General features: G+C 63.7%; 35 protein-coding genes and 1 tRNA gene (1 of these 36 cut by a window edge). 29 read left to right on the top strand and 7 right to left on the bottom strand.

Annotation, left to right across the window (positions count from 1 at the left end; genetic code table 11):
• The first annotated feature begins 737 nt into the window (after nucleotides 1–737).
• The 20 genes from KIH79_RS02140 (at nucleotide 738) to KIH79_RS02045 (ending at nucleotide 32100) form a co-directional block, all read left to right on the top strand.
• A complete protein-coding gene (locus KIH79_RS02140) occupies nucleotides 738–2438 on the top strand; it encodes an ABC transporter substrate-binding protein (RefSeq protein ID WP_219057874.1) in 1701 nt (566 codons plus the stop codon).
• A 553-nt stretch (nucleotides 2439–2991) separates the two neighbouring features.
• A complete protein-coding gene (locus KIH79_RS02135; RefSeq protein WP_219057873.1) occupies nucleotides 2992–4491 on the top strand; it encodes a glycosyl hydrolase family 28 protein in 1500 nt (499 codons plus the stop codon).
• 523 nt (nucleotides 4492–5014) lie between these two features.
• Nucleotides 5015–6166, top strand: coding sequence for a Gfo/Idh/MocA family protein (locus tag KIH79_RS02130; protein ID WP_219057872.1), 1152 nt, complete (start codon nucleotides 5015–5017; stop codon nucleotides 6164–6166).
• Between the two features lie 160 nt (nucleotides 6167–6326).
• Nucleotides 6327–7145 carry a 3-ketoacyl-ACP reductase gene (locus tag KIH79_RS02125; protein WP_219057871.1) on the top strand — a complete coding sequence of 273 codons (819 nt, stop codon included), beginning with the start codon at nucleotides 6327–6329 and terminating at the stop codon, nucleotides 7143–7145.
• Nucleotides 7146–7325: 180 nt separating this feature from the next.
• Nucleotides 7326–9419, top strand: coding sequence for an FAD-binding protein (locus KIH79_RS02120; RefSeq protein ID WP_219057870.1), 2094 nt, complete (start codon nucleotides 7326–7328; stop codon nucleotides 9417–9419).
• A 153-nt stretch (nucleotides 9420–9572) separates the two neighbouring features.
• Nucleotides 9573–10421 carry a sugar phosphate isomerase/epimerase family protein gene (locus tag KIH79_RS02115; protein ID WP_033492457.1) on the top strand — a complete coding sequence of 283 codons (849 nt, stop codon included), beginning with the start codon at nucleotides 9573–9575 and terminating at the stop codon, nucleotides 10419–10421.
• 144 nt (nucleotides 10422–10565) lie between these two features.
• A complete protein-coding gene (locus tag KIH79_RS02110; RefSeq protein ID WP_219057869.1) occupies nucleotides 10566–11099 on the top strand; it encodes a MarR family winged helix-turn-helix transcriptional regulator in 534 nt (177 codons plus the stop codon).
• Nucleotides 11100–11269: 170 nt separating this feature from the next.
• Nucleotides 11270–13123 carry an ABC transporter ATP-binding protein gene (locus tag KIH79_RS02105; RefSeq protein ID WP_219057868.1) on the top strand — a complete coding sequence of 618 codons (1854 nt, stop codon included), beginning with the start codon at nucleotides 11270–11272 and terminating at the stop codon, nucleotides 13121–13123.
• Between the two features lies 1 nt (nucleotide 13124).
• Entirely contained in the window at nucleotides 13125–14930 is a 1806-nt protein-coding gene (locus KIH79_RS02100) for an ABC transporter ATP-binding protein (RefSeq protein ID WP_219057867.1), read from the top strand.
• Nucleotides 14931–15042: 112 nt separating this feature from the next.
• A complete protein-coding gene (locus tag KIH79_RS02095) occupies nucleotides 15043–15972 on the top strand; it encodes a sulfite exporter TauE/SafE family protein (protein ID WP_219057866.1) in 930 nt (309 codons plus the stop codon).
• A 618-nt stretch (nucleotides 15973–16590) separates the two neighbouring features.
• Nucleotides 16591–17847: a trans-sulfuration enzyme family protein gene (locus KIH79_RS02090; protein ID WP_219057865.1), complete on the top strand. Its 1257-nt coding sequence runs from the start codon at nucleotides 16591–16593 to the stop codon at nucleotides 17845–17847.
• Nucleotides 17848–18301: 454 nt separating this feature from the next.
• The gene (locus tag KIH79_RS02085) at nucleotides 18302–19633 is read left to right on the top strand and encodes an O-acetylhomoserine aminocarboxypropyltransferase/cysteine synthase family protein (protein WP_219057864.1); all 1332 of its coding nucleotides are present in this window, start codon (nucleotides 18302–18304) and stop codon (nucleotides 19631–19633) included.
• A 201-nt stretch (nucleotides 19634–19834) separates the two neighbouring features.
• Complete coding sequence (locus KIH79_RS02080) at nucleotides 19835–21325, top strand: hypothetical protein (protein WP_219057863.1); 1491 nt, start codon at nucleotides 19835–19837, stop codon at nucleotides 21323–21325.
• Between the two features lie 113 nt (nucleotides 21326–21438).
• Entirely contained in the window at nucleotides 21439–21804 is a 366-nt protein-coding gene (locus KIH79_RS02075) for a hypothetical protein (RefSeq protein ID WP_219057862.1), read from the top strand.
• Between the two features lie 388 nt (nucleotides 21805–22192).
• A complete protein-coding gene (locus KIH79_RS02070; RefSeq protein ID WP_219057861.1) occupies nucleotides 22193–26428 on the top strand; it encodes a SpaA isopeptide-forming pilin-related protein in 4236 nt (1411 codons plus the stop codon).
• A 246-nt stretch (nucleotides 26429–26674) separates the two neighbouring features.
• The gene (locus tag KIH79_RS02065) at nucleotides 26675–28822 is read left to right on the top strand and encodes a SpaA isopeptide-forming pilin-related protein (RefSeq protein ID WP_219057860.1); all 2148 of its coding nucleotides are present in this window, start codon (nucleotides 26675–26677) and stop codon (nucleotides 28820–28822) included.
• Nucleotides 28823–28995: 173 nt separating this feature from the next.
• Entirely contained in the window at nucleotides 28996–29421 is a 426-nt protein-coding gene (locus tag KIH79_RS02060) for a hypothetical protein (RefSeq protein ID WP_219057859.1), read from the top strand.
• Between the two features lie 275 nt (nucleotides 29422–29696).
• Nucleotides 29697–30626: an SPFH domain-containing protein gene (locus KIH79_RS02055; RefSeq protein WP_219057858.1), complete on the top strand. Its 930-nt coding sequence runs from the start codon at nucleotides 29697–29699 to the stop codon at nucleotides 30624–30626.
• Nucleotides 30627–30695: 69 nt separating this feature from the next.
• Nucleotides 30696–31673 carry a D-2-hydroxyacid dehydrogenase gene (locus tag KIH79_RS02050; protein ID WP_420829339.1) on the top strand — a complete coding sequence of 326 codons (978 nt, stop codon included), beginning with the start codon at nucleotides 30696–30698 and terminating at the stop codon, nucleotides 31671–31673.
• A gap of 121 nt (nucleotides 31674–31794) precedes the next feature.
• On the top strand, nucleotides 31795–32100 hold the full coding sequence (locus KIH79_RS02045) for an acylphosphatase (RefSeq protein ID WP_219057856.1): 306 nt from the start codon (nucleotides 31795–31797) through the stop codon (nucleotides 32098–32100).
• A 477-nt stretch (nucleotides 32101–32577) separates the two neighbouring features.
• Here KIH79_RS02045 and KIH79_RS02040 read toward each other — a convergent pair whose 3' ends face one another.
• Nucleotides 32578–33432, bottom strand: coding sequence for a patatin-like phospholipase family protein (locus KIH79_RS02040; RefSeq protein WP_219057855.1), 855 nt, complete (start codon nucleotides 33430–33432; stop codon nucleotides 32578–32580).
• Nucleotides 33433–33651: 219 nt separating this feature from the next.
• On the bottom strand, nucleotides 33652–34446 hold the full coding sequence (gene murI, locus KIH79_RS02035; RefSeq protein WP_219057854.1) for a glutamate racemase: 795 nt from the start codon (nucleotides 34444–34446) through the stop codon (nucleotides 33652–33654).
• 106 nt (nucleotides 34447–34552) lie between these two features.
• Here murI and dapF point away from each other — a divergent pair, with 106 nt between their 5' ends.
• Nucleotides 34553–35452 carry a diaminopimelate epimerase gene (gene dapF / locus KIH79_RS02030; RefSeq protein ID WP_219057853.1) on the top strand — a complete coding sequence of 300 codons (900 nt, stop codon included), beginning with the start codon at nucleotides 34553–34555 and terminating at the stop codon, nucleotides 35450–35452.
• A 156-nt stretch (nucleotides 35453–35608) separates the two neighbouring features.
• On the opposite strand, the gene KIH79_RS02025 is transcribed toward dapF, so the two are convergent.
• On the bottom strand, nucleotides 35609–36301 hold the full coding sequence (locus KIH79_RS02025; RefSeq protein ID WP_219057852.1) for a vitamin K epoxide reductase family protein: 693 nt from the start codon (nucleotides 36299–36301) through the stop codon (nucleotides 35609–35611).
• 192 nt (nucleotides 36302–36493) lie between these two features.
• Here KIH79_RS02025 and KIH79_RS02020 point away from each other — a divergent pair, with 192 nt between their 5' ends.
• Nucleotides 36494–37387, top strand: coding sequence for a PHP domain-containing protein (locus tag KIH79_RS02020; RefSeq protein WP_219057851.1), 894 nt, complete (start codon nucleotides 36494–36496; stop codon nucleotides 37385–37387).
• Nucleotides 37388–37495: 108 nt separating this feature from the next.
• Here the strand turns inward: KIH79_RS02020 and KIH79_RS02015 are convergent, their stop codons facing one another.
• Entirely contained in the window at nucleotides 37496–37720 is a 225-nt protein-coding gene (locus KIH79_RS02015; protein ID WP_219057850.1) for a DUF3107 domain-containing protein, read from the bottom strand.
• 190 nt (nucleotides 37721–37910) lie between these two features.
• A complete protein-coding gene (locus KIH79_RS13170) occupies nucleotides 37911–39923 on the bottom strand; it encodes a phosphotransferase (RefSeq protein ID WP_420829341.1) in 2013 nt (670 codons plus the stop codon).
• A gap of 213 nt (nucleotides 39924–40136) precedes the next feature.
• On the opposite strand from KIH79_RS13170, the gene KIH79_RS02005 reads away from it, so the two are divergent.
• A complete protein-coding gene (locus tag KIH79_RS02005; RefSeq protein WP_236023532.1) occupies nucleotides 40137–41852 on the top strand; it encodes an ATP-dependent helicase in 1716 nt (571 codons plus the stop codon).
• Between the two features lie 268 nt (nucleotides 41853–42120).
• On the opposite strand, the gene KIH79_RS01995 is transcribed toward KIH79_RS02005, so the two are convergent.
• The gene (locus KIH79_RS01995) at nucleotides 42121–43755 is read right to left on the bottom strand and encodes a zinc-dependent metalloprotease (RefSeq protein WP_219057849.1); all 1635 of its coding nucleotides are present in this window, start codon (nucleotides 43753–43755) and stop codon (nucleotides 42121–42123) included.
• A 63-nt stretch (nucleotides 43756–43818) separates the two neighbouring features.
• Here KIH79_RS01995 and KIH79_RS01990 point away from each other — a divergent pair, with 63 nt between their 5' ends.
• The gene (locus tag KIH79_RS01990) at nucleotides 43819–44817 is read left to right on the top strand and encodes a S16 family serine protease (protein WP_219057848.1); all 999 of its coding nucleotides are present in this window, start codon (nucleotides 43819–43821) and stop codon (nucleotides 44815–44817) included.
• 193 nt (nucleotides 44818–45010) lie between these two features.
• Nucleotides 45011–45427 carry a DUF3052 domain-containing protein gene (locus KIH79_RS01985; protein WP_219057847.1) on the top strand — a complete coding sequence of 139 codons (417 nt, stop codon included), beginning with the start codon at nucleotides 45011–45013 and terminating at the stop codon, nucleotides 45425–45427.
• A gap of 162 nt (nucleotides 45428–45589) precedes the next feature.
• Here the strand turns inward: KIH79_RS01985 and KIH79_RS01980 are convergent.
• Nucleotides 45590–45663 (bottom strand) — tRNA-Val (locus tag KIH79_RS01980).
• Between the two features lie 215 nt (nucleotides 45664–45878).
• Here KIH79_RS01980 and KIH79_RS01975 point away from each other — a divergent pair.
• The 4 genes from KIH79_RS01975 to KIH79_RS01960 all read left to right on the top strand — a co-directional run.
• Nucleotides 45879–47456: a DivIVA domain-containing protein gene (locus tag KIH79_RS01975; protein ID WP_219057846.1), complete on the top strand. Its 1578-nt coding sequence runs from the start codon at nucleotides 45879–45881 to the stop codon at nucleotides 47454–47456.
• On the top strand, nucleotides 47453–48637 hold the full coding sequence (gene dxr / locus KIH79_RS01970; RefSeq protein ID WP_219057845.1) for a 1-deoxy-D-xylulose-5-phosphate reductoisomerase: 1185 nt from the start codon (nucleotides 47453–47455) through the stop codon (nucleotides 48635–48637). Before KIH79_RS01975 ends, dxr begins: the two co-directional genes overlap by 4 nt.
• Nucleotides 48638–48712: 75 nt before the next feature.
• Nucleotides 48713–49948, top strand: a complete 1236-nt coding sequence (gene ispG / locus KIH79_RS01965) for a flavodoxin-dependent (E)-4-hydroxy-3-methylbut-2-enyl-diphosphate synthase (RefSeq protein ID WP_219057844.1) — start codon at nucleotides 48713–48715, stop codon at nucleotides 49946–49948.
• 162 nt (nucleotides 49949–50110) lie between these two features.
• Nucleotides 50111–50847: the 5' end (the start) of an alpha/beta hydrolase family protein gene (locus tag KIH79_RS01960; protein ID WP_420829338.1), read on the top strand. The gene runs 1084 nt beyond the window's last position; 737 of the gene's 1821 nt are visible here — the first part of the coding sequence; the start codon lies at nucleotides 50111–50113; its stop codon lies beyond the right edge, outside the window.

Genomic DNA, 50847 nt, shown 5'->3' with positions numbered 1-50847 from the left:
TTGCGAAGGGGCATGTTGCGGGGGGCGGAGGTCATGCGATGGAAAATGGAGGGATTTTTCCATCGCATGACCGGCCGACTGTTCACGCGATGGATTGAAACGGTCCAATGCCGTTCCGTGACCTCGAAATCCTTCGAAATTCCATGCAATGGGGGTCACGGAATGGCAAATGAGGGTGTTTTTCCGTTCCGCGGACTGTACGGGTAATCACGGGATGGCAAGCAAGCGGCAATTTCCATTGCGTGACCGCGGGGTCGCTCTAAAACTCCTGATATCGAGGTCATGGGATGGATTGGAGCGAATCAATTCCATCGCGTGCCCGGCGTCGATATCACGCGATGGAATCAGGACGTACTTTGCCATCGCGTGATCGCGGGTGTTCCCATCGGGGTTGGCCAGCTGGATCATGGGGGTTGGTTATCCGTATTTGAAAGGACGGCCAGCCGGATCTGGATCGTCATTCGACTTTTGCGGATTGTGCATGCACCATCGTGATTATCACTGCATCACGATAGTAACGTAACCTGTTACGTGAACTTGAGGCGGGTTGTTGCGATCGTTTGAACGATCTTTTTCGTTGAAAAATAGCCCGAAACGCCGATGATGAATGCATCTTGACACGATTCAAGGAAAGCGCTTTACTGTAACCAGTTCCGCTTTTGAATGGATTCAAAGAAACATTGGAATGGTTTGGAAGCGGTGCTGAACCGAAGAAGTTTCGAGCAAGGGAAGCAGCAATGACCAAGTCTTCACGTTGGAATGGCAGGAAAGCGGTTACCGGCATCGCGGCCGTGGCCGGCATCGCCATGATCGTCCCGCTGGCCGCATGCGGCGGCGCCAACACCGCGAGCAGCTCCAACGAGATCTCCATCTTCACGCAGAACGCCACGTACGAGGGCACGCTCGACGGCTACGTCGGCAAGTGGCTCAAGGACAAGACCGGCCTGACCGTCAAGGTCACCCCGTCCACCGTCGGCGGCACCGACCGCTTCCAGACCAAGCTGACCACCGGCCAGCTCGGCGACCTGATCGCGTTCAACAGCCGCGACTCGCTCAAGCAGGCCATTGACGCCGGCGCGGTCGAGGACCTGAGCGCGTACAAGAGCAAGTTGCCGAACGCGTTCCGCTTCACCGACGCGATCAACCGCATGACCAAGATGGACTCCGGCAAGGTGTACGCCATCCCGTCCGGCGCCGCGCAGAAGGCCGCGCTCGGCAAGGGCGACCCGGTCAACGTGCCGAGCTTCCGCTATGACTACTACAAGGAGCTCGGCTCCCCGGAGGTCAAGACCTACTGGGACTACAAGGACATCGCCGAACAGATGGCCAAGGCCCACTCCAAGACCGAGAAGGGCGACAACATGTACGCGCTGAGCCTCTTCGGTGGCTGGGACACCACCTCCGCCGGACAGCTGCGCTCCATCGCCACCGAACTGGGCTGGATCACCAACGACGGCGTGAACTCCTACGACTTCATCAACCTGCAGCCCGAGGAGAAGAAGGTCGAAGACATCCTCGCCGACGGCGGCACCTACCTGACCGCGCTCAAGTGGGCCAACTCCATCCACCAGGACGGCCTGCTCGACCCGGATTCCGCCACCCAGACGTGGGACGACTACATGAAGAAGGCCGAGAAGGGCCAGTCCGCGATGTGGGTGTACGGCTACCTCGGCAACCTCAACTACAACCCGGTCAACAAGGACATGACCGCGCAGAACAAGGGCTACGAGCGCGTCCCCAGCGACGACGCCATGAGCTACCAGGCCACCTCCACGCTCGGCTCCAACTGGTTCTGGGGCCTCGCCAAGAACTCCAAGAACAAGGACAACGCCGTGAAGTTCCTCAACTTCATGTACGGCGACGAGGGTTCCTTCGGCTTTGAGAACGGCCCGGAGGGCGTGCTGTGGAAGCGCAACGCGCAGGGCCAGCCGGAGCTGACCGACCTCGGCAAGGGCGACTGGAGCGCCGAAGTGCCTGCGAAGGACGGCGGCGGCAAGGTTCAGGACACCTTCAAGGCCCGCGTGAACACTTCCACCGGCACGCCGACCGGCAAGGACTACGACTTCCCGGTGGTCTACAACCAGTGGGACTCCTACCTCAAGGACAACGCCAGCTCCCTCGACAAGGAGTGGACCGCCGACCATGACGGCGCGCTCAACGTGCAGGAATACCTGATCAAGAAGGGTCAGGTCAAGGGCTTCAAGACCCCGGATCTGCCGTCCATCGAGTACAGCGACCAGGACAAGGTCATCAAGAGCCAGGTCGGCGACGTCATCAAGCAGTACTCGTGGAAGATGATCTACGCCAACTCCGATTCCGAGTTCAACAGCCTCGAGAAGGACATGGTCAAGAAGGCCAAGTCGCTCGGCTACGACAAGCTCGTCAAGTTCGAGACCGGCTACGCCGACAAGTTCTTCGACAAGGTCCAGATGCTCTGATCGCGAATGCGGAACCCGCGTATCGGCCGTTCCGTTCTGCCGACGCCGGTCCGATCGGGGGCGGGTTCCGTTCGGGATTTCGACCGGTATTGCGGCCAGGGTCTCATTCGGGACCGGGGCCGGGAGAAGGGGCGAGTCCTTGTCCGAATGATTCCGGCATGATTCCGAGGTGATTCCGGTATGATTCCGGGATTCAAAACGACCTGTTCCCCGTTCGACGAGCATCGGCTGACGCATCGTCCGAACGGCATCGATTCTTCCTTCTGACGGGGGTGTCAGCGGGAACAGCCAGGGAAGGGGCGAGCGACGCGCAAAGCGCCGCCCGCCCCTTTGCCTGTCCGATCGCCTGTCCGACGATCCGTTCGGCGGAAGTCGTTCGGATGTGCCGGCCGATGCGCTGCGGCGCGGACTCGCCGGACAGACGATGCTGCCGTGTCGTCGCGGCATCGGCGAAATGCACTATGCTGGGTATCAGCAGTAAGAGTAACTGGTTACGCAAGTTGCGCGGCGACGATCGCGCGCAACGGCGACATCACAACGAAAGGTGACGATCATGACTACATCCAACGCCGGCGCCATCCGCGTCTACCCGGCCCCGGCGGGCGCAACGCTGCGCACGGAATACAGCGTCCGCGTCCGTCCGCTCGCCCCTGGCGAAGTCCAGACTGACGACGACGCGACCGCCGAAGGCTGGCAGTCCGTCCCGGTCTACCGCGTCAAAATCGACTCGCACTACGTGCAGGAGTCGTCGATGTGCTACTTCGACTTCTCCGGCCGTGTCGAAGTCGAAGTCAAGGTCAACGGCTGGTTCTACACGTACCGGGCCGACGTGCGCCCGCTGTCGGTTGGCGTCGAGCCGCACGTGCAGCCCGACCGCGTCACGTTCACGCTCGACCATCCCGCCAACCTGAGCGTCGAGCTCAATCGCGAACGTCATCACAACCTGCACATTCTCGCCGGCCGTCTGCTCGACGACTACGATCAGGCCGACGTGACCGTCGAGCACGCGCTCACGATCGGGCCGGAGATCAACGACCAGATCGAGCGCGCGCGTGCCGGCAAGAACGGCGGCGACGAGCGCGTCGTCGTGCGCATCAAGCCGGGCTACTACTACCTGTTCGACGGCGAATGGCGACTGCCGTCGCACGTCGACGTGATTCTCGAAGGCGGCGCCGTGATCGAGGGATCGCTCATCATCGACCATGCCGAAGACGTGCGCGTGCGCGGCCGCGGCGTGCTGTATCTGGCCGACTTCAAGCGCTTCGCCGGCACGAACGGCGTGATGGTCACGTTCTCGAAGCACGTCACGCTCGAGAACCTGATCCTCATCAACCCGCCGCACTACTCGGTGTTCATGGGCAAGTCGCGGGACGTGACGATCCGCTGCCTCAAGTCGTTCAGCTGCGAGGGCTGGTCCGACGGCATCGACATGATGGCGTGCGAGGACGTGGAGATCGCCGACTGCTTCCTGCGCACGTCGGACGACTGCATCGCCGTGTACGGTTCGCGCTGGGAGTACCGCGGCGGCTCGCGCAACGTGCATGCGCACGGCTGCACGCTGTGGGCCGACGTGGCGCATCCGATGATGATCGGCACGCACGGCGACCACGAGCACGACGGCGACGTGATCGAGCACATCAGCTTCGAGGACATGGACGTGCTCGAACACAACGAGTACCAGCCGAACTATCTGGGCGTGATGGCGATCAACGCGGGCGACAAGAACACCGTGCGCGACGTGCTGTGGAAGAACGTGCGCATCGAACGCATCAGCCACGGCCGCGTGCTCGACATCGAAACCAAGTGGAACAAGGACTACAACCCGGCGCCCGGCCGGCTCATCGAGAACGTGCACGTCGAGGACGTGGACGTGACCACCGGCGCGGTGACGGCCGGCGACGAGGAGCCGTCGCTGGTCGGCGGCTACGACGCGGAGCATCCGGTGCGCGGCATCCATATCCGTAACATGCGCCGCGACGGGGTGCGCTGCGCCGCGCTCGCCGACGCGAACGTGCAGGTGCTTGCGAACGCCGCCGACGTGACGATCGAATAGGGGAGTTCGACGATCGAGAGGCTGATTTCGGGGCATGCACGTGTCGGTTTGACGATCGAGAGGCTGTCTTGGCGGGATCGCGAAGTCGGATTCGGCCATATTCGGCCATATGGCGTTGGCTGTGGTCTCTGCGGGACGCCGTTGCGATGATCGGTAGCCTCTCGATCGTCGAACTGACCTCGGCAAAAGGCCAGATCGGCCTCTCGATCGTCGAGCTGAGCATAATCGGAGATTGGAGTGGCGGTCGGACCGGCAACCGTCGTTGCGCGAGATCTCCTAGAGTGGACAGTAAAGGCAACCGTTTACCGATTTGGTAAACGGTTGTTTTGTTTTGGGTGGCCGTATTTTCGGCGTTTCTTGCGATTTGCGTTGGCTGGGGGAGTGGTGTATATTGAAAACCAACGGAAAGCGCTTACCAAATAAAGCCGGATAAAGCAGTGCGACAACGCGGTAGGCGCCGAACGAAGACGAACAAGTCAACAACGTGACTGCAAAGCCGCAATCAGCGAAAGGAACCAATATCATGGCAGACAAGACCATCGGAGTCATTCTCAACGGCGCGACCGGCCGCATGGGCTACCGCCAGCACCTGTGCCGCTCCATCCTGCCGATCATCGAGCAGGGCGGCGTGGAACTGAGCGACGGATCGCGCGTCCAGCTCGACCCGATCCTCGTCGGACGTCACGAGTCCAAGCTCAAGGAAGCCTCCGAAAAGCACGGTGGCCTCAAGTACACCACCGACCTCGACTCGGTGCTCGCCGACCCCGCCTACCCGCTGTACGCCGACTTCCTCGTCACCTCCGCCCGCCTCAACTCCCTCAAGAAGGCCATCGCCGCCGGCAAGGACATCTACACCGAAAAGCCGCTCGCCGAAACCTACGAGGACGCATGCGAGCTCGTGCGCCTCGCCGAGGCCAAGGGCATCAAGACCGGCGTCGTGCACGACAAGCTGTTCCTGCCTGGCCTGCTCAAGCTCAAGCGCCTCATCAAGTCCGGCTTCTTCGGCCGCATCCTCTCGGTCCACGGCGAATTCGGCTACTGGGTGTTCGAGGGCGACTGGCGCGAATCGCAGCGCCCGAGCTGGAACTACAAGAAGGAGCTCGGCGGCGGCATGATCTCCGACATGTTCCCGCACTGGAACTACGTGATCGAAGGCCTGTTCGGCAAGGTCAAGTCTGTGTACGCCGAGGCGAAGACCGAAATCCCCGAGCGCGTCGACGAGCAGGGCAACACGTACCAGGCCACCGCCGAGGACGCCGCCTACGCGATCTTCGAACTCGAAAACGGCATCACCGTGCAGATGAACTCCTCGTGGAACACCCGCGTCTACCGCAACGAGCTCCTCGAATTCCAGATCGACGGCACCAAGGGCTCCGCGGTCGTCGGCCTGTTCGGCGCCGAAATCCAGGTGCGCGACGCCACCCCGAAGGCGTTCTGGAACCCGGACGTCCCGGATCCGCACCACTACATGGACAACTGGCAGGAGATCGCCACCGACGAAACCTTCGAAAACGGCTTCAAGGCCCAGTGGGAGGAATACATCCGCTCGCTCGTCGAAGGCACCCCGTACCCGTACGACTTCGCCTCCGGCGCGCGCGGCGTGCGCCTGGCCGAACTCGGCTACGAGTCCGCCGCCAAGGGCGCCAAGGTGCTCGTGCCGGAAGGCCGCTACTGAGTCCGTCCTGCCGAGTCCGTTCGACCGGTAGACGCGTCGCACGGCGAACGCACCGCGCGACGCGGCAAAACGCTTGACTCCCTCGGCCGGAATGGCCGGCGGCTCCCCGGAACGACTGAACGGCCCGGGGAGCCAAGGGGGGCTGAAAGGAATGCGAATCATGACTGACAACAACATCAACGGCGGCGTCAAGGTCGCGCTCGTCACCGGCGGCAACCAGGGCATCGGCCTGGGCATCTCCAAGCGGCTCGTCGCCGACGGTTTCGCCGTCGACATCCTCGCCCGCCGCGAGGAGCCGGCCGACGTGATGGCCGAACTGCGCGAGATCGCCGGCGACCCGTCCCGTGTGCGCTACGTGCGCGGCGACGTCACCAGCGCCGAGGATCACCGGCGATTCCTCAACGACGCGGTCGAGGCATGGGGCCGACTCGACGTGCTCGTCAACAACGCCGGCGTCGCGCCCACCGAACGCAAGGACCTGCTCGAAGCCACGCCGGAGAGCTTCGACCGCGTGCTCGGCATCAACCTGCGCGGACCGTACTTCCTGACGCAGGCGTTCGCCAACAAGGTCATCGCGCTGCGCGGGCCGATCGAAAACCTGCCCGAACCGCCGGAAGGCCCGGTCGCCACCATCGTCAACGTGTCGTCCACCTCGGCCGAAACCGTCTCGATCAACCGCGGCGAATACTGCATCTCCAAGGCCGGCGTGCACATGGCCACCGAACTGTGGGCCGTGCGCCTCGCCCCCGAAGGCATCGTCGTGTACGAAGTGCGTCCGGGCATCATCGCCACGCACATGACCGCCGGCGTCAAGGACAAGTACGACGCGTTCTTCGCCAACGGCGGCGCGCCCATCGCCCGCTGGGGCAAGCCCGCCGACGTGGCCGGCGCGGTCTCCATCCTCGCCTCCGGCAACACGCCGTACGCCACCGGCGACATCATCAACGTCGACGGCGGCATGCACATTCCGGTGCTCTGACCGGCGAAACGTGTGAAAACACAGGAGCGATGAGTGCTTTGTCGGGTTTAACTGCGGCTTTTATTTTCTTGGCTCCCCTTGTCAGGGGAGCTGTCACGCAGTGACTGAGGGGTAGCCAGAACCCATCACATCAAGTCCGACAGGGTACTAGGATCGCAAAGGACCATCAAGGACCATCCAATGACACAGCACACCATGACCATCGCCGGACACGACGTTCCCGTCGTCGACCGTCAGGCCGTCGTCGTCGGCACCGGATCGGCCGGCTACTGCGCGGCCGAACGGCTGTACGACATGGGCGTCACCGACATCGCGATCGTCACCGACCGCATCGACGCCGGCACGTCGCGCAACGCAGGCTCCGACAAGCAGACCTACTACAAGCTCACGCTGTCCGGCGGCGACCCCGACTCCGTGCGCGACATGGCCGAAACGCTGTTCGCCGGCGGCGCGGTCGACGGCGACGTGGCGCTCGCCGAAGCGGCCTGCTCCACGCAGGCGTTCCTGCACCTGTGCGAACTCGGCGTGCCGTTCCCTCGCAACCGTTACGGCGAATACATCGGCTACAAAACCGACCATGACCCGCGCCGCCGCGCCACGTCCGTCGGCCCGTACACGTCCAAGTCGATGGTCGAGCACCTGCAGAAGGCCGTCGAGGCGAAGGGCATCGAAACGTTCGAATTCTGCCGCGTCGTCGACGTGCTCGTCCACGACGGTCGGGTGATCGGCCTGCTCGTGCTCAACCGCCGCGCCGAACCGGGCACCGACCAGCCGCGCTTCACCGTGTTCCGCACGCCGAACATCGTGTACGCGACCGGCGGTCCGGCCGGCATGTACGCGAACAGCGTGTACCCGAACGGCCAGTGGGGCGCGTCCGGCGCTCCGCTGCGCGCCGGGGCGAAGGGCAAGAACCTGACCGAATGGCAGTTCGGCCTCGCCTCGCTCACCCCGCGCTGGAACGTGTCCGGCACGTACATGCAGGTGCTGCCGCGCTTCGTGTCCACGAACCCGGACGGTTCGGACGAACGCGAGTTCCTGACCGAGGCGATTCCCGACTACGGCCGGCAGCTCTCGCTCGTGTTCCTCAAGGGCTACCAGTGGCCGTTCGACATCCGCAAGGCACGTGACGGCTCGTCGCTCATCGACCTGTTCGTCTACCGCGAAACCGTGCTGCGCGGCCGCCACGTGTATCTCGACTTCCGCTCCAACCCGATGCGTCCGGAGCTCGACGTCGACGCGCTCGCCCCGGAGGCGCGCGAGTATCTCGACAAGGCCGGCGCGCTGTTCGGCACGCCGATCGAACGCCTGCGCCACATGAACGAACCCGCGTACCAGTTCTATCTCGACAAGAATCCGGGCGTCGACCTGAAGCGGGAGATGCTGCGCGTCGACGTGTGCGCCCAGCACAACAACGGCGGGCTCACGATCGACCGCTGGTGGCGGTCCAACATCGACGGCCTGTTCCCGTGCGGCGAAGTCGACGGCGGACACGGCGTGTATCGTCCGGGCGGTTCGGCGTTGAACGAGGGTCAGGTCGCGGCGTTGCGCGCGGCGACCTGGATTGCCGCTCACCGTGCCGATTTGCCGCTGACGGACGACGACGCGTTCGCCGAATACGCTGCGCCGACGGTCGGGCATGCGTTCGACTTGCTCGATTCAGCGTGCGCTCGTGCCGCGGCCGCGGGCGGGGATGACAACGTCGGCACGTATCTCGACGACGTTCGCCGGCTGATGAGCGCGAAGGCCGGCCCCGTGCGCAACGTCGACGACGTGCGCGCCGCACGCGACACGGTCGGCGGCTGGCTCGCCGACTACGACCGCACGGTCAGCGCCACGGCCAAGTCGCGCCGCAGCATCGACCGCGTGTTCCTCGTGCGCGACATCCTGACCAGCGCGTACACGTACCTCGGCGCCATGGCCGAGTACGCCGAGCATGCGCACAACACGTCGCGCGGATCCGTGCTGTGGACCGACCCGAACGGTGCGCTGCCGGTCAAGGGATTCGGCCCGGACGCGGACACGCCGATCGACCTCGACGACCGGTTCAGGTTCACGCTCGACGGCGGGCGACTGGACGGCGAGACGCAGGAGACGACGTTCGTTGCGGGCGGCGCGTCTGATTCGGCCGGCGCCGGTTCCGTTGACGGCGGCGACATCGCCGGCGAAGGCGGCGCGGTGACGTGCGCGTGGCGACCCGTGCGGCCGATCCCGGAGGACGACGACTTCTTCGAGAACGTGTGGCGCGACTACCGCGAGACCGGCAACGTCGACTGATCAGCGTCCGGCTGGTGGCGGCTCGCCGATATTGCGCTGATGACGAGGATGCGCGGGTCGGTGTCCGTCGTTGACGTGCATGATCGCCGTAGGCGACGGCTGCCGACTGCGCACGATTGCAATAATTTTGATACCGCAAAGGAGCTATGTATTATGACCAATCCGATTCTGTCGATGAACCAGGCGACCATCAAGTACGCCGACCTGCGCCAGACCCTCGACACGCTGACCGCCGCCGGCTACCAGAGCGTCGGCCTGTGGCGCGAGCCGGTCGAGGCTGTGGGCGTCAAGGAGGCCGTGAAGATGGTCGCCGACTCCGGCCTGCGCGTGTCCACCATGTGCCGCGGCGGCTTCTTCACCATGCCGGAGGGCGACGATCGCCGCGCCTCCATCGACGACAACCGCAAGCTGATCGAGGAAACCGCCGCGTTCGGCTGCAAGGTGCTCGTGCTCGTCGTCGGAGGCCTGCCGGCGGGTTCCAAGGACCTGATCGGCGCCCGCGCGCGCATCTCCGACGCGCTCGCCGAACTGGAATCCGATGCGCTCGCGGCCGGCGTGACGCTCGCCATCGAACCACTGCACCCGATGTACTGCACCGACCGCGCGTGCGTCTCGACGCTTGGTCAGGCGCTCGACATCGCCGCGCCGTTCGATCCGAAGGCCGTGGGCGTGACCGTCGATACGTTCCACATCTTCTGGGATCCGCAGGTGCTCGACTCCATCGCACGGGCGGGGCGCGAAGGCCGCATCGCCACATATCAGGTGTGCGACTACCGCACCCCGTTCGAGAAGGACGTGCTGCTGAGCCGCCACTACATGGGCGAGGGCGTGATCGACTTCAAGTCCCTCACCGAGGCCGTGGCCGCCACCGGCTGGCGCGGCGACATCGAATGCGAGATCTTCAACCAGGCCGTCTGGGACACCCCGTTCGACCAGGTCGCCGCCCGCGTCTCCGACGCCTTCGACAAGGAGGTCGCGCCCTACTGGCCGGTTCAGGCGTGATGCGGCCGGCGCTTGCCTGAAGTTTCTTTGTTGTGTAGCTGCATAAGCGGTCCCTCGCGCGTGGATGCGTGCGGGGGATCGCTTTTTTGTCCTACAATGGGACTGTTGCGAGTTTGCATGGGTTGCGTGGATACGGAGGCTGGGATGAGCGCGACGAATGATGATGTGCGGGCCGACGTTCCGCGCGACGACTTGCGTGACGACGACGGGCGTGCGGCGGAGTCGATTCCCGAACAGCTCGACCGGTTCTTCGAGGAGCTGCGCCGTATCGACGTGGCGTTCGCCGACTACGGCCGCCGTCTCGGCGTGGCGACCAGCGTGATGTGCATCCTCGACTATCTCAACGACCACGACGGCGCCTCGCAGAAGGACATCCGCGAGTACACGATGCTGCCAAGGCAGACCGTCAACAACGTGATCTCCTCGTTCGTGGAGCAGGGGTACGTGACGCTCGGCGAAGCCGGCGAAGGCGCCGGTGGAGCGGGCGACAAGCGGGTCAAGTCGGTGCGCTTCACCGAAGCGGGCCGCCGCTATTGCAACGCGCTCATCGCCCCCGAGCGCGCCGTCGAATACCAGGCGATGAGCCAGCTTGACCCGGCCGAACGCGACGCCCTTGTGCGGAGCATGGAAATCTTCGGCCGCGAATTCCGCCGCCGCCTGCGCGAGGCACGCGTCTGATCGTTGCCGCACGTCATGCGATTCCGAGGGACTCGCCGTGGTTGACTTTTGTCCCAAAGTGGGACAATATGGGGTGGTGTGCTCGCAGCAAGGACGATTGCGGGCGCGTCGACAACGACACGACAACGACATAGAGACACTAGAGACACTTTTAGGGGAGTGGATACCACATGCGGCTGGTCGCACGTTTCATGAGACCATACTGGGGGCTGTTCGCGCTGACGCTCGTACTGCTGTTCTTCGACGTGATCGGCGCGCTCGTCATCCCCACCTTCGTGGCCGAGCTGCTCAACGAAAGCGCGTCCGGCGCCACGCTCGACACCATGATCGCCACCGGCGTGCAGATGGGCGCCGCCGCGCTCATCTCCGGATCGGCGGCCGTCGCCGGCGGCTGGTGCTGCTCGCAGCTGACCAGCAAGGTCGGCAAGGACATGCGCATGGCCCTGTATAGGAAGTCGCTCGACCTGTCGATCTACGACTTCCGCAACTTCGGCACCGCGTCCATCACCACACGCACCATCAACGACATCGTCAACATCCAGCTGGCCATGACCAACGTCATGGGCATGCTGCTGCCCGTGCCGATCATCTTCGTCATGGCGCTCACCCTGTCGTTCCGCCTCGACGTGGGCATGTCGCTCGGCCTGCTCGCCGTGATCGCGTTCGTGTGCGTCGTCGCGTTCTTCATCATGCGCAGCGCGTCCCCGCTGTTCCGCCGCCTGCAGAAGCTGCTCGACCGCATCGGCGCCGTGCTGCTCGAAAACCTGACCGGCGTGCGTGTCATCCGCGCGTTCGGCAAGGAACGGCACGAACAGCACCGCATGGATGACACGTTCACCGACTACGCGGTCACGTCCATCAAGGCGAACCGCCTGTTCGCGAACCTCGACGGCCTCGCGTACTCGGGCATCAACGTGTTCGTCGTCATCGTGTACTTCATGGCCGGCCCGCGCATCGACGCCGGCGGATTCCAGATCGGCGACATCACGGCCATCGTCGAATACTCGGTCATGGCATTGTTCTACCTGATGATGGGCCAGATGGTCATCATCACCCTGCCGCGTGCTCTCGAATGCTGCGAGCGCGTGCGCCTCGTGCTCGACCACAGCCCGCAGATTCTCGACCCGGCGCCGGCCGACGCGGTCGACATGGCCGGTCGCGGCCCGCTTGCTGACGGCGAGGTGCTCGCGTTCCGCGACGTGACGTTCCGTTTCGCCGACGCGCAGGAGGATGCGCTGCGCCATGTGAGCTTCTCGTGCAAACGCGGCCAGACGACGGCGATCATCGGCGGCACCGGTTCGGGCAAATCGACGATCGCGATGCTCGCGATGCGCTTCCACGACGCGACGTGGGGCGAGGTCACGCTCGACGGCGTCGACGTGCGCCGCATGAGACAGCACGACCTGCGCACGCGCGTCTCGTACGTGCAGCAGCAGGCGTGGCTGTTCTCCGGCACGATCGCCGACAATCTGCGCTACGGCGACCGCAACGCGAGCCGCGAACGGCTCGATCATGCGATCGACGTCGCGCAGGCGCGCGAATTCGTCGACTCGCTGCCCGACGGGCTTGATTCGCGCGTCGCGCAGGGCGGCACGAACTTTTCCGGCGGACAGAAGCAGCGGCTGTCGATCGCACGCGCGCTCGTCGGCGACGCGCAACTGGTCATCTTCGATGACAGCTTCTCCGCGCTCGACTTCCGCACGGACGCGGCGCTCAGGCACGCGCTCGCCGAGGAGACCGACGATCGTGCGGTGCTGATCATCGCGCAGCGCGTGAGCACGATCCAGCACGCGGACCAGATCGTCGTCCTGTCGGACGGCGAGGTCGCCGGCATCGGCAAGCACGACGAACTGATGCGCACGTGTGCGGTGTATCGCGAGATCGTCGAATCGCAGACCAAGGAGGCCGCCGAAACGGGCGGTGAGGTGACACAGGCGACACGGCAGGACGTGGCCGAGCTTGCGCGAGCCATTGCGGAACCGACCGACACAACGCCGGACGCAACGCTGGGAAAGGAGGCGTGACATGGAAGAGAACGAACTCGAAGCGCCCAAGGACGCGATGGGCACCGCCAAGCGGCTGTTCGCGCAGCTCAGGGAGCAGCACGTGCGGCTCGCGATCGTGGCCGCGTCGATCCTGCTGTTCACGTTCTTCCACATCGCCGCGCCCATGTACAGCGCGATCGTGGTCGACGCGATCTGGAACGCCGTGCAGGCCGCGTGGAAGGCCGGCACGCCGTACACGCTCGACTGGAACGCGGGCGGCGTCGGCTGGCCGATCGTGACGCTCGCCGTCCTGTACGCCGGCGAGGCCGCGTTCTACTACCTGCAGTCGTATCTGATGGCGTCGGTGGCGGAAAACCTCAACCTGTCGCTGCGCAAGCAGATCAGCGCGAAGATCCAGCGCCTGCCGCTGCGCTTCTTCGACCGCAACAAGCCGGGCGAAGTGCTCAGCAAGGTCACCAACGATCTCGACCGCATCAGCGAGGTCATGCAGACCGGCCTGCTGCGCCTGATCACCGCGATCACCACCATCACCGGATCGCTGGTGATCATGGTCTGGTATTCGTGGCTGCTCACGCTCGTGTTCCTGTGCTTCATGGCGTTCAGCCTGTGGGTCACCAAGCTCGTCGCGCGCAAGAACCTCGAGGTCGCGTCCGCGCGCCAGGAAACGGTGGGCGAACTGACCGGCCTTGCGGAGGAGTACTACAAGGGCCGCAACATCATCAAGGCGTACAATCGCGAGGCCGACAGCGTCGCCGCGATGGAGGACGCCGCCGAGCGCACCCGCCGTGTCGCGCAGATCGCCGACTTCATCACCATGTCCGTGAACCCCCTGATCCGCATGATCTCGCGCTTCTCGCAGATGTTCGTGATGGTGCTCGCCGGATGGATGGTGATCGGCGGGCGCATGAGCGTCGGCGTCGCGCAGGCGTTCTTCCAGTACGTGATCCAGGTGTCTGAGCCGATGACCGAGGCGAGCTACATGATCAACTCGCTGCAGTCGGCGCTCGCCTCCGCGGAACGCACGTTCGCGCTGCTCGACGAGGACGAGGAGAGGCCCGATCCGGCGCCGGAGCTTGCAGCGCACGTGCCCGAGCCGGTGCGCGGACGCGTCGTGTTCGACCACGTGCGCTTCGGATACGAGCCCGACAAACCGCTCATGAAGGACGTGAGCTTCGTCGCCGAGCCCGGACGCAAGATCGCGATCGTCGGCACAACGGGCGCGGGCAAGACCACGCTCATCAATCTGCTCATGCGCTTCTACGAGATCGACGGCGGGCGGATCACGCTCGACGGCATCAGCACGGCGGACATGACGCGCGGCGAACTGCGCCGCGAATTCGGCATGGTCCTGCAGGACACGTGGCTGTTCGGCGGTACGGTGGCGGAGAATCTCGCCTACGGACGGCCGGACGCGACGCGCGAGCAGATCGTGGCCGCCGCGAAGGCCGCGCGCGCGGACTATTTCATCCGCACGTTGCCGCACGGCTACGACACGATGCTCGACAACGAGGCGGGCAACCTGTCCGTCGGACAGCGCCAGCTGCTCACCATCGCGCGCGTGTTCCTCGTCGACCCGCCGATCTTGATTCTGGACGAGGCGACCAGTTCGGTCGACACGCGCACCGAGGCGGAGATCGGCAAGGCGATGGCCCGGCTCATGGCCGGACGCACGAGCTTCGTGATCGCGCACCGCCTTTCGACCATTCGCGACGCGGATCTGATCCTGTACATGGAGCACGGCGACATCGTCGAAATGGGCGACCACCACAGCCTCCTCGCCGCCGGTGGCCGCTACGCCGCGCTGTACAACTCCCAGTTCGCGTAATCCTGTCCACATATCGCAGCGCGCACGGCCGGGGAGGCGGGCGGCGGCGTATCCTCGCTGAGGTTGCGCGCCGCGGACATGCGGGCGTGAGAATGCGAGGGAGGATGCGCGCATGATTGCCGGATTTTCGGTGCTGACGCTGTTTCTGATTCTGCTGGCCGGCATCGGCGCCGGATTCGTCGGATACGCGGTGGGCGCGTCGTCACTCGTCTCGTATCCGGCGCTGCTGGCGCTCGGCATTCCGCCCGTGCTGGCGAATGCCAGCAACACGGTCGGTGTAGTCGGCACCGGCGTTGGAGGCCTGATGGGCGCGCGCAAGGAACTCGCCGGGCAGACGCTGCGCTCCGTCACCTACATTGCGATCGGCGCGGTGGGCGGCATTCTCGGCGCGCTCCTGCTCCTCGGCCTCGACCCGAGCGTGTTCGAATTCCTCGCGCCCGCGCTCATCCTGTTCAGCGCGCTCATGATCGCGTTCAACCCGCGCGGCCGCATGCAGGCCAAGCAGGCCGCGATCGACGCGCAGGCCCAGCTTGCCTCGATGCAGAAAATCGAACAAGATTCAGCCAAGACGGGTGCGCCGGGCAGGGCGAACGAAGCGGGCAAGACGAGCGTGTCCGGCAAACCGTCAGCCGCAACGAAACCGATCAGCCCGGAAGACCAGCCCGTGCAGCCCATGCGACAGGACTCGTGGTGGGTGTGGCTCGGCGTGGTCGCCGTGGCCGTCTACAGCGGCTACTTCGGCGCAGGCGCCGGCACGGTCGCGCTCGCCGTGCTCGACGCGGCCAACATCGGCCCGTTCCACAAGATCAACGCGCTCAAAACGCTCATCGGCACGGGTGCGAACATCACCGCGTCCGTCGTGTTCATCGTGCGCGGCGTGGTCGACTGGCCCGCCGCGATCATGCTGTGCATCGGCTGCTTCATCGGTGGCTACATCGCCCCGCCGATCACACGCAAGATCCCGGCCAACGTGATGCGCGCCGCGGCCGTCATCGCCGGCATCGTGCTCACCATCGACCTCGCCGCCAAAACCTACTTCTGAGCGTTGCCGGGGCTTCGAAAGGCCGCCGCGGTATCGTACGTAACGCGGAGATGGTCCCACGGTTTGTGTTCGTTGCGGGGATCCATCGCGTGAGGCATATCGGGCGGACCTTCGGAGAATTGCCTCGCTAGGAGCAGCCTTGGCGGGGCAAATCGCCGGAGGTCTGGCTGTTGTGCTGCGCTGAGGGCTCTTAGCGGGGTGGATCGGTTGGGCCTTCGGAGGATTGCCTCGCTGGGAATGGCGTGAGCGGGGTGATTCGCCGGAGGTCTATCTGTTTCGCCTTGCTGAGTGTGCTTGACGGGGCGGAATGGCTGGACCTTCGGAGGATTGCTGCGCTGGGGGTGGTGTGAGCGGGGCAAATTGCCGAAGGTCTGTCCGATTTACCTCGCTGGAATCGGAAGACGGACCGAGAAATTAAGCCGAGAGACTGAGCCATAAGCGCGGCTGTAGCGTCCCATAAGCAACGCGTATAGCCACGCCGGAGTGCGGGCGGGAATCGCCCGGTATAGTCGTGCTCGGTTGCGGGAAACACCACAACAACGGAAATCCCGTAACCGCCGAACGCCGGACAACGTTCGGGCAACAGACAGCACAGACAACATCCCAAGGAGGTGCGCCATGACGAGGTTCAACACTCAGCTGGTCCACGGCCTGCCGGTGAACGACAACAACACCGGTGCCGTGAACCCGCCCATCTACAACTCATCCACGTATGCTTTTGAATCGGTCGAGACGATGCCCCGCTGGGATTATTCGCGCAGCGGCAACCCGACCCGTGAGTTCCTCGAGCGTCAGATCGCGCAGCTCGAGCACGGCACACGCGGCTTCGCGTTCGCGTCCGGCCTCGCCGCGATCCACGCGGTGCTGAGCATTTTCAAGCCGGGCGACCGCATCGTCGTCGGCAAGAACATCTACGGCGGCACGTACTCGCTGTTCAACGAGTACTTCGCCGAACGCGGCATCACGTTCGAGCCGGTGGACACCGCCGACTACGAGGCGCTTGACGCCGCGGTCTCCGGCCGTGCGCGCGTCACGTTCGACGGCCGCGAGCTCGAGGCGACCACCCCGGCCAAGGCCGTGTACTTCGAGGTGCTCACCAACCCGCTCATCCAGGTCAACAACGTGAACCGCATCTCCGCTGTCGCGCACCGCCACGGCGCGATCGCGATCGTCGACAATACGTTCGTCACGCCGTACCTGCAGCAGCCGCTCGATTTGGGCGCGGACGTGGTCATCCACTCGGCGACCAAGTATCTGGCCGGCCATTCCGAGGTGACCGCGGGACTGGTCGTCGTGCTCGACGACGAGATCGGCCGCAAGATCTACTTCGCGCAGAACCGTTTCGGCGGCGTGCTGCAGCCGGCCGAATGCAACGACGTGCGTCGCGGCATTCAGACGCTCGCCCTGCGCATGGACCGCCAGCAGGCGAACGCGCAGGCCATCGCCGAATATCTGCTCGCGCACCCGCTGGTCAAGACCGTGCACTATCCGGGCGTGCAGCGCGACCACGACAAGGTACTTGCCGAGAACGGCCTGCGCGGCTTCGGCGGCGTGCTCTCGTTCGAGGTCGTGCCGGGCGTCGACCCGGGCGTGGTGCTCAACAACCTGCATATCTTCCGTCTCGCCGTGAGCCTCGGCGCGGTGGAGAGCCTTGCCGAATTCCCGGCGCGCATGACCCATTTCGAACTGCCGAAGGAGGAGCGTCTCAAGGTCGGCATCACCGACGAGCTGATTCGCCTCGCCGTCGGCATCGAGGACGCGACCGACCTGATCGAGGATCTCGGTCAGGCGCTCGACAAGGCGTACGAAGTGTACGTGCGCGACCACGCTGAGGCCGAGTCGCTCAGCCAGCTCGCGTCCGGCGTGTTCGCGTGACGGGAGCGTGACTTGGCGTATCCGCAACGGTTGGGGGATTGTTGCGGATACGCTGATATGGATCGTTGCTGCGTTTCGCTTGCTTGAGTACGGACGGGCCGTCGATGCGACCGGATTGGGGGAATTTGGTCACGTTGGCGGCCCATCGTTGCATGATTGCTGACTGATCGCCGTTGTCTGATGGTCGCCGTTGTCTGATGATAGCCGTCGGTCGTTGCGACGGGAGAGAACAGTGGACATGACCATGATGTCTGCGGTCGCGGCAGGGAGGAACTGTCGTGCGGATTACGACGGAACGGTCCGAATGCGCCCATTATCTGTGCCGATACCTCGCCATAAGAAACGGTTGTATCGATCAACCCGTGTCGGGGCGTACGATTCTCTAGACTGAACCACAGTTTGTCGTTTGTTCGCCGGAACGTCAGCAGACGTTTCCGGCAGAGGGGAGCAATCCATGTCGTCCCAAGCCGCGAGCCAGGGCAGCCAGACCGGCCAGTGTCAGGGCTTCGCCACGCAGGCCATCCATGCCGGCTACAACCGCCAGAAGAATGCGGACGCCGTAAGCGTGCCGATCTACGCCAGCGCCGCGTTCGATCTGGAGGACGCCGCCCGCGGCCGCGCGCTCGCCGCCGGCGACATTCCCGGATTCGAATACTCCCGCGTCGCCAACCCGACCGTCGACGCGCTCGAACGCCGTCTCGCCGCGCTTGAGGGCGGCGTCGGCGCGGTCGCGCTGTCCAGCGGCATGGCGGCCGTCTCGTACGCGCTCATGTGCGCGGGCGAGGGCGGCGGCCGCATCATCGCGCCGACGAACCTGTACGGTGCGTCCGTCGACGCGCTCGGCGACTTCCTGCCGCAGTTCAACATCCACGCCGACTTCGCGCACAACATCAACGATCTGGCCGAAGTCGAGTCGCTCATCGGCCCGGACACGCGCGCGATCTACGCGGAAACCGTCGCGAACCCGTCCACCGAAATCACCGACATCGAACCGCTCGCCGAACTCGCGCACCGCCACGGCATCGCGCTCATCGTCGACAACACGGTTCCCACCCCGTATCTGCTGCGCCCGATCGAATTCGGCGCGGACATCGTCGTGCATTCGACGACCAAGGGCATCACCGGCCACGGCAACGCGATCGGCGGCGTGATCGTCGACGCTGGCCGTTTCGACTGGACGAACGGCCGCTTCCCGCAGTTCACGCGCGAAGAGCAGGTCATCGCCGACGGCGACGGCACGCTGCGCAGCTTCGCCGGCAAGTTCGGCAACGAGGCGTTCATCAAGCGCATCCGCGTCAAGTACCTGCGCACGTTCGGCGCGGTGCAGAGCCCGTTCAACGCGTACCTGCAGCTGCTCGGCCTCGAGACGCTGCCCGAGCGCGTGAGCCGCCAGGTCGCGTCGGCCACGGCCATCGCGTCGCATCTGACGCGCACGCCGCACGTCGTCAAGGTCAACTATTCCGGTCTCGGCAACACGCCGCAGTTCGAGCTCGCGGCCAAGTACTTCCCGAACGGCGTGGGCCAGATCCTCTCGTTCAGCGTGGACGGCGATGTGAACAACGTGCGTCGCATCCTCGACGGCACGAAGATCTTCTCCTACGTGCCGAACATCGGCGACGCGCGTTCGCTCATCGTCGACCCGGCGAACATCACGCACCGCGAGGTACCGACCGCGTGGCGCGTGGCCGCGGGCGTGAACGACAACCTGTTGCGCCTGTCCGTCGGCTTGGAGGACGTGAACGATCTGATCGCGGACCTCGATCAGGCCATCGCGGGCGCGTACTGATTTCGTTCTCTGCGTCGTGTGATTGCGGGCTTCTCGGCTGTGCCGGGGAGCCCGTTTTTGTTTGTTTCCGCTGTTGTTTCCGATTGCGCCCGATTTTGTCCGGTTATAAGGAGTGCCACCGGCCGCGGGTGCCGGCGGCAAGGCCCCTCCCGTGCGGCGGATGCGCGGGAGGATACAAGGGCCGGGAAGGGAACATGCGGTATGTGGATCAACGACAAGGGCGGCTACGATTATGCGATTCAGCGGATCAGCGATCATCGGTTCTGCGCGAACGGCGACTCGGATGAGGCGTGGACGAGCGACTATGACGCCGTGTGCTTGGCGGAGGGCATGTCGGGCCCGGAGTATTGGAGAGATTCGGTGTGGGACAGGTTTTCCTGTTTTCTGACCGACGACATCACCGCGGAGACCGACGATGACTGGCCGGAGGATTACGCCTACGAGCTTGCCCGCAATCATGTGAGGGAGGGGTACCGTCTGGTCCGCCTGCCGTTCCTGAACGAGGAACTGTATTTGACGGACGAGAACGGCCGTGATTACGAGGAGGGCGAGTCGCCGTTCTTTGACGAGGATGACAACATCGACATCGTTGCCGTGCGCGACTACGTGTTCGGCAAGGGTGGGGCGATCGCCCTGCCGGGGGAGAAGGTACCGAAGGACGCGTATTGGGCGGCTTGCGGCGCGAAGGAGCTGCGGTGGCGGCTGTGCCCGATCGAAGATGGCACGGATCCCGAGGGCGGTTTGGACGTGCTGACGCCGGTTTCCGCGCGGTCGGCGCGGTCGGCGCGGTCGGCGGGCTCGGCGGGTTCGCGTTCGGCTGTTTCGGCTGGTTCCCGTGCCGCCGCGGCGAGTTCGAAGGGCACGCGCGTGCAGACGTCGGACCAGTCGATTCGGCGGATGATGGACGGTCTTGATGACGAGATTGACGAGTACCTGTCGCAGAGTTCGTGGTCGTACACGGATTCGTTCGCGGTGACCGGTCCGCGTGGCTGCAAGACCGCCGACAGTGCGGCGCGCGCGTTGCAGCAGCGCATTGACGGCTGGGATTACCGGACCATGCGGCTCAAGGTCGTGCGCTTCCGCGACGTGCCGGAGCCCATGCCCGGCGCGGACGGCAAGCTCAAGGGCGCGATCGTGTTCCAGCGTGACAGCGTGGGCGATCAGGTGCAGTATCGCGTCTCGCATTTGGGCATGTGGTGTCCGCGCAGGGCTGCCGAGTTCGCGTGGGCCGATCAGGAGCACGCGTATCTGCGCGCCTCGTTCGAGATGGCCGATGACGGTTCCGTGTCGCAGCGTGTGAACGGCAACTATTTCAGCATTCACGCCGGGTTCAGCTACGACGAGTTGGCGAAGGCGGGTCTGATTGCCGGGGAGGATGATCCGGCCGGTGATCTTTCGGATGACGTGCTTGGTATTTGGGATCGGACGACCGGTTGGGTGCTGCCCGTGCCGTTGGATTCGGTGATCGTGTGGCGCGCGTTCGGCGAGGGACGTTCGAATTGCCTTGACGTGTATTGCGGACGTAAGTGGCGTGTGGACCATCGCCGGTGGGCGCTGTACTACGGCAATGATCCGGGCGACCTGTCGGAGGTGAAGGTGCGTGTGCGCGCGTTGGAATCGCAACTGGAACTGTTCCTCGTGATGAACAGCCCCCGCAACCCCTGGAATACCCGCGGCGAATGGGATGACTGACTCCATCCATCCTTCGGCTCCCCTTGTCAGGGGAGCTGGCTCGCGTAGCGAGACTGAGGGGTAGTCATACCCATCGCATATCGAAAACAGTACTGATCTAGAAGGAAACCACTATGGAAGCAGCAACAAAGCTAACAACGCAAGTAAAGCCGTACACCACCCCAGACCGTCAGATCGATGGTGGCAACTTCGACGACGAGTTCTTCGGCGGCGGAGGCGAGGAGCACTCCTGTGAGTGGGAGGAAGGCATCTGCAGTCGTCTCGGCACCTGCTATATCGGCAACCCGTGCGGTGATCCGAAGTGCGAGGCCGTTCACCTGCACTACTACTGCCTTCGCCACTATGGTCTGGAGCTTGCGCGCATCCTCAATCACCTCCAATACTGCAACGGCTTCGACAATGCCCACACACCCGAGGAATGCCATCTTCTCATCCTCCGCCACATCAGCGAATGGGGCCGCCTCGACTCCGCCGACTGATCCGTCTTTTCGTCCCCGTCTGCTCATTGGTTCGCAAGCACCGATGAGCAGACAGTGACGTTTTTCGCGGGATGATTGTTACACAAATGATGAGTAAGCGGAGAATGAGAATATACATAAATGATGAGCAATGGCTCGGTGTGCGCAATTTCGGTGCCGAAGATCCGATCGGTGAACTTTCGAAGTCACTGCGTATGAGTCAAGTTTTTAAGCTGGTGATTTGCGACTTGTTGCAGTATGGTTGCGGTCTGTTTCCGTCCGTTCCTGGAATGACATTGTTCGAGCCAAAAACTGACACGTGTAACAATCTGTCGGGGGGATGGGGGTATCTTAATCACTTAGAGAATAGGACTATTTCGATCAAGAGTGATCAGGAAAGACACGAAGTATGGTTTTTCGTCGTAACCACGGTGACCGGCACGCGCGCTGGATCAAGGCCACGGCACTCATCACCGCCGTCCTCCTAGGCCCCCTCTACGCCGGCGTAGCCGTCGCCGACGACTCCACCAGCACCCTGACCCCCCCCCTCAGTGCTGACCAAGTAACTGAAAACCAGTCCGCCACTTCCAAGGATTCCACCCCTTCAACTTCGGACGGTTCTTCCAACGCTGTCCCCGAGCCAAACGACGCATCATCCTCCGACGCATCTATCTCCACCCCGTCCAATTCGTCCACCTTTTCAAACGACGATTCCGCTTCTGCCGACTCGGACACTTCCAGGGACAAAGCTGTTGCCTCTCAAAGCGCGGATCAAACCGATCAAACCAACGAAGCGGCTCCCGCCGTCATCAATGGTTGCGATGCTGTCGCCGACTGGACTACGCTTAAGAGTTGCGTGACTAATGGTCAATCCGGCATCGTCACCATCGCCAAGACCATCACAGTGCCCAACGGCGACCCGGTCACCATAGCCGGCGACATCACACTTACCGCTGCCGCCGGTGTGGATCCTGCCCTGACCACTGCATCCACGGGCAACGCTCTGTTCATAGTGGATAGCAACCGCACCCTCACCATCGGTCAAAACAAGAATGACGCCAGCTTTTCCTACAAGAATGGTAAGCGTCGGCTCGTTCTCGTGAAGGAAACCGGTGCTGTGACTATCAACAACGGTACGTTTTCCAACATAAAAACTCCAGAGAACTATGGCAACGGCTCTGTGGTGAACAACAACGGCGGTACGCTCACCATCAATGGCGGCAACTTCTCCGGCAACAGCGCGTCTGTAGGCGGCGTGATCTACCAGTACGGCGGTTCCACCATGATCTCCAATGCCACGTTCACAGGTAACACGGCGAACGCAAAGGATGGTCAGATGGGGGGTGTGTTCTATCAGAACGGTGGCTCTCTTACCATCGACAGCGGCGAGTTCAAGAATAACAAGGGCTGGCGTGGCGGTGTAATGTACAGCGATGCCGGCACCATCACTGTACATGGCGGCACCTTCGACGGTAATTCTTCGAATATGGCCGCAGGCGTGTTCATCCAGAACAGTAACACGGGCACTATGACAGTGGATGGCGGCACGTTCGAAAACAACTCTGCCGGCTCCAAAGGTGGCGTAATCCACAACAATGGTGCTTTGACGATCAGCGGCGGCACTTTTACCGGCAACAAGGCACTTGGTGCCGGCGGCGGCGCCATTTCGCAAGATCGTGGGTCTACCAGCATTATCGCCGCTATAGGTGATACAGACACCGATACGACTGATACTGGCATCACTTTTACCGGTAACAAGCAGACTTTCGAATCGAATGGTCAGTCTGTTAACTGTACGAATAAGGACCCCCACGGATGCCGTAAGATGCGTGGTGGTGGCGGCGCTATTCGCTTGGATGGCGGTTCCTTGACCATTCAGGGCAAGGTAACGTTCGATCACAACTATTCGCGCGCATACGGTTGGGGTGCCGGTGGCGGTGCGATATACGTGCAAGGAATTTTGTATATCCGCAACGATTCGCAAGGAAACAAGCCTTCGTTCGATTATAACTGGTCTGGTATCTACGACACACAGTATGTGACAGGTGCCGACGGGAAAGAGCAGACTCCTAACGGCGGTGCGGGTGGTGCATTGTTTGTACAGGATAGCAAGGATAGCAATGTAAAGTCCACTGCTTATCTGATGGGTGGTTCATTCACGAACAATTCTTCTGGATACCTTGGCGGCGCCATTTATACCGAGGAGGATTCCACAACTTATATTGCTAAGGCAGTAGCCAGTAGCAACATCGCTGGTCATTTCGGCGGTGGCCTGTGGTTGTGCCCCTCGGGAAGCGGTGAGACCTCCAAGGGCGGCAATATCGCTTTGTTCGATAATTCGGTCGATAAGTCAATTGATCCGAACCAGGAGAATCAGAATCCGAATACTGAGCCTAAGGATGGTAGCGAGAGCTCGGCTGATGGAACTGAAGCCGGCAGCGATTTCGCGATTATGAATCCATACCACAAGAAGCATGATGATACGAGTTTCATGCTGATGGATACGTGGTTCACCAATCGCACGGAGTCCGCTGTCACGTGGTATCGCGACGGTATCCCCGTTCGGAATGCTAGCGGATACGACGATGAATATCAGAATCCTGATCATAGTGATTGGGGTGTTATCGAACCTCCGGCTGGTAACAATGTTGCCGTCACCAAATATGGCGGACGGTATGAAGAGAATGGAACCAATGAGAAGATCAACAAGTACACGGATCATATGTATAAGTTGACTTTGGGTTCCAACCATGGCAGCTATCAGACAAAAGCGGAGTTTCATGACCGCGGCATTGCATTGAAGGCCGTGGTCACTGGTTCAGCCAAAGAACAGCAGGCCAAGAAAGACGCTGCCGCGAATACCGCCGCTGTTGTCATTACCGGCAACCGCGCGCGTCTGTCCGGTGGCGCATTCGGCACGAATGGCAGCGTGCTGTTCTCGACGCCGTGGATTGCATCGTGGAGCAAGGTGGACAGTAAGGATTCCTCCAAGCAGTTGGCGGGTTCCCAGTGGGATCTGACGACACAGACCAAGACCGTAACCGCTGACGATGTGCGTTCGACCGCGAATACGGAAGAGGAAGCCATGATCGCGGCGGTAAAAAAGTCCGGCGTGAGTGGTCCCTATAGCATCGATTACTATCCAACGCTGTGCACAGCAACATACGATGATAATGGAACAATCTCCGCATATGATTCCGGATATACGGCAGGAAGATGTTGGAAGCCGACCTTTGAAAACTATCAGGCCCAATCTGGTAAGGATCAAACCGGCAAACCGAACATTACCGTTTCATTCACTTCCGTGACGTTGTCCGCGGTCGTCATTGATGACATGGGCAAGAGCGGAACCTATATCGGATTCGATAACAATCCGGAAGCGGGCGGATTCGATTTGAACAATCTCGCGCCTGGAACGTACACTCTCAAAGAACGTGTCGCGCCTACGGGTTACGAACTTAATCCGCGTGAGTACCAGTTCAATATCGTCAATGGGCCGGCAAAATGGTATGAGCTTGATTCGAACGGTGATCAGATCACTAACAACGGATTTGTCAATACGGACATCAACATCCCCGACAAGGCGCTCCCGGGCGTCTCGTGGGGCAAGGTCGATGCCGATACGGCTGAGAAACTGCCGTACTCCGAGTGGACAGTAACCAAGTACCAGTCCGATGGCACAACGCTTGACACCAAGTCCCGCTGGATCGTGCAGGACTGTGTTAAGGTCACGGACAAGGATATTGATTGCGTCAACGCAGAGAATGGTGACGAATATCTTGCTGATCATTCTAACGATGCGGGCAAGTTCAACATCAGCGGTCTGCAGCCGGGCAAGTATCTGTTGCAGGAGGCTGTTACTCCGGAAGGGTATTGGAGCCCGGAGGACGGTGATCGGTACGAGTTCACGATTCCCACGTCGACTGATTCGACGCAGCCGACCGTGAAACTGACGAAGATCGGTACGGAAACGGAAGTGACCGATATCACCAACAAACTTCCGCAGATCGCATGGAAGAAGGTCGCCAAGGACAGCGGCGCGGTGATCGCATCGAGCAAGAGTTCGTGGACGATCAGCGGGCCGGAGGCTGTGGTTGTGCAGGACGATGTCGAAACCGATGTGCCGGCTGGAGACGCTGCTTCGGTGACGGCTGCGGTTGTGGATTGCCAGTCGCTCAATGGATCGACTGATCCGTGCAACGGTCATGCCACCGGCTTGCAGACGCAGACCCGTGCCGATGGCATGACCGTGTATTCATACAACGATCTGAACAATGATTTCGGACAGCTCAAGGTGTCCGGGTTGCAGCGTCCGACTTCAGAACAGACGGCTCGTGGCATCGTATTCCGGTATACGCTGACTGAGACGTCCGCTCCTGCCGGCTATGTGAAGTCGACTCAGCAATACGTCTTCACCATCGGAGCAACGGAATCCACGTCTTCATTGAACTTGGGAACGACGTGCTCGGCTGAAGTTGGTGGAACGAACTGCATCCCCAATGTGCGTATGGTGGCGGCTTTGCCGTTTACCGGTGGTTGGGATGATCGTGACTGGTTGTGGTTTGGCGGTGCGTTTGTGGCTGCGTCGGCGTTGGTGCTGGCGTTGTCGAACGAATATCGCCGGCGCAAGGCGGTGATCGCATGATCGCGCGTCATTGTCACGATCCGGGCGCGGTTCCTTAGCGATGATGACGCCCAATAAGAAAGAGCGCGGCGAAGCCGCTTTGGCTCCCTCGGCTGAGGGAGCTGGCACGACGAAGTCGTGACTGAGGGAGCGTCGCACCCATCACCTCAAAAATCAAAGATTTACGCGGAGAAGGGCGCACTCACCGCCCATAACCGCAGCCAATACGTACCTCAATAGAAGAAGGAAAACAGAAAGAGGTTTCTCATGAAGTTGAGAAAACTATTTGCCGGTCTCGCCGCCGCAGCCACCCTCCTCGGTGGTCTCGCCCTCGGCACAGTCCCCGCTAATGCGGCGGATGCCTTGAAATACCCTGATGTAGACGAAAATGGTGTGATTCAGAAGACCGCAACGTTTAAGTTCATTTCTGAATCCGCTGATCAGTGGGGGCCCAATAACAATCGTGTGATCAAGGCTTACAAGATTGCTGATTATGTACAGTATCTTGATAGTGATGATCCTTCTTCAGCTTTGTATGGCGTACAGACTCCTTCCAATGGTGTTGAGACTATTAAAGAAACGTTTGATTCTCTTGGACTTAAGGATGGAAACACCGAAGTAGTGGTTCCGGAGAACACAGATCCGATGGCGTGGATCCTGCAAAAGGGTTATCTCGATCGTTCCGTATTGCAACCTTGGACATATACTGATGAATCAGTTGAGAACAATCAGATTGATTCTTCTAAACCTTTAGTTGAGAGCACAAGTCGTAAATTCGCTGATGCGCTTGTTAAATATACTCCTTCAACGGCTACATCGCCTTTCGAAACATTCACTCTTACTATGGCTCCGAACAAGAGTGATATCTCTACTCGCTTGTTGACTAAGGTTGATGATACGGTCTATACCGCTGATTTGCCGGCTGGTATCTATTTGTTCCTTGATGAAACCGAACCTATCACGGGTTCTCAAGATTCATCTGATAAGAACTGGGAACAAAATGGAACCGTTAATGATGACACGACTAAGGGGCAGGTCATTGTTAATTCAGCTCCAATTCTTATTGCTTCCGGTCATCTGACTGTTGACGGTTCAAAGGAGAACCCAGTTAACGTTTTGGATCCATTTGGCAATCCGAAGGCTGATGCTTTTGGCCAGTATGGTGACAATACTGTCGCTTTCAAGAACCATGTGACTCCGATTACCAAGAGTGTAGATGATGCTGATAAGTCCGTGTCTACGGGGCAAGTTGTGCGGTATACATTGAAGAGCACTTTGCCGCTCACCACCGGTTATGATGTGAACTCCTATGTGTTTTCTCTGACTGATTATCCAGGTGCTGGCCAGACGGTGTATCTCGATGGCGGTGTAAAGGACGGTGCCGGTAATGAGGCCACCAATGGTACTGCAATGGATGTCAAGATCTACAATGTTGATGAGGACGGTAAGAAGACTGGTGACGCAATCAAGACACTTACCGCGTACGACGCTGGAAAGAAGACCGGAGATTACATCCTTACCACTTCTGACAAGGCTGCCGACAAAGGCATTGTTGGCGCTAACAAGGATGAGAATGGCAACTACACGGCATTCTTCAAACTTGATTTCTCCCCTCTGATTAAGTCTGCTGAATATAACCAGACGCCCTTGTGGGGCAAGCTGGTCGAAGTCACGTATGCGGCCAAGATCACATCGACCGAGTCTGATGTTCCGAACACGGTTGAAGTCAATGACAATAATGCCAAGGCTAACCACGGTACCAAGCTGACACTGGGCAAGTTCCAGTTCATTAAGACTGATGCTCAGGGTAAGAACAATGCTGACATCAACGGTGCGAGCTTCCAGATTGAGGCTGACCCTAATACGCCGAATAACACTGCAGTAACTCCGACGGCCACCCCTAGTAACGATGAGAACCACGACCATCTTAATGATCCGTATACCGGTGAGGGATATGATGTTTCGGATTCTCGCCCGGTTCGTATTCAGGATGATGGTACTGGAGACTCATTCCTAACTCAGGATGGTGTTGTCACGTTCAGCGGTTTGGCTGATGGTGTGTATATCGTTTGGGAAACGAAGGCTCCGCAAGGATTCCTTGGCGATAACTTCTATGTCAAATTCAAGGTCACTATTAAGGACGGCCATGCGGTGACATTCGAGGGTATCGATCAATGGGGCCTTGCTCCGAGTCTTGGTGATTGGCATGAAGGCTCCTCTATCGTGCATCCGGCTCCGGTCAATCCGAACGGCACTGAGTACAAGGTGAAGAATGTGCGCAATGTTACGCAGCTGCCGCTTACTGGTGGTGCTGGCATTGTTCTGTTCGGCGTGATCGGTGCTGTTCTTGCGGGTGGTGCGGTGCTGATGTTTGTGCGGTCCCGCAAGACCAAGATGGCGCTGATGATGGCGTGATGCTGGTGATGACGCAAGGCGCTTGGAACCGGGGATTTTGGTTCGCTGAGTGACGGCGTCTTGTGTTGGGGGAGAGGGTAAGTCCTTTGAAAATAAGGGCTTGCCCTCTTTCTCTCCCCTCAGGCAGCCTTTGGCTGGGTGGTGTGAATATCGAGGCTATGGGAATGTGACGTATGGGACGAACGGTGTTTACCGCGGAGGAAGTGCGGTATTTGGAATCGCTGCCGGTGGTGGCGAACGCCACTGCGGCGCGCATCACGTATACGCGCGCGTTCAAACGGGACTGCTTGCGCCGCTATCTCGACGGTGAGCATGCGGCGGACCTGTTCCGCGAAGCCGGGCTGAAACCGGAAATGATCGGTCGCAAGCGTATCGAACGCTGCCTCGCGCGGTGGAAGGCCGAACGCGACGCCATCCTCGACGACTCGACCGGCGACGCAACTGCATCCGTCGACGCGGCATCCTCAACGCCGTGCGCATCAGGCAACGACCTTGTCTGCACCGGCGACGTGCGCGACCGCATCATCGTGCAGCAAACGCACTACATCGACGCGCTTGAACAGGAGATCGCCGATTTGAGGCGGCGGTTGCAGGAGTAACGGAATCGCGCTATCGCGCGACGCTGTTTGTTGGCGGCGCGCTCGCGCCGCACGCTCCCTCAGTCTCGCCTTACGGCGAGCCAGCTCCCTCAGCCGAGGGAGCCGAGGCTGCCGCCAGTATCGTGATGCGTTGAACACTTGTCTGGGCGAACTTCTTGTAAACGAATGAGGACAGGGGAGTGGGGCGCCTGCCACAAACGGGCTGTGGCTGATACGATGGGAAGCACGAGCCGGAGCCGAAGGCGGTTCCGACGTAACTGGAAGGGGAAGAGGACATGCCCGGTCTCATCATCGCCGGCGTCGTGCTCGTCGTCGTCATTCTCATCCTGAGCGCGGCGATCTTCGTCGTACCGCAACAGCAGGCATACATCATCGAACGATTCGGCAAATTCCACAAAGTGCAGTTCGCCGGCATCCACCTGCGCATACCGCTCGTCGACCACATCGCCACCAAAACCAACATGCGCGTCTCGCAACTCAACGTGCAGCTCGAAACCAAAACGCTCGACAACGTGTTCGTGACCGTCGTCGCATCCACGCAGTTCCGCGTCAACGCCGAAAACGTCGCCACCGCATACTACGAGCTACGCGACCCGGCCGGTCAGCTGCGCTCCTACATGGAAGACGCGCTGCGCTCCGCCATCCCGGCGCTCTCCCTCGACGACGCGTTCGCCCGCAAGGACGACGTCGCGTTCGATGTGCAGAAAACCGTCGGCAACGAAATGGCGCGCTTCGGCTTCACCGTCGTCAAGACGCTGATCACCGCCATCGACCCGAGCCCGCAGGTCAAGAACGCGATGGACTCCATCAACGCCGCCCAGCGCGAAAAGGAAGCGACCCGCCAGCGTGCCGAAGCCCAGCGCATCCAGATCGAAACGCAGGCCGCCGCAGAAGCCGAGAAAACCCGCCTGCAGGGCGAAGGCCAGGCCAACTACCGCCGCGAAATCGCCAACGGCATCGTCGACCAGATCAAGAGCCTGCAGGCCGTCGGCATGAACATCAACGACGTCAACAACGTTGTCCTGTTCAACCAGTACCTCGACGTGATGCGCTCCCTGTCCGAATCGAAGAACGCGAAAACCGTCGTGCTGCCCAGCGCCACGCCCGGCGGCTACGAGACGCTCTACCGGCAGATCACCGAAGCGATGCTCACCGCCAACGAAACCAAGGGCGACGGCGATGCGCCCGCCGGCCTCGCCAAGTGACGTCCGAGTGGCGTCCATCGCACTGACATATCGCTCGACCATCGCCCGACGCGCCCTACAATGGGCCGTATGAGCGAGAAAGTCATCATCAACTGCCTGCCGCTGACCGACTCGGAGCGGCAGGCTTTTTCGTCGGCAACGGCCGGCACTGGCGTCGAACAGCACTTCGTCGGCAATCCTTTGCAACGCGGCACCATGAGCTGGCAGGCGAGCGTGCCGGACGAACTGCGCGACGTCGCGACCGCCGTCATCGGCAACATCTCGCCCGCCGACTGCGCGCAGCTGCCGCACCTCGAATGGCTGCAGACGTGGAGCGCCGGCGTCGACCGATACGTCGCGCCCGGCGTACTCGCCGACGGCGTACAGGTCACCAACGCGACCGGCGCGTACGGGCAGACCGTGTCCGAACATCTCTTCGCGATGATGTGGGCGCTCATGCGCAACCTGCCCATGTACGCCCGCCAGCAGACCGAACGCCGCTGGCACGATCTCGGCCGCGCGCTCACGCCGCATGGTGCGAACGTGCTCATCATCGGCACCGGCGACATCGGCTCGCATTTTGCGATCCTGTGCAAAGCGGTCGGCGCGCACACCATCGGCGTGCGACGCGACGCCAGCCGACTTGCCGACGGCATCGACGACATGCACGATTTCTCCGAACTCGACACGCTCCTGCCCGACGCGGACGTGATCGCGCTCGCCGTGCCCGCCGCGCCCGACACCACGCACCTGATCGACGGACGCCGGCTCACCATGCTCAAATCCACGGCCATCCTGCTCAACGCCGGCCGCGGCAACGCCATCGAACCGCGCGCGCTCGCCCGCGCCCTTGCCGAGGACCAACTGCACGGTGTCGGACTCGACGTGACCGAACCCGAACCGCTGCCCGCCGACAGTCCGCTGTGGGACGAACCGCATTGTCTGATTACGCCGCACGTCGCCGGCGGCAACCATCTGGCCGTCACCGAAGACCGCATCGTCGCGATCGCGCTTGACAACGTACGCCGATACGCGCACGGCGAGGCGCTCGCGAACCGGCGTAGGTAGTAGCGAACGATGGCTGCGTGACGAGTCGCGTGGACGGGGCGGATGAGGCGGACGGGCTGAAATGCGCCGCCCGCGTGACTCGCGGTTCGTGTGGACGGCAGCAGGATGAATGGAATGGATGATGACAGACGATACGGCGGACGTGATCCGCGTGCACGCTGTGGTGACCGGACTGGTGCAGGGCGTCGGATTCCGATACTGCACGGTCGATCAGGCACGACGGATCGGCTTGGGCGGCTGGGTGCGCAACCGGTTCGACGGGTCGGTCGAAGTCGAGGCGCAGGGGAGTCGCGCGGATGTGGCGCGGCTCCTGTCATGGCTCAAGGTCGGCCCGCAGTGGGCGCGCGTCGAACACGTCGACGTGCGCGAGATTCCGGCCGAACGCGGCGGGCGAGGCTCTGCGTTCCGCGTGCAGCCGGATCGGTAGTCCTTTTCGCGGAGGATTCTTTGATCATGCTTGCGGAGGGTGGTGAAAACAGGTGTGGGCATGGACGGTACATTACCGACTGTGATTCCCCGACTGTGGGCATAGATGGTACATTACCGACCGTGATTCGTGGGCATGAACGGTCTATTTACGTGACTGTGGGCATAGACCGACCATTACCAAGCCAAAATAGCTTCGTAATGGTCGGTCTATGCCCACAGTGCTGGAGATTATGTCCGGTTATGCCCACGATCTTTCCACGGTCGAACGCTTGGGAATCGGTGCTCGGAACATTCGCCCAAAACCGGATTCGATAAGAGCCGATTCTCTCCAAACTGCGGCCGTGTCTAGTCCCGTGTCTTGTACTCTGTCGGACTTAATGTGATGGGTTCTGACTACCCCTCAGTCACTGTGTGACAGCTCCCCTGACAAGGGGAGCTGAGAAAAAGGAATGCAGAGCCCGACAAAATACTAGTCTCAGCTGGCCAAAAACCCGGGGATGGCTTCGGCGGCGGCGTAGCCGGCACGGTACATGCGCTCGAGGCCCTCGAACGACTTGGACAGCGTCGACAGGCCGTACAGGCTGTCCGGTGCGAGAATCAGCACGCGGCCGTCCTGCTCGTACTCCTTGGCCAACGCCACCTCGTCGTTGTACGTCTGATAGCGGTTGAGCAGCCGCTCGGCCGCCTCCGGCCACGTGCGGCGCAGAATGCGCGCCGGCGCGATGTCCTTCTTCTGCTCGCGCGGCACGTCCTTCTGCCGCGTGAGAATCAGCACCACGCGATCATAGCCGTCGTCCAGCGCCTTCTGCACGGGCACCGGATCGGCGATGCCGCCGTCGTAATACGGTACGCCGTCGATCTCGTACGGCTCGCACGCCACCGGCACCGCGCTCGATGCCTTCATGATGTCGAAATCGTCGTAATGCACGTCCGACTTGTCAAAGTACTTGGTCGAACCGTCGCGCGCATCGCACGCGACCACGGTGAACCCGGTCGGATTCGCCTCGAACGCCTCGTAGTCGACCGGATACTCGCCGTCGTGGTTGCTCAGCGTGCCGTACACGTAGTCGAGATTCGCGAAGTTATGGTTCTTCACGAACGAGTCGAAGCTCGCGTACTCCTTGCGGAACGCGTACTCCGTGTAGAACTTGTGGTTGCGGCCGTGCTGGCGCGCGATGAACGACACCATGTTCGCGCTGCCCGCCGAAACGCCGTAGCAGTGGTCGAAGTCGATGCCGTCCTCCTGGCAGCGGTCCATGACGCCCGCGCCGAAGATCGCGCGGAATCCGCCGCCCACGTCGATCAGGGCCGTTTTGTGCCGTTCAGTCATATCATCCCCCAAACATTCGTTGTATGCAGTGCCAGCAGTGCCGATACTGCCGTATGCCGTGCGTTCGAGCTTACGTGCCCAGTCGGGACATTGTGTTCGTAGTTGGAATCACGCTACGCATGATACTGCGTTGCTGACGGCACTGTCGTGCCGTGACGCTCCCTCAGTCCGCTTCGCGGCCAGCTCCCTCAGCCGAGGGAGCCGAGGCTACCGCCAGCTTCAAGATTCCAACAGTTCGCGCGAGAGCGTCGCAATGCGCTCGCTCGGGTCGGAATTAGCGAGCTCAACGCAGCCATGAGCGTCCTCGGGCGCGAGCTTGCCGAGCGATTCGAGCACCACGCCCAAATGCCGCACCGTGCCCTCGTTCCCGTCGATGATCGCCGCGCGCTCCGGCAGCAGCTCGCGGAAATAGTCGCGGTAGAACACGAAATGCGTGCAGCCGAGCACCACCGAATCGATGCGATCCAGATCGTACTGGTCGAAATAACCGTGCAGTGTGCGCATCACCAGATCATGGTCGCCCAGACGGCCCGACTCGACGATCTCCACCAGATCCGGGCACGGCTCCTTGTAGATCTCGTTGTTCGAATCGAAACGGTCCATCAGCTTCGCGAACTTGCGCTCGCGCAGCGTGAGCGGCGTGGCGGCGACGATCACGCGCTGCGGAATGTGATGCGGGTCGGACGGCACGTCGCCACGGTCGCACGCGATCTTGAGCGCCGGCTCCATGCCGATGATTGGAATCTCGTACGCTTCGCGCAGATCGTTCACCGCGGCCGACGTGGCCGTGTTGCACGCGATCACCACCGCCTTCACGCCCTGTTTCACGAAATGTTCCACGATCGCGAAACTGAGCTCGCGCACCTGCTCCGGCGATTTCGTGCCGTACGGCGCGTTCGCCGAATCGCCGAAATACAGCACATGCTCGTTCGGCATGTCCCGCGCGATCTGCCGCGCCACGGAAATGCCACCCAATCCGGAATCAAACACGCCGATCGGTGCCGTCGAAGCCATAGCCGTCGTTCCTTTCCCACTCCCTGAAATCTCGATCGTTCACTAGCGTACTCCGGCGTGGCGCATCCCGTCGTGTATTCCGACACGGCGCGGTAGAGTGAACGGCATGAGCATTCCGCAAATCGTGTACAAGGCCCATGCCACGGGCAATGATTTCGTCGTCTACGCCGACCCGACCGGCTCGTACGAGCCCACGCCGGACGAGGTGCGTTTTCTGTGCGACCGCCACTTCGGCATCGGCGGCGACGGGCTGATCCGACTCGCCCACCCGCGCGACGTGTCCGATCTGTCCGCCGCGCAGGTCGCCGCGTGCGAGGCCGGGGGAGCGGACTGGTTCATGGACTATCGCAACGCCGACGGTTCGCTCGCCGAAATGTGCGGCAACGGCACGCGCGCGATCACCCTGTTCGCGCAGCGCGAGGGCCTCGCTGAACCGGTCGGCGGCGACCCGTTCCGTCTCGGCACGCGCGCCGGCGTGAAGATCCTGACCTCGCTCGGCGACGTGCAGCCGTTCGGCCGCGACGTGTTCCGCGTTGAAATGGGCGCGTGGAAGATCGGCGACGTCGACGCGTTCGCCGTGACGATTCCCGGCACGAGCGGATCCGCGCGCGGCACGTTCGTCGACATGGGCAATCCGCACGTCGTGGCCGTGATCAGCGACGCGTTCGCCACGCTGCCGCAGGTTGAGGATCTCGACCTGGTCACCAAGCCGGTCGTCGAGCCGGAACTCAAGTCCGATCAGAACGTCGAATTCGTGCGCATCGACGACATGGACGAGGCAGCCGATTGCGGCGAGGCGACGATGCGCGTCAACGAGCGCGGCTGTGGCGAAACGCTCTCGTGCGGCACCGGCCTGTGCGCGACGGGCGTCACGCTGCGCGCGAAAACCGGCATCAGCCACTGGGACATCACCGTGCGCGGCGGCACGCTGCGCGTCGACGTGAGCAACGCGGACGTCAAGCTCACCGGTTCGGCCACGATCGTCGGGCGTGTGGAGCTGCTGTAGTCCGCGGAAGGTATCAGCCTGCGGCCGATACCTTGTTGTTGACGGCACTGTCGTGTCGTGACGCTCCCTCAGTCAGCCTGAGGCTGACAGCTCCCTCAGCCGAGGGAGCCGCGGCTACCGCCAGCATCAGAGTGCGTTGAACGATCAGGCAAACGATCAGGCAAAGATGGCGGCGCCGTCCTTGATGAGGATGATCGCGATGATCGCGACGATCCACACGGCGTCGGCCATCAGGTCGTAGTTGAGACGGTAATACGTGCGCAGGGCCCGCGACCGGCCGGGCAGGCCCTGCACGGTGACGGTCGCGTGGCTCAATGCCATGAACTGGATGGTCGTGGAGAACATGAGTGCCAGGCACCACGGGCACAGCGCGTTGATCACGAACAGCGACTGCGTCGTGAGCCAATACGAGTAGAGGATCGCGGCGAGCCCGCCCAGCCACGTACAGGCGGCGAACCAACGCGGCACCCGCACGCGCGCCAGCCCGATTACGGCGACCGTGACGAACACGCTTTCGGCGGCGATGCCGAAGAACGCGTTCGGATAGCTCAGTCCGCCGAACTTGACGATTTCCGACTGCCACGACTGCGCGACGGTCGAGCAGGAGAGCACGCTGTTGATGTCGCAGTCGAGGATCGCGTTCGGCGTGCGCGCGAGTTTCAGCGTTTCCGCGCTCAGCACGAACGAGACGACGAGCGCGACCGCGGACGCGAGCAGCATGACCAGATACGTCCACGTCGCCGCGTGACGCCAGCCGCGCGGGGATTCGACGGCGTTCGCCGCGTCATTCGCGTCGATCGCTGCCTCCGGTTCCCTGTTGTCTGCGCTGTCGTGATTGCTCGTGCTCATTGGTTGCTCCCTTCGACCGGCGCGCGGATGCTCCAGTTTTCGCGTATGCTGTGCGGTTCGCGCAGGTCGCGCCCGATTCGGCCGCGGCGCTCGTGCGCACGTCCATTGTATGACAAGGTTGGCAGTGCGATTCCGCGGCATTCCGCGGCATTCCGCGGCCGACGGTATGTCTCAGCCCGCGCGCCGATTACGATGGTTGGTATGACTCGCGTTGACATTCCATCCGCACCGCCGCGCTCCGGCTGGGATCTGCACTGCCATACGGTGTTCTCCGACGGCACGGAGACGCCGGCCACGCTCGTCGCGCAGGCCAAGGCCCGCGGCCTTGCGGGAGTGGGCATTTCGGACCACGACACCACGTCCGGCTGGCCGAGCGCGCAGGAGGCGGCGCACACGGCCGGTCTTCCTCTGCTGCGCGGCACCGAAATCACCGCGGAGGACGAGCGCGTCTCCGTGCATATGCTCGCGTTCCAATACGATCCGCGCAACCGGCACATCTGTGAGCTGTTCGCGAACACGCGCGCCTCGCGGCTTAAGCGCGTGCGCCGCATGGTCGACTTGCTAGCGCAGGATTATCCGATCACGTGGGACAGCGTGCTCGAACAGGTCAAGGAGGGCGGCAAGACGACGATCGGCCGGCCGCACATCGCCGACGCGCTCGTGGCCGCCGGCGTGTACGGGACACGTTCCGAAGCGTTCGCCGATGTGGTGAGCACGTCCAGCAAGTATTACATTCCCACGCCGTCGCCCAGCACGCACGAGGTCGTCAGAGCGGTGGGGGAGGCCGGCGGCGTGACCGTGATCGCGCATCCGGGCGATCTGAGCCGCAACCGGCGGCTTTTGTCCGACGAACAGATCCTGCGGCTGGTCGACGAGGGTCTGGACGGTCTGGAAGTGTGGCATCGTGGCAACCCGCCCGAACAGCGCGAACGGCTGTTGGGGCTTGCCCGCCGGTGCGACCTGCTGGTGACCGGCGGCTCTGACTGGCATGGCAAGGGCAAGCCGAACGCGCTCGGCGAAAACCTCACCGACGAGGCCACCGTGGCCGAAATCGTCCGTCGCGGCGCCATCCCGCTCTGGCGGTGACTGTACGGTCGCATATGCGCCTGTACGCAGGTACGCAAAAGGCTGGCATCGAAGCCAGCCTTTTTACGTGAGTGAATTACGTGATTGAAATTCGGTACAAAACGCGGATCAGAGCGCGCCGAAGCCGACGGCGTGCTTGGTTTCCGAACCGACGATCGCGTAGCCGAGCGCGTCGGCCGGCACGATGATGCGACGGCCCTTGTCGTCGGTCAGCTCGATCGTCTGATGTTCGGCGACGGCCTTGCCGATCACCGCGTTCACCTCGTCGGCGGTCTGCTCGGTGCTGAACGTGACGGTGCGCGCCACGTTGCGGATGCCCAGTTCGATATCCATGAATGCTCCTTGCCTTGTATTCGGGGTTGTGTTCGGTTGTTCAGTTGCGCCCGGTGACGCCCGGTTGCCCGACGGCGCCCGGCCGTGCCCAATGATGTTCACCGGTGTTGAACGCGTCGCTGAGCGCGCTCAACGCATATGCGTCCATTTTGCCAGCAGTCCGGCAAAACGGACGGCCAGCTTGCGCACGTTACGCTTTCGGCGTGGTTTCGCCGGTGTCGTCGTTGTCGTATGGCGCATCGTCCGCCGCGCCGGCGATCGGATTGCCGCTGGCATGTCTGGCGTCGCCGGCGTCACCGCCGGCCGCCGAGGCGACCGCCGCGATCTGCGCGGAACCGGTCGGCGCGAACGAGACCGGCATGGTGACGCCGCTTGACGGATTCACGGGTTCGGCCGAAGCCGCCGTCTCGCCGCCGGGCGCGGCCGGGTGCATGCCGGTACGCGTCGCCAAGCCCATCTGGGCGTCGCGCATGGCCCGCTCCTCCTGTTCGAGCAGCGGGATGAGAATGGTCTGCGCGGCCGGATCGGCCTGCATCGTATAGTCGGTCGAATCGGCCGCCGACGGATACTCCGTATAGTTCGTCTGCGCCGGGTACTGCGCTTCCGGTACCTCCACCGGCTGACCGTCCGCGGCCTGTCCGTACTGCGCGGCGTATGCCGCCGGATACTGCGACGACGCCGTGTCGTCGGACGGCTGAGCGTACGGCTGTTGCGGCTGCTGATATGCCTGCGCCGGCATCTGCGCCGAAGCCTGCGCGGCGGCCGGCTGCACTCCACCCGTCTCGCCGGTCAGCTCTTCGGAGATGCTGTCCATCATCGCCTGCACCTCGGCGCGCGAGACGATGATCGTCGGCGACGTCGACGGACGGCCGTCCGCGGCGGGCGTCGACATCGGCGTGCGATCGGCCGTCTCGTCGGCCGCAGCGACCACGTCGGACGAACCGGTGCGGTCCATGTCGCCGGTCGAATCGGGGTCCGTGCCTTCGCCGGCACGCGGCATGCCCTGCGCGGACGGCGTGGCCTGCACGAACGCACGCGAGGGAACCGTGGTCTGCGCGGTGTCGTCGCGCGCGGCCGCGGCCGAGCCTGCGGACTGTCCGCCGTCGTTCGCCGCGGACTGGGGCGCGGACTGACGCGCGTCCTGCGCGGCGGCGCGGCGGCGCTCGCCCTCGTGCAGCAGCGTGCCGACGGTGATCGTCGACGGCGGCTTGGACTGGCCGTCGCCGGCCGCGGCCTGGCGCGCCGACGCGGCGGCGGACGCGGCCTTGGTGCGTTGCGTGACGATGCCGAGCTGATGCGCCAGACGGTCGACCTGCGCCTTGAACTGCATGATCTTCACGTTGTCCGCGCGGTTGATCGCCTGAATGAAATAGCCCACCTGCTCCATCTGCAGCCACAGGTTCGCGCGCAGCATGATCAGATCGTCCAGGCGCGCGCCCATCATGCGGCCGTATGCGGCGAGTACGGCGTTGCGGTGCTCCTCGTCCAGCTTGGCAAAGATCCACGCCAGATCGCGCGCCGGATCGTTCACCTGCATGTTCTGCCAGTTCGTGACCGCGGTGATCGTGGAACCCGAGTAGAGCACGTCGCCGTCGTCGAACCCGCCGTGCACGAAGCACGTGTTGAACGACCACAGTCCCTCCGTTCCGAGGATGCGCGCCCAGCTGTCGGTGATCTCCGGCGGAATGTGGCCGGCCGCCTTGAGTCGGCCGATCCATGCGGTCAGCTGCGCGCGGATCTGCGCGGTGACGAAGATCGGGTAGCCGGCCGACTGCACGCTCGACGGCGTCAGGCGATGGATCGCGCCGATCGCCGTGCCGATCGCGGCGCTGTCGTCGAACGTGAGCAGGTCAAGATTGCGCGCCTGGCCGTCGCGGTGCACGAGCACCATCACGGCCGTCTCTCCTGTCGGACCGTCCTTCTTCGTGCCCGGCTCGAACGCAAGCACGCGGTCCAGCGCAAACCCCAGGCCGCCCGGTTCGCGCGCCTCGGCCAGCGTGCGCGCGGCGCGCACCCGGCCCGCCAGACGCTTGCGGCCCGCATCGGTGTCGGATGCGAACACGTCGTACAGGCGGCCGGCGGCGTCCTGCACCACGGCATGATCGATGCCGGTTTCCTCGTCGGTGGCGCTGGTCTGGTCGTCGCCCCGCACTCCCGCGACGGCGATGTTGGGCATGGCGGCGGAGGTCAGGGCCGCCAGCATGAGCTTGCTACGTTCAGTCACAGTTCAACCCTAATACATGCGCCGCTCAAACCGTGTCGGAATGCGGTCTGACATGTCATTCTTCGACCCGCCGGCGGGCCTGCCGGCACGATGCCGGCACGTCGCCGGCACGATTGAGGCACGTCGATCGCCGGCCGCGCGTCCCGACTGATCGCCGCGCGCCTCTTCCGCCGCGACTGGCACAATGGGCGCATGGCAACATCGGCAGCATCGGCGGAACGCATCCTCGACGGACTCGACGAGGCGCAGCGGCGCGCGGCGACCACGCTGCACGGCCCCGTGCGCATCATCGCGGGCGCGGGCGCGGGCAAGACGCGCACCGTCACGCGCCGCATCGCCTACGCGTGCGCACGCGGCGAATGGGATCCGGCCGGCGTGCTCGCCGTCACGTTCTCCGTCAAGGCCGCCGCCGAAATGCGCACGCGCATCGCCGGACTCGGCGTCGGCGACGCGGTGACCGCCGCGACCTTCCACTCCGCCGCGCTCAGACAGGTGCGCTCCTCGTGGGAGGACATCTGCGACGCGCCCATGCCGCGCATCGCGGGCGAGCCCGGCGAACTGCAGCGCATCGTCGCGCAGGCCATGCAGCGCAGCCGCGACGGCATCGAAGTGGACGGCGTCGCCGTGCGCGACGTGCAGGCCGAAATCAACTGGTGCAAGATCTCGCTCGTCGCGCCCGACGACTACCTGCGCGTCACCGCCGCCACGCACCGCCAGCCGCCCGCCGGACTCGACCCGCAGCAATTCGCCGACGCATACGACTGCTATGAACAGGAAAAAACCGCGCACGGGCTCATCGACTTCGACGACATCCTGCTCATCGACTGCCACATCCTCGACGACTTCGACGAGATCGCCGCCGACATCCGCCGCAGCCTGCGCTGGATCACCGTCGACGAATATCAGGACGTCTCGCCCCTGCAGCACCGGCTGCTCACGCTGTGGCTGGGGGAGCGCAACCGCAATGTCTGCGTCGTCGGCGACCCTGCGCAGACCATCTACTCGTTCGCCGGGGCCAGCAGCTACGACCTGCTCGCCTTCCCCGACCAATTCGGCCCGCTCGCCGCCGACGTGAGCCTCAACACCGACTACCGGTCCACGCCGCAGGTCGTGCGCTACGCGAACCAGGTGCTTGCCAAATCGCCCGACCGCACCAACTATCTCAAGCTCGTCTCCGCGCGCGAAGCGGGCGCGCGCATCGAACGCACGCGGTACGTGAGCGACGAGGACGAGGCGAAGGGCGTGGCCTCGCGCATCATGCGGCTGGTTTCGCGCGGCGTCTCGCCGTCCGACTGCGCGATCCTGACCCGCATCAACGCGCAGCAGAACGTGTTCTGCGCTGCGTTGCGCGATGCCGGACTGCGGTATCGCGTGCGCCGCGACTCGGGTTGGGAGGGCACCGCGCTCGCCGACGAGCACGCCGTGGAACGGCAGGTGCTGATTGATGCGATGCAGGTGCGGGCGGATGAGGCGCGTGTTGCTGAGTCGCGTGCGGACGGGGTTCGTGCGGGCGGTGCGATGGTGAACGGTGCACGGGAGATTGCGGGCGTTGCCGTTGGCGCGGATACGGCGAATGCCGTGCGCGATGATGCCGCCGTTGCGGACGAGCCGTCGACCGGTGCGGATCGTGCCGCGGCCGCGCGGATCGCCGCGAGGACGGGCTCGGTGACGATTTCGACGATCCACGCGTCCAAGGGCCTGGAATTCAAGCACGTGTTCGTAATCGGCTGTTCGGAGGGGCTGATCCCGTTCGGCTCGCCGGACGCCGGCGACGAGCTGGAGGAGGAGCGCCGGCTCATGTACGTGGCCGTCACGCGAGCCGAAGACACGCTCCACCTGTCCTACGCCGTCACCAAAAACGGCGATATGGCCTCCCGGCCCCGCGTGCCCAGCCGGTTCGTGGCCTGACGGACGGCCGTGGAATCTTACGATCTCGTGGCTGCTTGCGGGTTGTGGGCATAGACCGACCATGTACCCGGTCGTTCATGGTCGTTCATGGGAACGTGGGCATAAACCAACCATGAAGAGGTGATTATTGGCCTGTACATGGTCGGTCTATGCCCACGATCGTCTATATGTCCCGCCTATGCCCACGAATCGGGGCTCATGATGTACCGCTTATGCCCACGATCACAGGGTGAGGGCGTCAACATGCGCGGAACCGGTTGCTTGGCGATCACTCCGCGGTGGGTGAATCCGGCGAATCGGATGAATCGTCCGAGTCGCCGGATTCGTCGCCGGCATCCTCTTCGAGAAGCTTGCTGAGCTCGGCGTCCCAGTCGATGCCGCCGGAGGGCGTGCCGGACAGCCCCGCATCGGATGCGGATCCGTTGGTTCCTGCAGGATGCGCGGATCCGTCGGCGGTTGGGTCGTCGCCGTTCGGCGTGGCCGGCGTGGCCGAAGCGGTGGTGGCATCGGCGCCGGTGACGGCGGTGCCGGGAACGGCCGGACTGCCGGTGGGCGAACCGGTCGCCGGCGCCGGCGTGGCGGCGGCGTCATCGGGCAGAGCCGGCAGCAGATCGGGGTGCGACCACTTCGCGTCGCGGGCCTCCGGGCCTTCCGTGGCGCCGAGCTTCTCCCACACGGCCGCGGCCTCGCGCATCCGCTTCGGGCGCAGCTCCAGTCCGAGCAGCGACTCGAACGTGCGCTCCGCCGGGCCGCCGATCGCGCGCTCGCGGCGCATCATCTCGCGCAGCTGTTCGATATGCGGAATGTGCGCCATGCCGGCGCGCCACGTCACGCAATCAACCCAGCCTTCGACCAAGGCGAGCATCGTCTCGAGCGAGGCGAGCGCCTCCTTCTGCTCCGGCGTGTCCGCGATGCCGACCTTCGTCAGGTTCACCGCGCCGGAAATCGCCTCCGGATCCATCGCCGTCGCCTCGCGCAGTTGCTCCTCCATCGCGTCCAGATCGATGTCCACGCCGCGCGCGTACTTGCCGATGAGCGCCTCGAACCGCGGCATCAGCCACGGCACGGACGCGAACAGGCGCGCGTGCGCCATCTCGCGCAGCGCGAGGAACGACATCACCTCGTCGGTCGGAATGTCGAGCGCCTTCGCGTACTCCTCGACGTTCTGCGCGATCAGGCCGCCCGCCGGATTCGACAGCAGCGCGATGCCCTGATCGAAGCTGCCGTGCACCTCGTGCGAGAGCTTGCCGGCCGCCTGCCCGAGCTGCATCGCGAACGACGTGTTGCCCAGCAGCTTGATCAGCTGCGCCGGATCCTTCATGCCGTCCGGGATCGGAATCGGCACCGGGCCGGCGAACATGCCCGAAATCTCGCCGTTGAACGCGTCGCCGAGACGCTCCGAAATCACCGAGGCCAACGCGTTGTTCATCGACTCGGCCACGGGCGCGGCGAACTTCGCCCACGCGTCGATCGTGCCCTCGACCCAGCCGGCGCGCGTGAGCACCTGCGGCTCGCCCGCGGCCGGATTCATCTCGCACGCCGTGTCCAGCCACAGGTTCGCCTCGCTCATCGCGCGGCGGGCCGCCTCGCCGGTCACCGCGCTCACCGTCGCCTGCGAACCTTCGCCGTTCGCCTGCTGCAACGCGATCGAACGCGCCAACTTCACGTTGATCGGACCGGCCGCGACCGTCTGCTGCATGTCGCTGACCGAATTGAGCCCGCCCGCGGTGAACGCCTGCATCAGCGACTGCACTTCGGCCGGTTTCGGCAGCTTGCTCGGATCCTGGTTCATCAGCTGCTCGCGGATCGGCTCAGGCAAGTTCTCGAGCTGCTTGTAGGCCATCTCGCCCTGGATCGTGCCGAAGCACTCGATCAGCCACTGGTGGATTGCGTTGTCGTCCATAGTCCGTTCCCTGCCTCATGTGTTAACGTCGGTTGGTTCCATAGTATGGGAGGTATGCCGATAATGCACCAGAAACGCCAGTCTCACGCCAAAGGCATATTCGACGGCGACGCCGCGCAGGCCGAACCGGACGCCGTTCCCAACGCAACGGAACCGGACGCCGAGGATGCGCGCGACGACGGCGATGCCGAGCCGCCGCGACCGAATCGACGCGGCCTGCGGCAGCGCATCGCAGGCGTGCCCGGCGCCGTCCGCGCGTGGCTGGAACCGTATCGCGGCCTGGATCCCAAGTACTTCACCGGCACCGTCGCCGTGCTGCTGTCCGTCATCGTCCTGTGCCTGCCCAGCGCGTACGCGGTCGAAGGCCCCGGGCCGACCGCCGACGTGCTCGGCGAAACCGACGGCAAGCAGGTCATCGCCGTCACCGGCGCGACGACGCACGAGGACAAAGGCAAGCTGCTGCTCGTCACGGTCAACGCGTCCGGCGTGCCGGGCTATCCCGTCACCAACCTGCAGACGGTGTACGCGTGGCTCGACCCGCACCAGACCGTGATGCCGCAGGAAGCCGTGGTGCCGGTCGGCCAGACCGCCGAGGAGTACAAGAAGGAAAGCAGCAAGGAGATGAGCTCCTCGCAGGACACGGCCACCGCGGCCGCGCTCGCGTACGCGAAGAAGCTCGGCGTGGACACGGACGGTGTGAAGGTGACCATGCACGTCGACGACATCGGCGGCCCGTCGGCCGGCATGATGTACGCGCTCGGCCTGATCGACAAGCTCACGCCGGAGAACGAGACCGGCGGCAAGACGATCGCCGGCACCGGCACGATGTCGAAGAACGGCAAGGTCGGCGCGATCGGCGGCATTCGGCTCAAGATGCTCGGCGCGAAGCGCGACGGCGCGACGTGGTTCCTCGCCCCCGAGTCGAACTGCGACGAGGTCGTCGGACACGTGCCGTCCGGGCTGCGCGACGTGAAGGTCGCAACGCTGGACGACGCATACCGGGCGCTCGTGGCGATCGGCAAGGGCGAAGGGGAGACGCTGGCGCACTGCATGGCCAAGTGACGTCGCGTCCGATGCGGGACGGCGACGCCGGGACGTTGCCCGCGGCCCGCGGCCGTTTGCCGCACCAGCCAATGACTGGCACCACACGACCCGCGTTGCGCCGATATGGTCGGGGCTGGCGAGACGTTGCGGCCCGCGACGCGCCGTGGACCGTTAACGTTGCTGTTCGCCGCTTCTTGGTATTGTGTGATGCGTGAATCAAACGGCATCTGCTAACGCTGAAGAATTCGGATTCCACAAGGGCGACTTCGTCCAGGAATGGTTGTGGGACGACGACGTGGACGATTCCGTCCGCGCCGAAATCGAAGGGTTGACCGGCGAGGAACTGGTCGACGAGGACTATGATTCCGCCGTCGACGGCGTGATCATCTGGTGGCGCGACGGCGACGACGAGGACGAGCTGTCCGACGTGATCGTCGATGCCTACGCCGTTCTCGGCGACGACGGCCCGCTGTGGGTGCTCACCCCGAAGCCGGGCCGTCCGGGCGCGGCAAGCTCCAGCACCGTGCAGTCCGCCGCGAAGACCGCCGGCATGAACGCCGCGACGCCGCTGACCGTCAGCAAGGACTGGAACGGCATTCAGCTGCGCGCCTTCGGCAAGGGCCGCTGAACCGCATGAACACGTTGAAGGCCGTCGGGATGATCCGGCGGCCTTCGTCATATCCGCATGCGCGCGAAAGCGAGCCCGCGGGATGCCCGTGACGTGGGCGGAATGTGGGAGGAGGCTGTCTGAAAACGAGAAAACCGGCGGAATTCCGCCGGTTTTTGAGGGTGGGCGATGAGGGATTCGAACCCCCGACATCCACCGTGTAAAGGTGGCGCTCTAACCAACTGAGCTAATCGCCCGCAACGAACCGCACACTACACGGCCGCTTCGACGCGAACGGCGGAAGGGGATGCCGGCCGAACCGGTTTTCGGCGGTATCAGGCCGAGAACGTCGACAACAAATCGGCGCGTCGCATCGCGTTCCGGCCCGGCGGCGCTGATGGCGCCGCGGTCGGCGTCGCAAGCGCAACGTACAGTAAAACCGTATGCAACTATCCGTAGGAGGTCGATATCGATGGCGCAGGAACCTGATGCCGGACGAGGCGGGGCGTTGATCGCGCGCGCGGGAAAGCGGAAGCTCGGCTACGATACCGGTCAGGTCGACGCGTTTCTGGACCGGGCGCACGCCCTGTACGACAGCGACGAATCGGCGTTGACGCAGCGCGACATCCAGAACGTCTCCTTTGATATGGCGAAGGACGGGTACGACATCGCCCAGGTCGACGCCGCATTGTCCCGTCTCGAACGCGCGGTGGTGGACCGGCAGACGGCCACGCAGATCGCCGATCAGGGCCGCGTGGCATGGCGCGCGCAGACCGAGGACCTGTACCGACAGATCGCGAATCACGTCTCCCGCGCGCACAGGGCGCGCTTCCAGGACGGTCAGAAGAAGACCCCGTCCTACGACCGCAAGCAGGTCGACCGTCTCATCGACAACATCGTCGACAAGGTCGCCGCCGAACTTGCGGTGGACGGCGCGCGCCGGCAGGACGTCGACAAATTCAAGAACGTCACCTCCGCTTCGGTCAGCAGCGCGATCTTCACGCAACGCAAGGGCAAGGCCGGCTACGACGAACGTCAGGTCGACTATTTCCTCAACGCGTGCGTGCAGCTGCTGAGCCGTCTCGAATCGTTTGCGCGCGTCGCGGACCTTGACCGCGACGACGTCGCGGCGCCGTCCGCCGCGCGTTCTGCGCAGGGCGTCTCTCCGCTGATCCCGTCCCCGGACGCGCCAAGGCCGTCGACGGGCGCAACGGACGACGCCGCCAAGACCGAGGCCGAATCCTTCGACGCGCTGCACAAGGCGGAACAGGCCATTTTCGCCCCGGCCCCGGCCTCGCCGGTCATCCCCGCCGCGGCCTCGGCGGCCCCGGCAACCACAACGGCTGCGACGGTCGTGCCTCCGGCACCGGAACCCGCGGCGGCGCCCGCTCCGGCGCCTGCGGTCCCCGCGGCCCCCGTGCACGTCGCCCAGCCCGTTTCCGAGCCGGCCGCACCGATTCCGTCGCCCGTTACGCCCGTCGTATCCGCCGCGCATGATGCGCATGATGCGACCGCCGAACCTGCCCCGGCCCTGGCCGTTCCGGCCACATCGTCCGTCGAACCCGAAGCTGCCGAAACCCCGGCCCCGGCTCCGGCCGAACCGTCGTCGGCTCCTGCCGGTTCGTCACTGGCCCAGCTGGCGCACATCGTCGAAGTGTCCCAAGAGCGTGCCGCGCAGTCCGCCCCGACGGCGTTTCGCCCGAGCGTGCCGTCGCTGGACCTGCCGAGCGTTCCTGACGTGCATGTCATGGCGGCCGCCGCCTCCGCCGTCTCCGCCTCCGCGGAGCACGAACCGGTCGCGGCAGAGAGCCCGGCCGCTCCGGCGGCCCCGGCGACTTCGCCCGCAACGGCCTCCTCGACCCGGCCGGCGGCACAGCCCCCCGTCGTGCAGCCCGCGGTCGTGCAGCCGGGCGGCAAGCCGAAGCAGCACAACGACACGAACCTGCACACGCTGTTCCCGCAGATCGAAGAGAACATCGACGTGGAGATTCCGGATCTGTCCTTCCCGTCGCTGTACGGCGACGACCAGCCGAAGAAGAAGGCGCAGTGAACCAGCTCAAAACAGTCGTCATTCTCGGATCCACCGGATCCATTGGCACGCAGGGCCTCGACGTCATCTCGCGCCATCCCGAACGCTTCGTCGTTACCGGTCTGGCCGCGGGCGGCGCGCACGTCGACCTGCTCGCCCAACAGGCGGCGCGGTTCCACGTGCCGCAGGTCGCCGTCTACGACAAGGCGGCCGCCAAGCCGCTGCGCGAGGCGCTCGACGCGGCCGGCGCCAAGGACACCACCATTCAGGCCGGTCCCGAGGCCGTCATCGAACTGGCCGGCAGCGGGGCCGCCGTCGTGCTCAACGGCATCACCGGATCCATCGGACTCGAACCGTCCATCGCCGCGCTCAAGGCCGGCTCCCAGCTGGCGCTCGCCAACAAGGAGTCCGTCGTGGCCGGCGGCCATCTGCTGTTCGGCGCGCAGACGCGCGACGACCAGATCAATCCGGTCGACTCCGAACATTCCGCGATCTGGCAGTCGCTGCGCGCCGGCACGCACGGCGAGGTCAGCAGGCTCGTCGTCACCGCGTCCGGAGGCCCGTTCCGCGGGTGGAAGCGCGCCGACATGGCCGACATCACACCTGAACAGGCATTGAACCACCCGACGTGGCACATGGGCCCGGTCGTCACCATCAACTCGTCCACGCTCATGAACAAGGGCCTCGAAGTCATCGAGGCGAGTCGGCTGTTCGACATCGAGCCGGACCGCATCGCCGTGACCGTGCACCCGCAGTCTATCGTGCATTCGATGGTCGAATTCCGCGACGGCGCGACGATCTGTCAGGCGTCGCCGCCGGACATGCGCCTGCCGATCGCGCTCGGCCTGTCCGCGCCGGATCGTCTCGGCAACGTGGCGGCCGCCTGCGACTGGACCAAGGCCGCGCAGTGGACGTTCGAGCCGCTCGACGACGAGGCGTTCCCCGCCGTCTCGCTGGCACGCCACTGCCTCAAGGCCTCCGAAAAGCATACGGCCGTGCTCAACGCGGCCAACGAGCAGGCCGTGCACGCGTTCCTCGGACACCGGCTGCCGTATCTCGGCATCGTCGACACCGTCAGGGAGGTGCTCGACGAGATGGACGCCGAACTGCGCGGCAATCCGCTGTTCGCATCCGTGGAGGAAATGAGCCGACTCGAGCTGGAAGCCCGCCGTCGTGCGGACGATCTGATAAACAGGCAGTAGTCGATATCGTGAATACGGGCCGTGCGGTTGCCGCCGGCCCGTAACTATGAGACGCGTAGGGGAACGAATCAGAACATGAACACGCCGAACGCCGAATCCACCACCCTTCAGCCGCCCGCCGGCAAGCCGTTCCGCAAAACCGGCGATCCGGTCGAGCTGACCAGCGAATCGCCGCTGCACCCGCGCCGCAAGTCGCGCCGCATCATGGTCGGTCCCGTGCCGGTCGGCGGGGGAGCGCCCATCAGCGTGCAGTCGATGACCAACACGCTCACCGCAAACGTCGGCGCCACGCTCCAGCAGATCGCCGAGCTGACCGCCGCCGGTTGCGACATCGTGCGCGTCGCCGTGCCGAGCCAGGACGATGCGGACGCGCTGCCCGAGATCGTGCGCAAGTCGCCGATCCCGGTCATCGCCGACATCCACTTCCAGTCCAAGTACGTGTTCCAAGCCATTGACGCGGGCTGCGCGGCCGTGCGCGTCAACCCGGGCAACATCCGCAAGTTCGACCAGGTCGGCCCCGACATCTGCAAGGCCGCGACCGACGCGGGCATCTCGCTGCGCATCGGCGTGAACGCCGGCTCGCTCGACAAGGACCTGTACGCCAAGTACGGCGGCCCCACCCCGGAGGCGCTCGTGGCCAGCGCGCTCAAGGAGGCGCGCATGTTCGAGGACGTCGGCTTCCACGACTTCAAGATCTCCGTCAAGCACCACGACGTGATCACCATGGTGCAGACCTACCGTCTGCTCGCCTCGAAGGGCGACTGGCCGTTGCACCTCGGCGTCACCGAAGCCGGCCCGGCATGGCAGGGCACCATCAAGTCGTGCCTCGCGTTCGGCGCGCTGCTCGCCGAGGGCATCGGCGACACGATCCGCGTGTCGCTGTCCGCACCGCCGGTCGAAGAGGTGAAGGTCGGCTGCAAGCTACTCGAATACATGGGCCTGCGTCCGCGCAAGTTCGACATCATCTCCTGCCCGAGCTGCGGCCGCGCGCAGGTGGACGTGATCCAGCTTGCCTCCGCCGTGACCGAAGGCCTGAAGAACATCACCGCGCCGATCCGCGTGGCCGTCATGGGTTGCATCGTCAACGGCCCGGGCGAGGCTCGCGAGGCCGACCTCGGCGTGGCGTCCGGCAACGGCAAGGGACAGATCTTCATCAAGGGCAAGGTCGTCAAGACCGTGCCCGAGGACCAGATCGTCGACACGCTGCTCACGATCGCCAACGACATCGCCGCGCAGATGGAGGCCGACGGCAAGGTGCCGGCCGGCTCCACCGGCCCGGTCGTCGTGCCGATCCAGCATCCGAACCGGTAGGAGCGGTACCGCGCTATGCGCGGTGCCATGTTGCCTGGCACTGCGTGCCATGACGCTCCCTCGGTCAGCCTACGGCTGACAGCTCCCTCAGCCGAGGGAGCCGAGGCTCCGCCAGCATTGATGGCATTGAACGAACAACAGGGTTAGGCATTAGATGCAGGGATGGAACGCGTGACGCAGCGGGAGAAGATGGGGGAGTCCACGCAGCCGGCGCAATCGTGGGGCATCGGGCGCCGGCTCATGCTGCGCGTGCCGATATTCGTGATCCTGCTTGGCATCCTCGTCTATGTGTCCAACGCGACGACCGTATCGTGGAACAACGAACCGACCGGGCAGACCATCGCGTCGCTTGCCGCCGACACGGCCGTCACGTTCGACAATCCGCGCCACGTCACGCTGCATCAGGTCGGCGACTACGACGTGACCGAACGTACCATGTACGTCACGGCGACGCGGCCCGCGACCGGCGAGAAGCAGCGCATCCGCGTGCTCATCCGTGAGCCGAAACTGAAAACGGGCAACGGTGACGCGGGTGGCACCGACGATGCGAAGAACGGCACATCGCTTGGCACGAACGCCGCCAACGACGAGCAGTCCGGCGCGACCGTGCGATCGTCGCTCGATAATCTGCCCGGCGTCGTGTTCATGCACGGCGCCGGGCACGGCGGCACGCCGGACGACTCGTTCGGCGACGTCGCGACCAGCATGGCGTCGGCCGGATTCGTCACGGCCGTCATCGACAAGCCGATCTGGTCCACGAACGACGTGACGCGCGACTATCCCGCGTCCGCCGCAGCCTACGATCAGGTCGTCGACCTGCTGCGCGGACTGGACAACGTCGATTCCGCGCACGTCGGCATCTACGCGACCAGCGAATCGACGTGGATCTCCTCCTACCT

This window comes from Bifidobacterium miconis, from assembly GCF_019331735.1.
In the GTDB taxonomy this organism is placed as follows: domain Bacteria; phylum Actinomycetota; class Actinomycetes; order Actinomycetales; family Bifidobacteriaceae; genus Bifidobacterium; species Bifidobacterium miconis.
This window is presented reverse-complemented; position numbering and strand designations above follow the sequence as displayed.

Bases quoted from the DNA above. Each gene is read 5' to 3' on its own strand.
- KIH79_RS02070 (WP_219057861.1), top strand. From the start codon at position 22,193: ATGGTTTTTCGTCGTAACCACGGTGACCGGCACGCGCGCTGGATCAAG.
- KIH79_RS02105 (WP_219057868.1), top strand. From the start codon at position 11,270: ATGCGGCTGGTCGCACGTTTCATGAGACCATACTGGGGGCTGTTCGCG.
- KIH79_RS02020 (WP_219057851.1), top strand. From the start codon at position 36,494: ATGGTTGGTATGACTCGCGTTGACATTCCATCCGCACCGCCGCGCTCC.
- KIH79_RS02060 (WP_219057859.1), top strand. From the start codon at position 28,996: ATGGGACGAACGGTGTTTACCGCGGAGGAAGTGCGGTATTTGGAATCG.
- murI (WP_219057854.1), bottom strand. From the start codon at position 34,446: ATGGCTTCGACGGCACCGATCGGCGTGTTTGATTCCGGATTGGGTGGC.
- KIH79_RS02115 (WP_033492457.1), top strand. From the start codon at position 9,573: ATGACCAATCCGATTCTGTCGATGAACCAGGCGACCATCAAGTACGCC.
- KIH79_RS13170 (WP_420829341.1), bottom strand. From the start codon at position 39,923: ATGCTGGCGGCCCTGACCTCCGCCGCCATGCCCAACATCGCCGTCGCG.
- KIH79_RS02045 (WP_219057856.1), top strand. From the start codon at position 31,795: ATGACAGACGATACGGCGGACGTGATCCGCGTGCACGCTGTGGTGACC.
- KIH79_RS01995 (WP_219057849.1), bottom strand. From the start codon at position 43,755: ATGGACGACAACGCAATCCACCAGTGGCTGATCGAGTGCTTCGGCACG.
- KIH79_RS02100 (WP_219057867.1), top strand. From the start codon at position 13,125: ATGGAAGAGAACGAACTCGAAGCGCCCAAGGACGCGATGGGCACCGCC.
- KIH79_RS02130 (WP_219057872.1), top strand. From the start codon at position 5,015: ATGGCAGACAAGACCATCGGAGTCATTCTCAACGGCGCGACCGGCCGC.
- KIH79_RS02095 (WP_219057866.1), top strand. From the start codon at position 15,043: ATGATTGCCGGATTTTCGGTGCTGACGCTGTTTCTGATTCTGCTGGCC.
- KIH79_RS02140 (WP_219057874.1), top strand. From the start codon at position 738: ATGACCAAGTCTTCACGTTGGAATGGCAGGAAAGCGGTTACCGGCATC.
- KIH79_RS02110 (WP_219057869.1), top strand. From the start codon at position 10,566: ATGAGCGCGACGAATGATGATGTGCGGGCCGACGTTCCGCGCGACGAC.
- dapF (WP_219057853.1), top strand. From the start codon at position 34,553: ATGAGCATTCCGCAAATCGTGTACAAGGCCCATGCCACGGGCAATGAT.
- KIH79_RS01975 (WP_219057846.1), top strand. From the start codon at position 45,879: ATGGCGCAGGAACCTGATGCCGGACGAGGCGGGGCGTTGATCGCGCGC.
- KIH79_RS01990 (WP_219057848.1), top strand. From the start codon at position 43,819: ATGCACCAGAAACGCCAGTCTCACGCCAAAGGCATATTCGACGGCGAC.
- KIH79_RS02090 (WP_219057865.1), top strand. From the start codon at position 16,591: ATGACGAGGTTCAACACTCAGCTGGTCCACGGCCTGCCGGTGAACGAC.
- KIH79_RS02125 (WP_219057871.1), top strand. From the start codon at position 6,327: ATGACTGACAACAACATCAACGGCGGCGTCAAGGTCGCGCTCGTCACC.
- KIH79_RS02080 (WP_219057863.1), top strand. From the start codon at position 19,835: ATGTGGATCAACGACAAGGGCGGCTACGATTATGCGATTCAGCGGATC.
- KIH79_RS02050 (WP_420829339.1), top strand. From the start codon at position 30,696: ATGAGCGAGAAAGTCATCATCAACTGCCTGCCGCTGACCGACTCGGAG.
- KIH79_RS02065 (WP_219057860.1), top strand. From the start codon at position 26,675: ATGAAGTTGAGAAAACTATTTGCCGGTCTCGCCGCCGCAGCCACCCTC.
- ispG (WP_219057844.1), top strand. From the start codon at position 48,713: ATGAACACGCCGAACGCCGAATCCACCACCCTTCAGCCGCCCGCCGGC.
- KIH79_RS02075 (WP_219057862.1), top strand. From the start codon at position 21,439: ATGGAAGCAGCAACAAAGCTAACAACGCAAGTAAAGCCGTACACCACC.
- KIH79_RS02040 (WP_219057855.1), bottom strand. From the start codon at position 33,432: ATGACTGAACGGCACAAAACGGCCCTGATCGACGTGGGCGGCGGATTC.
- KIH79_RS02135 (WP_219057873.1), top strand. From the start codon at position 2,992: ATGACTACATCCAACGCCGGCGCCATCCGCGTCTACCCGGCCCCGGCG.
- KIH79_RS02025 (WP_219057852.1), bottom strand. From the start codon at position 36,301: ATGAGCACGAGCAATCACGACAGCGCAGACAACAGGGAACCGGAGGCA.
- KIH79_RS02085 (WP_219057864.1), top strand. From the start codon at position 18,302: ATGTCGTCCCAAGCCGCGAGCCAGGGCAGCCAGACCGGCCAGTGTCAG.
- KIH79_RS02005 (WP_236023532.1), top strand. From the start codon at position 40,137: ATGGCAACATCGGCAGCATCGGCGGAACGCATCCTCGACGGACTCGAC.
- KIH79_RS02015 (WP_219057850.1), bottom strand. From the start codon at position 37,720: ATGGATATCGAACTGGGCATCCGCAACGTGGCGCGCACCGTCACGTTC.
- KIH79_RS02055 (WP_219057858.1), top strand. From the start codon at position 29,697: ATGCCCGGTCTCATCATCGCCGGCGTCGTGCTCGTCGTCGTCATTCTC.
- KIH79_RS02120 (WP_219057870.1), top strand. From the start codon at position 7,326: ATGACACAGCACACCATGACCATCGCCGGACACGACGTTCCCGTCGTC.